Origin of the sequence: Mesorhizobium sp. WSM1293, assembly GCF_000513875.1 — a bacterium.
In the GTDB taxonomy this organism is placed as follows: Bacteria; Pseudomonadota; Alphaproteobacteria; order Rhizobiales; family Rhizobiaceae; genus Mesorhizobium; species Mesorhizobium ciceri.
Map to the genome: position 1 here is coordinate 334436 of NZ_KI911319.1, position 57671 is coordinate 392106.

At 62.9% G+C, this 57671-nt stretch carries 50 protein-coding genes (2 of these 50 running past the window's edge); 27 read left to right on the forward strand and 23 right to left on the reverse strand.

Going from position 1 to position 57671, the window contains the following annotated elements; genetic code table 11:
- The 9 genes from M729_RS0131815 to M729_RS0131855 form a co-directional block, all read left to right on the forward strand.
- Positions 1-814, forward strand: the 3' portion of a protein-coding gene (locus tag M729_RS0131815) for an iron-containing alcohol dehydrogenase (protein WP_013533134.1). 413 nt of this gene lie to the left of the window's left edge; only the last 814 of its 1227 coding nucleotides appear in the window; its start codon lies off the left edge, out of view; the stop codon is at positions 812-814.
- A gap of 16 nt (positions 815-830) precedes the next feature.
- The gene (locus tag M729_RS0131820; RefSeq protein ID WP_027163976.1) at positions 831-2312 is read left to right on the forward strand and encodes an NAD-dependent succinate-semialdehyde dehydrogenase; all 1482 of its coding nucleotides are present in this window, start codon (positions 831-833) and stop codon (positions 2310-2312) included.
- Between the two features lie 10 nt (positions 2313-2322).
- Positions 2323-3147: an alpha/beta hydrolase gene (locus M729_RS0131825; RefSeq protein WP_024502416.1), complete on the forward strand. Its 825-nt coding sequence runs from the start codon at positions 2323-2325 to the stop codon at positions 3145-3147.
- Between the two features lie 393 nt (positions 3148-3540).
- Positions 3541-4494, forward strand: a complete 954-nt coding sequence (locus M729_RS0131830) for an ABC transporter permease (RefSeq protein ID WP_032809776.1) — start codon at positions 3541-3543, stop codon at positions 4492-4494.
- Between the two features lie 33 nt (positions 4495-4527).
- Entirely contained in the window at positions 4528-5544 is a 1017-nt protein-coding gene (locus tag M729_RS0131835) for a sugar ABC transporter substrate-binding protein (RefSeq protein WP_027163979.1), read from the forward strand.
- A 12-nt stretch (positions 5545-5556) separates the two neighbouring features.
- Positions 5557-7674 carry an SMP-30/gluconolactonase/LRE family protein gene (locus M729_RS0131840; protein ID WP_027163980.1) on the forward strand — a complete coding sequence of 706 codons (2118 nt, stop codon included), beginning with the start codon at positions 5557-5559 and terminating at the stop codon, positions 7672-7674.
- On the forward strand, positions 7671-8765 hold the full coding sequence (locus M729_RS0131845) for a hypothetical protein (RefSeq protein WP_027163981.1): 1095 nt from the start codon (positions 7671-7673) through the stop codon (positions 8763-8765). The genes M729_RS0131840 and M729_RS0131845 overlap by 4 nt, the downstream gene beginning before the upstream one ends.
- 3 nt (positions 8766-8768) lie before the next feature.
- Positions 8769-10268 (forward strand): sugar ABC transporter ATP-binding protein, encoded by a 1500-nt coding sequence (locus M729_RS0131850; RefSeq protein WP_024502414.1) that lies wholly within the window; start codon positions 8769-8771, stop codon positions 10266-10268.
- 124 nt (positions 10269-10392) lie between these two features.
- A complete protein-coding gene (locus M729_RS0131855; RefSeq protein ID WP_027163982.1) occupies positions 10393-11289 on the forward strand; it encodes a LysR family transcriptional regulator in 897 nt (298 codons plus the stop codon).
- A gap of 100 nt (positions 11290-11389) precedes the next feature.
- Here M729_RS0131855 and M729_RS0131860 read toward each other — a convergent pair whose 3' ends face one another.
- Positions 11390-12886, reverse strand: coding sequence for an aldehyde dehydrogenase family protein (locus tag M729_RS0131860; protein ID WP_027163983.1), 1497 nt, complete (start codon positions 12884-12886; stop codon positions 11390-11392).
- Positions 12887-13027: 141 nt separating this feature from the next.
- Between M729_RS0131860 and M729_RS0131865 the strand changes: the two genes are divergently transcribed.
- From M729_RS0131865 to M729_RS0131875, 3 genes are all read left to right on the forward strand, one after another.
- Positions 13028-13771, forward strand: a complete 744-nt coding sequence (locus M729_RS0131865) for a glucose 1-dehydrogenase (RefSeq protein WP_027163984.1) — start codon at positions 13028-13030, stop codon at positions 13769-13771.
- Between the two features lie 25 nt (positions 13772-13796).
- Entirely contained in the window at positions 13797-14897 is a 1101-nt protein-coding gene (locus tag M729_RS0131870) for an isocitrate/isopropylmalate dehydrogenase family protein (protein WP_027163985.1), read from the forward strand.
- 98 nt (positions 14898-14995) lie between these two features.
- Entirely contained in the window at positions 14996-16135 is a 1140-nt protein-coding gene (locus M729_RS0131875; protein WP_027163986.1) for an alpha-hydroxy acid oxidase, read from the forward strand.
- Positions 16136-16388: 253 nt separating this feature from the next.
- Here the strand turns inward: M729_RS0131875 and M729_RS0131880 are convergent, their stop codons facing one another.
- Positions 16389-16988 carry a TetR/AcrR family transcriptional regulator gene (locus M729_RS0131880; protein ID WP_013533147.1) on the reverse strand — a complete coding sequence of 200 codons (600 nt, stop codon included), beginning with the start codon at positions 16986-16988 and terminating at the stop codon, positions 16389-16391.
- Between the two features lie 353 nt (positions 16989-17341).
- On the opposite strand from M729_RS0131880, the gene M729_RS0131885 reads away from it, so the two are divergent.
- Positions 17342-18082 carry an NAD(P)-binding domain-containing protein gene (locus M729_RS0131885; protein ID WP_027163987.1) on the forward strand — a complete coding sequence of 247 codons (741 nt, stop codon included), beginning with the start codon at positions 17342-17344 and terminating at the stop codon, positions 18080-18082.
- Positions 18083-18341: 259 nt separating this feature from the next.
- On the opposite strand, the gene M729_RS0131895 is transcribed toward M729_RS0131885, so the two are convergent.
- Positions 18342-19247 carry a LysR family transcriptional regulator gene (locus tag M729_RS0131895; protein ID WP_027163988.1) on the reverse strand — a complete coding sequence of 302 codons (906 nt, stop codon included), beginning with the start codon at positions 19245-19247 and terminating at the stop codon, positions 18342-18344.
- Positions 19248-19382: 135 nt separating this feature from the next.
- On the opposite strand from M729_RS0131895, the gene M729_RS0131900 reads away from it, so the two are divergent.
- From M729_RS0131900 to M729_RS0131945, 10 genes are all read left to right on the forward strand, one after another.
- Positions 19383-20105, forward strand: coding sequence for a LamB/YcsF family protein (locus tag M729_RS0131900; protein ID WP_013533151.1), 723 nt, complete (start codon positions 19383-19385; stop codon positions 20103-20105).
- A gap of 66 nt (positions 20106-20171) precedes the next feature.
- Positions 20172-20405: an acetyl-CoA carboxylase gene (locus M729_RS0131905; protein ID WP_013533152.1), complete on the forward strand. Its 234-nt coding sequence runs from the start codon at positions 20172-20174 to the stop codon at positions 20403-20405.
- A complete protein-coding gene (locus tag M729_RS0131910; RefSeq protein ID WP_032809729.1) occupies positions 20405-21769 on the forward strand; it encodes an acetyl-CoA carboxylase biotin carboxylase subunit in 1365 nt (454 codons plus the stop codon). Before M729_RS0131905 ends, M729_RS0131910 begins: the two co-directional genes overlap by 1 nt.
- Positions 21770-21778: 9 nt before the next feature.
- Positions 21779-22654 (forward strand): carboxyltransferase domain-containing protein, encoded by an 876-nt coding sequence (locus tag M729_RS0131915; RefSeq protein WP_027163990.1) that lies wholly within the window; start codon positions 21779-21781, stop codon positions 22652-22654.
- Positions 22644-23615: a biotin-dependent carboxyltransferase family protein gene (locus M729_RS0131920; RefSeq protein ID WP_027163991.1), complete on the forward strand. Its 972-nt coding sequence runs from the start codon at positions 22644-22646 to the stop codon at positions 23613-23615. The genes M729_RS0131915 and M729_RS0131920 overlap by 11 nt, the downstream gene beginning before the upstream one ends.
- A gap of 249 nt (positions 23616-23864) precedes the next feature.
- A complete protein-coding gene (locus M729_RS0131925) occupies positions 23865-24617 on the forward strand; it encodes an ABC transporter ATP-binding protein (protein ID WP_027163992.1) in 753 nt (250 codons plus the stop codon).
- Positions 24614-25348: an ABC transporter ATP-binding protein gene (locus M729_RS0131930; RefSeq protein WP_027163993.1), complete on the forward strand. Its 735-nt coding sequence runs from the start codon at positions 24614-24616 to the stop codon at positions 25346-25348. The genes M729_RS0131925 and M729_RS0131930 overlap by 4 nt, the downstream gene beginning before the upstream one ends.
- Position 25349: 1 nt before the next feature.
- Positions 25350-26255: a branched-chain amino acid ABC transporter permease gene (locus tag M729_RS0131935; protein ID WP_013533158.1), complete on the forward strand. Its 906-nt coding sequence runs from the start codon at positions 25350-25352 to the stop codon at positions 26253-26255.
- Positions 26256-26259: 4 nt separating this feature from the next.
- Positions 26260-27351, forward strand: coding sequence for a branched-chain amino acid ABC transporter permease (locus tag M729_RS0131940; RefSeq protein WP_013533159.1), 1092 nt, complete (start codon positions 26260-26262; stop codon positions 27349-27351).
- Between the two features lie 42 nt (positions 27352-27393).
- On the forward strand, positions 27394-28587 hold the full coding sequence (locus M729_RS0131945; RefSeq protein WP_013533160.1) for an ABC transporter substrate-binding protein: 1194 nt from the start codon (positions 27394-27396) through the stop codon (positions 28585-28587).
- Positions 28588-28701: 114 nt separating this feature from the next.
- Here the strand turns inward: M729_RS0131945 and M729_RS1000000139800 are convergent, their stop codons facing one another.
- The 20 genes from M729_RS1000000139800 to M729_RS01000000136315 form a co-directional block, all read right to left on the reverse strand.
- On the reverse strand, positions 28702-29370 hold the full coding sequence (locus M729_RS1000000139800) for a nuclear transport factor 2 family protein (RefSeq protein WP_027163994.1): 669 nt from the start codon (positions 29368-29370) through the stop codon (positions 28702-28704).
- On the reverse strand, positions 29367-30749 hold the full coding sequence (locus M729_RS0131955) for an aspartate aminotransferase family protein (protein WP_027163995.1): 1383 nt from the start codon (positions 30747-30749) through the stop codon (positions 29367-29369). The genes M729_RS1000000139800 and M729_RS0131955 overlap by 4 nt, the downstream gene beginning before the upstream one ends.
- Before the next feature lie 96 nt (positions 30750-30845).
- On the reverse strand, positions 30846-31577 hold the full coding sequence (locus tag M729_RS0131960) for a LamB/YcsF family protein (protein ID WP_027163996.1): 732 nt from the start codon (positions 31575-31577) through the stop codon (positions 30846-30848).
- Between the two features lie 12 nt (positions 31578-31589).
- On the reverse strand, positions 31590-33938 hold the full coding sequence (locus M729_RS0131965; protein WP_027163997.1) for a xanthine dehydrogenase family protein molybdopterin-binding subunit: 2349 nt from the start codon (positions 33936-33938) through the stop codon (positions 31590-31592).
- The gene (locus M729_RS0131970; RefSeq protein ID WP_027163998.1) at positions 33931-34428 is read right to left on the reverse strand and encodes a (2Fe-2S)-binding protein; all 498 of its coding nucleotides are present in this window, start codon (positions 34426-34428) and stop codon (positions 33931-33933) included. Before M729_RS0131970 ends, M729_RS0131965 begins: the two co-directional genes overlap by 8 nt.
- A complete protein-coding gene (locus M729_RS0131975; protein WP_013533166.1) occupies positions 34419-35276 on the reverse strand; it encodes an FAD binding domain-containing protein in 858 nt (285 codons plus the stop codon). Before M729_RS0131975 ends, M729_RS0131970 begins: the two co-directional genes overlap by 10 nt.
- 161 nt (positions 35277-35437) lie before the next feature.
- Entirely contained in the window at positions 35438-37405 is a 1968-nt protein-coding gene (locus M729_RS0131980) for a hydantoinase B/oxoprolinase family protein (protein WP_027163999.1), read from the reverse strand.
- 3 nt (positions 37406-37408) lie between these two features.
- Complete coding sequence (locus tag M729_RS0131985; RefSeq protein ID WP_027164000.1) at positions 37409-39436, reverse strand: hydantoinase/oxoprolinase family protein; 2028 nt, start codon at positions 39434-39436, stop codon at positions 37409-37411.
- Between the two features lie 102 nt (positions 39437-39538).
- Positions 39539-40519 carry a helix-turn-helix domain-containing protein gene (locus tag M729_RS0131990; protein WP_013533169.1) on the reverse strand — a complete coding sequence of 327 codons (981 nt, stop codon included), beginning with the start codon at positions 40517-40519 and terminating at the stop codon, positions 39539-39541.
- Positions 40520-40703: 184 nt separating this feature from the next.
- Positions 40704-41633 carry a LysR substrate-binding domain-containing protein gene (locus tag M729_RS01000000136305; RefSeq protein WP_024502393.1) on the reverse strand — a complete coding sequence of 310 codons (930 nt, stop codon included), beginning with the start codon at positions 41631-41633 and terminating at the stop codon, positions 40704-40706.
- A 58-nt stretch (positions 41634-41691) separates the two neighbouring features.
- Entirely contained in the window at positions 41692-42606 is a 915-nt protein-coding gene (locus M729_RS0132000; RefSeq protein ID WP_027164001.1) for an SMP-30/gluconolactonase/LRE family protein, read from the reverse strand.
- A 12-nt stretch (positions 42607-42618) separates the two neighbouring features.
- Complete coding sequence (locus M729_RS0132005; RefSeq protein ID WP_027164002.1) at positions 42619-44121, reverse strand: aldehyde dehydrogenase family protein; 1503 nt, start codon at positions 44119-44121, stop codon at positions 42619-42621.
- A 25-nt stretch (positions 44122-44146) separates the two neighbouring features.
- Positions 44147-45607 (reverse strand): aldehyde dehydrogenase, encoded by a 1461-nt coding sequence (locus M729_RS0132010; RefSeq protein ID WP_027164003.1) that lies wholly within the window; start codon positions 45605-45607, stop codon positions 44147-44149.
- A gap of 35 nt (positions 45608-45642) precedes the next feature.
- Positions 45643-46020, reverse strand: coding sequence for a carboxymuconolactone decarboxylase family protein (locus M729_RS0132015; protein WP_027164004.1), 378 nt, complete (start codon positions 46018-46020; stop codon positions 45643-45645).
- 29 nt (positions 46021-46049) lie between these two features.
- Complete coding sequence (locus tag M729_RS0132020; protein ID WP_024502389.1) at positions 46050-46457, reverse strand: hypothetical protein; 408 nt, start codon at positions 46455-46457, stop codon at positions 46050-46052.
- Between the two features lies 1 nt (position 46458).
- Positions 46459-48132, reverse strand: a complete 1674-nt coding sequence (locus tag M729_RS0132025; RefSeq protein WP_050596392.1) for a GMC family oxidoreductase — start codon at positions 48130-48132, stop codon at positions 46459-46461.
- A 36-nt stretch (positions 48133-48168) separates the two neighbouring features.
- Positions 48169-49137: an ABC transporter permease gene (locus M729_RS0132030; RefSeq protein ID WP_050596393.1), complete on the reverse strand. Its 969-nt coding sequence runs from the start codon at positions 49135-49137 to the stop codon at positions 48169-48171.
- Between the two features lie 2 nt (positions 49138-49139).
- Positions 49140-50090: an ABC transporter permease gene (locus tag M729_RS0132035; RefSeq protein ID WP_027164006.1), complete on the reverse strand. Its 951-nt coding sequence runs from the start codon at positions 50088-50090 to the stop codon at positions 49140-49142.
- Positions 50087-51628 (reverse strand): sugar ABC transporter ATP-binding protein, encoded by a 1542-nt coding sequence (locus tag M729_RS01000000136310; RefSeq protein WP_050596394.1) that lies wholly within the window; start codon positions 51626-51628, stop codon positions 50087-50089. Before M729_RS01000000136310 ends, M729_RS0132035 begins: the two co-directional genes overlap by 4 nt.
- A 74-nt stretch (positions 51629-51702) precedes the next feature.
- Complete coding sequence (locus tag M729_RS01000000136315) at positions 51703-52914, reverse strand: substrate-binding domain-containing protein (RefSeq protein ID WP_024502385.1); 1212 nt, start codon at positions 52912-52914, stop codon at positions 51703-51705.
- 314 nt (positions 52915-53228) lie between these two features.
- Here M729_RS01000000136315 and M729_RS0132050 point away from each other — a divergent pair, with 314 nt between their 5' ends.
- From M729_RS0132050 to M729_RS01000000136325, 4 genes are all read left to right on the forward strand, one after another.
- Complete coding sequence (locus M729_RS0132050) at positions 53229-53993, forward strand: hypothetical protein (RefSeq protein WP_024502384.1); 765 nt, start codon at positions 53229-53231, stop codon at positions 53991-53993.
- Between the two features lie 3 nt (positions 53994-53996).
- Positions 53997-54965: an electron transfer flavoprotein subunit alpha/FixB family protein gene (locus M729_RS0132055; protein ID WP_024502383.1), complete on the forward strand. Its 969-nt coding sequence runs from the start codon at positions 53997-53999 to the stop codon at positions 54963-54965.
- Position 54966: 1 nt separating this feature from the next.
- Positions 54967-56922 (forward strand): (Fe-S)-binding protein, encoded by a 1956-nt coding sequence (locus tag M729_RS01000000136320; protein WP_050596395.1) that lies wholly within the window; start codon positions 54967-54969, stop codon positions 56920-56922.
- 72 nt (positions 56923-56994) lie between these two features.
- Positions 56995-57671 carry the 5' portion of an NAD(P)-dependent oxidoreductase gene (locus M729_RS01000000136325; RefSeq protein WP_032809733.1) on the forward strand. Its footprint extends 247 nt past the window's final position, so 677 of the gene's 924 nt are visible here — the first part of the coding sequence; the start codon lies at positions 56995-56997; the stop codon falls past the right edge of the window.

Genomic DNA, 57671 nt, shown 5'->3' on the forward strand with positions numbered 1-57671 from the left:
CACGGCCGGCACCGGCTCCGAGGTGACGCCGGTCGCGGTGATTTCCGACCCGGACCGGACGCTCAAGGTCGGCATATCGAGCCCTCACCTTATCGCCGCGGTCGCTCTGTGCGATCCCGAGCTGACAATGACCTGTCCGCCTGGCCTGACCGCGATCGCCGGCGCCGACGCCTTGACCCATGCGATTGAGGCCTTCACCGCCATGCGGCGCGGTGAAGACCCCAATCTGCCGCAACAGCATGTCTTCATCGGCAAGACTGCGCTGACAGACCATTTCGCGTTGCTCGCGATAAAGCTGCTTGGCCGGAGTCTGGAGAAAGCCTGCAGCGACGGCACGGATGCCGACGCGCGTGCCGATGTCATGATGGGCGCTCTGGCGGCGGGCTGCGCGTTCGGCACCGCCGGCACGGCGGCGGCGCATGCCGTGCAATACCCGGCAGGCGCCCTCACCCACACCGCCCATGGTTTGGGCGTGGCCACAATGATGCCTTACGTGATGACCTATAACAGCCGCGTCGCCGCTCACGAGATGGCAGAGATCGGCGCGGCACTTGGCTTGGAGGCCAAGGCGCGAACCGCCGACGAGATGGCAGCCGCCACGATCGAGGAGATCAGGCGATTGTTCGCGGCGATCGGTATTACGCCGACACTGGCGGATCTGGGCCTCCCTGCCGATAAGCTTGACTGGACCGCCGAGCAAGCGCTCGGCATCGACCGCCTGATCAAGAACAATCCGCGTGCGTTCGATCTCGGCACGATGCGACGCCTCGTCCAGGCCGCCCATGACGGCGACCTCGCCGCCTGCGTTATGTGAGAAACGGAACAAAGCGATGAATTTGAACGCTCAGCAACTCGACCAGGATGGCTATGACGTGCGCGGTTTTTCGCACGGACTCTACATCGACGGCACTTGGCGGTCGTCCTCCGACGGTCGGCTCATCGATGTCGTCGATCCCTCCTCCGGGGCGGTGATCGCGGCGGTTCCCGATGCGACGGTCGAGGACGCCACCGCCGCCGTCGAGGCGGCGGCCAAAGCAGCTAGGAGATGGCGGGAAACTGCGCCGCGCAAACGCTCGGAAATCCTTCGGCGCTGTTTCGAACTGATGGTCGAACGCTCCGAAACGCTCGCCATGCTGATCTCGCTGGAGAACGGCAAGGCGCTGCGCGACGCGCGCGGCGAAGTGGCTTATGCCGCCGAGTTCTTCCGCTGGAATGCCGAAGAGGCGGTCCGGATCACCGGTGAATTCGGCACCGCGCCATCCGGCACCAACCGGATCGTGGTCGATTATGAGCCGATCGGAATTTGCGTGCTGATCACACCGTGGAATTTTCCGGCCGCGATGGCGACCCGCAAGATCGCGCCGGCGCTGGCGGCAGGCTGCACTGTCGTCCTGAAGCCGGCCAGCGAAACACCACTGACGGCCTATGCGCTGGCGGCACTCTACAGCGAAGCCGGCGTGCCTGCCGGCGTCGTCAACGTGCTGACCACGACCAGTCCCGGGCCGCTGACTTCGGCCATGCTTGCCGATCCGCGGGTCAGGAAGCTGTCCTTCACGGGGTCGACGGGTGTCGGCCGAACCTTGCTCGGCGAGGCTTCAAAGCATGTCATTTCGTGTTCTATGGAACTCGGCGGCAATGCCCCGTTTGTCGTCTTCGACGATGCCGATCTCGACGCCGCCCTCGATGGCGCGATGATCGCCAAGATGCGCAACGCCGGCGAAGCCTGCACCGCCGCCAATCGCCTCTATGTGCAATCGGGAATCTATGATGCTTTTGCCGACGGGCTCCGCAAGCGCATGGCGGCACTTAAGGTGGGGGCGGGCCCGAATGCCGACACCGAGTGCGGGCCGATGATCACCAGAAAGGCTGTCGACAAGATCGATCGCCTGGTCAAGGACGCGGTGGGCCGGGGAGCCAAGGTGCTTTGCGGCGGGGCGATTTCGGAGGAAGAAGGATTCTTCTATCCGCCAACAGTGCTGTCCGAGGTGCCGCCGGATGCGGAGATGGCGCACGAGGAGATTTTCGGCCCGGTGGCACCTATCACACGCTTCGACACCGAGGCCCAGGCCATCGCCCATGCTAACAACACGGAATATGGCCTGGCCGCTTATATATACACACGCGATGTTGGGCGCGGCATGCGGGTGGCGTCGGGGATCGAGGCCGGCATGATCGGCCTCAACCGGGGACTGATGTCGGATCCGGCCGCACCATTCGGAGGCGTCAAGCAGAGCGGCCTTGGCCGCGAAGGCGGCCAGCACCACGGCATCGCCGAGTTCATGGAGGCTAAATATATTGCCGTCACCTTCTGAACCGGCAGTCATGTCAAAGGACCCTTTCCGCACGCGCGACCATGTGGCCGATTTTGACGATATCGTGGCCGACATAGTGACTCGCAGCGCCGAAACCCGGGCGACCCTGCCGATATCGGCGGGTATCGCCTATGGCGAGGGCGAGGCCGAAAGGCTGGACCTGTTCTTTCCGCCCGGTGTGCGCAGGGATCTTCCCGTGCACATCTTCATCCATGGTGGCTACTGGCGCATGTTCTCCAGAAGCGACTATTCTTATGTAGCGAACACAGTCACCAAAGCTGGGGCGATCGCGGTCATCGTCGATTATGCGCTGATGCCCGAATTCAGGATGGCGGCAATCGTCGACCAGATCCGGCGTGCCAAACAATGGGTGCTGGACAATATAGCCGCCCATGGCGGCGACCCTGCCCGGCTAAGCGTAAGTGGTCATTCGGCGGGTGCGCACCTGGCCACATTCCTGTTCGAAAAGGCGCCAATGCCGTCGCGCATACGTGCGGCGCTGCTGCTAGGCGGCCTTTACGACCTCAAGCCCCTTCAGACCTCCTTCCTCCAGCCGTTAATCGGCATCACTGATGAGGAGGCAGCTGCCTTCACCCCAATGACGCGGTGGCATGACCCGGAGACGGCAGCGACCATTCTCGTCGGAGATCAGGAAACGTCACCTTTTCACCAGCAGGCCGCCGACTTCGGAAAGCGCTTGCGCGCGCAGGGGCACCCTGTCAGCGACCTCCGCCTGAATGACCGAAACCACATGAACAGCGTGCGTGATCTGGGCATCAGCGGCACACAAGCTGGCGATTGCCTGATGGCGATGATCGATGGAAACGGCCTGTAGGACGGAAACCCAGGGAGAGCAGGGCCCGCTTGTGCCTTACTTGACACTCCCGTCACTCAGGAAAGTACCGTCACGGGGATCGCGGCACGCTGCCGGCATCGGGCTGAGCTTTGCGACAGGTGAAATCCGGCAGAGCACACAACCGACGATTCCTCATCCTCTTTTTCCACACTGACGAACTGCACAGCGCATCAGAAAATCGAAATTGCCCCTGCCGCCCTGAGCCGCGATGGTCTTTACGCAAGCAGCCGGCTTAGGGCTGTGGAGGAACGTCGTCGCGGCAAAGCCCTGGGGCAAGGCCGCTTTGGCACGCCGCTGGTTCAAACCGGCAGCGAGGGAGGAACTGACTTGGCTGGTTCGGGCAAATCCGACACCGCGCGCTTGGGCATCAAAATGTCCCAGGAACTCGTCGTCGGCGCGATCTCGGCCGTCCTCTTCCTGGTGTTCTCGGCGACGCTCAACAATTTCCTGAGCCAAGGCAACATCCTTGCCATTCTCAAGAATGTCTCGATCCTGGGCACGCTGGCCGTCGGCATGGGGCTCATCGTCGTTGGGCGCGGCATCGACCTGACCATGGTGGCGGTGATGGTCGTCGGCGTCGCCTTCAGTATTTGGATCTCCACCTGGGGCGTCGACTTCACGCTGGCCGTCGTCTTCGGGGCCATCCTGGTCGCGGCCATCGGCCTGTTCACCGGCGTCATGGTGGCGGTGGCCGAAATTCCGCCGATCTTCGCCACCCTTGCCATCGCGTCCTCGGTCTACGGCTCTGGCCGCATCGTCTTTGCGTCCGACGTGCTCTATGCCCCCTCCGATATCGGCTGGCTGAAATTCGTCGGCAACGGAACCATCCTCGGCATCCCGATGTCGGTGATCATCTTCGCGGCGGTGGCCGCGCTCATGGGCTTTTTCCTGAGGAAGACCCGCTTCGGCCGGCTGGTCTATGCTACTGGCGACAACCCGAACGCGGCCCGCACGACCGGGCTGCCGACGCGCCCGATCATCGTGACGCAATATGTCATCAGCGCCCTCATTGCCTATATCGCCGGCATCATCATGCTGGGGCTGGTCACCGGCATCGACACGCGCCTCTACAATTCCAGCCTGATCTACGACGTGCTGCTGGTCGTCGTGCTGGGCGGCATCGGCCTCTCCGGTGGCCAGGGCGGCGTACGCAACGTCATCGTCGGCACCATCCTGGTCGGCATCCTGACCAACGGCATGACGATCCTGAACTTCAGCTACACCAGCCAGAACCTGATCAAGAGCGTGATCCTGCTGGGCGCGCTGGCGATCGACGCCATCATCAATCCGCGCGACGAGCAGACCTCGCAAAGCGGCGACATCTGAACAAGAACCGAGACATAAATCTGGGAGGATACCATGAAGTTGTTCAAGAACTGCCTGCTCGCGGGCATGACAGCGCTCGCGCTGCTGGGCGCGGCGAAAATCGCCACGGCGCAGGAAACTGATCAGGTCGGCCGCTCTACCTATCTCGAGGCGCTCAAGGGCAAGAAGGTCATCTTCGTGCCAATCTCGCAGGGCATGGACCTCAACCAGGCATGGGTGGTGGTGTGGCAACGTCACGCGGCACGCTACGGCTTCAGCCTCGAAGTGCGCGATCCCTCCGGCGACACCAATGCCGGCATTCGCGCCATGCAGGGCGCCATCGCCGAGAAGCCGGACCTGATCATCGTGCAGAACCCCGACGTCCAGACCTACGCACGCCTGTTGAAACAGGCGCAGGCGGCCGGCATCAAGGTGCTGCAAGTCAACATGCAGTCGGCCACCCAGACGGACAGTTATGTCGGCAACGACTGGATCGAAATGGGCCGTCTCGAAATGGGCGAACTGGCCAAGCACTGCACCGGGCCCAATGCCGTCTCGCACAAGGTGGTCTGGCTCGCCGGCGTCCAGACGGGTGCCGCCAACATCTACATGCGCACCGGCATCGACGAGGTGCTGAAGGCCAATCCCGAGCTGCAGCTCGTCTCCGACCAGCCGGCCGATTACATGAGCGAAAAGGCCCGCCAGATCACCGAGACGGTCCTCCAGCAGCATCCGGACCTGTGCGGCATCATGGGCATCTGGGATAATGCCGAGGTCGGCGCCGGTGCCGCCGTCGTGGCCGCCGGCAAGCAGGACCAGGTGACGATCGTCACCAATGGCGCGGGCAGCGCCACGGGCTGCGAGAGCATCAAGAACGGGCTGCTCGACGTGATCTTCAACTTTAATGCCCCGATCCAGGCCGAGATCGCAGCACAACAGATTTCCGAGCTGCTGCAGCAGCCCAGCCGGCAGGCGGGTAGCGAGAAGACCATCTTCTTCGGCCCGATCACCCGCGTCGACAAGGCCAATGCGACCGGCAGGAATTGCTGGAAGCTGGACGAGCTCAAGTAACGGACTTCCTTGATGAGCATGGCTGAAAGCCTTGTGCGCTGGCGCTACCGCCTGCTCCCCGACCACGTGGTCGGGGAGATCCTGACCAAGAAGTGGATCGACAGCGTCATCCCCTTCACGGCGCTGGTCATTTTGTGCGCGATCTTCGGCTCGATCGTGCCGGGCTTCTTCGATCTGGCGACGCTGACCAATCTCAGCGGCCAGACCGCCGAGCTTGGCCTTGTGGTGCTCGGCATGACCATCGTCATGGTGTCAGGCGGCATCGATCTGTCTGTCGGGTCGACCTTCGCGCTCGCCGTGCTGGTCACGCTCTATGGGATGAATGTCGAGCAGTGGAGCTTTGGTACCGGCCTGTTGGCGTGCCTGGGCCTCGGCGTCGTCTGCGGCGCCATCAACGGCTTCCTGGTTGGCTTCCTGCGCATGCGGGCGTTTCTCACCACGCTGGTGACGCTCATCATCTACCGCTCGACCTTCGACATCGTCTTCCCGCAGGTCTCGACGCGGATCGTCACCAGCGGTCCGGATTCGCCGGCCTATGATTTCCTTGGTTTCGGCACAATCTGGGGCGTGCCGACATCCTTTGTGGTGTTCGTCGTCATCGCGCTGATCATCCATCTCGTGCTGTCGCGCGCCCGCTATGGCTGGCGGCTGTTCGCGGTCGGCGGCGCGCGCCGCTCTGCCTACAATGCCGGCATCAATGTGCGCTTCATCTTGTTCAGCGCCTATGTCTTGTGCTCGGTACTGGTGGCGCTCTCCGGCTTCTTCTTCTCGGCCCGCATCGGCAGTGCCGCTTCCGACATCGGCACCGGTCTCGAACTGCAGGTGTTGACCGCGACCGTGCTCGGCGGCATCTCGCTAGGCGGCGGGCGCGGCTCGGTCGCCAAGGCGCTGATGGGCACCGTCTTCGTGCTTGTCCTGTCGAACAGTCTGCTTGCGCTGGCCGTGCCCGGCCCGGTCAATTTCCTGATCCTCGGCATCGTGCTGCTTTTGTCGGTGCTTCTCGACGTTCGCTGGGTGAAGAACCGCCACAAGATCCTGCGCAGCGTCTACATCTCGCCAACCTTCGCCAAGATGCCGCAGGCGATCTCGACCGCGCCCGGCGCGCCAATGGCGGTGAATGTCCGGTTGAAGGACGTCGGCGTCATCGGCCTCGGCGTTCTCGATGGCGCGGAGGATGTGATCTTCGACCGGCAGGACCGTCTCTACACCGGCAGCCGCCAGGGCGAGATCCTGCGCTTCCAGCCGCCCCATTACACCGATAGCGAAGTGTTCGCACATATTGGCGGCTCGCCGCTCGGCATGGCTTTCGACCGCGACGACAATCTCGTCATCTGCGTCGCCGGCATGGGCCTCTATCAGGTCTCGCCGGCCGGCGACGTAAAGCTGCTGACCGCCGAAACCAACCGCTCACTGACCTCGGTGGTCGACGACTCGACCATGAAGCTCGCCGACGACTGCGACATCCTGCCGGACGGCCGTATCGTCTTCTCGGAAGCGACAGTGCGCTTCGAAATGCATGACTGGTATGCCGACGCGCTGGAAAGCCGCGGCAACGGACGCATCATCGTCCATGATCCCAAATCCGGTTCGACACGCACACTGCTGTCGAACCTCGTCTTCCCCAACGGCATCTGCACGACCTTCGACGGCCAGTCGGTGCTGTTCGCCGAAAGCTGGGCCTGCCGCATCAGCCGCTACTATTTCGATGGCCCGAAGAAGGGCCAAGTCGAGCGCGTCATCGAGGGCTTGCCCGGCTATCCCGACAACATCAACCGCGCCTCCGACGGTACCTACTGGCTGGCCCTGATGGGCATGCGCACGCCGGCCTTGGATCTCTCGCTTGAAATGCCGAGCTTCCGCCGTCGCATGGCGCGGCGCGTATCGGAAGACGCGTGGCTGATGCCCAATCTCAACACCGGCTGCGTGCTGCGCTTCGACGAGAACGGCCAGATCCTCGAAAGCCTGTGGGACCAGGCCGGCGAGAAGCATCCGATGATCACCTCGATGCGCGAGCACAAGGGCATCCTCTATCTCTGCGGCATCTTCAACAACCGCATGGGCACCTTGCCCTTGAAAGGCGTCGATCCCGACTGGTTCAGCTCGGATTCATACTGGGGCAAAAAGCCATGAGCGGTTTGAGCCAGCTTTTTGACCGCTTTCTCGGCCGTGGCGAGTGGGCAGTGACCGTGCCGACGCTCGACGGGCCGTTGCTGCCCAACCAAGGACTGGAGGAAGCCGAGCCGTTCGCCGGCCTCGCCGAGGCCGACAATCTCGTACGCACCGAAAAGGGCATTCTGGCAAGCAGCGCCAACCGGCTGATGCGCTTTAGCGCCGACGGCCATGCCGAAACCTTGCAGGAATTTCCGGGCGAGATCACCGCACTCGCCCATGCCCGCGGCATGACCGCGATGGCCATCGACGGCAAGGGTGTCGTCGTCCACGGCGGCCTGCATGACGGGCGCGAGGCGACGGGTGAGGAGGCTCGGCGCCTCTCCTGCATCACCGCTCTCACCTTTCTCGACAGCAACACCTTGCTGGTGGCCAACGGTTCGGCCTCAGTGCCGGCGAGCGGTTGGCGTCGCGACCTGATGCAGAAGAGCGTGTCCGGTTCGGTCTGGCGGCTCGATCTAAAAAACGGCCGGCTGGAGCTTGTCAGGGACGGCTTGGCCTGGCCGGCCGGCATCGCCACCACCGGCTCCAACCGCATCTACGTTTCGGAGGCCTGGCGCCACCGCGTGCTGGCGATCGACCTTGCCACCACGGCGACGCTGCCCGTGCTGGAGCATCTGCCGGCCTACCCCGCCCGCATCGCCCCGGCCTTCAACGCCGGCTATTGGCTGACCTTCTATTCCGTGCGCAACCAACTGGTGGAGTTCATCCTGCGCGAGGAGACCTACCGCACGCGCATGCTGGCGGAAGTCCCGGAGGCCTACTGGATGGCGCCGTCGCTCGGCTCATGGCGCGACTATCGCGAGCCCATGCAAGGCAGCCAGTTGAAGCAGATGAACGTGCTGAAGCCATACGCGGTGACAAGGTCCTACGGGCTGGTGGTTCTTTGCGACCAGAACATGAAGCCGCTGTCGAGTTTCCATTCGCGCGCAGACGGCAAGGTGCACGGGACGCTGAGCGCCTGCGAGCTGGGTGATGATCTGCTGGTCGCCTCGCGCGGCGGATCGAGGATCGTGCGCGTGGCGAGCGCCGCCAGCGGCAAGCGAGGCTAAGCGATGTCTGACGCCAACATCATTGAACTCAGGGATGCCGCCAAGGCATTCGCGCGCATTCCGGCCTTCAAGAATGTCAATTTCGACCTGCGCAAAGGCGAAATCCACGCGCTGCTCGGGGAAAACGGCGCCGGCAAGTCGACGCTGACCAAGGTCATGGCCGGTGTCTTCAAGCTGACCGAGGGCAAGATGACCTTCGACGGCAAGGATGTGTCCTTCGCCACGCCCGCCGAAGCGCTGCGCGCCGGAATCGCCATGGTGTTCCAGGAAACCAACCTGGTGCCGGCCATGACCGTAGCGCAGAATCTCTATCTCGGCGAAGAGAAGATGTTCAACCGGTTGCGCGGCCTCTACATTCAGGCGCGGCAGTTCCTCGCCGGCATGGGCTTCCAGGTCGACCCGTCCGCGCAGGTCAGCACGCTGGGCGCGGCGCACAAGCAGATGGTGGAGATCGCGCGCGCCGTCCACCACAAGGCCCGCGTCATCATCTTCGACGAGCCGACCGCGACGCTGACGCCTGAAGAGAAGAGCCACTTCTTCAAACTTTTGCAGCGGCTGGTGAAGGAGGGCATCGCCGTCATCTTCATCACCCATGCGCTGGAAGAGGCGCTTGCCGTCGCCAACCGCATCACGGTCATGCGCGATGGCGAGATCGTCGCGTCCGGCGAGGCCAAGGGTTTCACCCGCGCCTCGATCGTGCAGGCCATGGTCGGCCGCACGCTCACCGAAACGCTGCATGGCGAGGTCAAGCGCACGGCGCGCCCCTATGGCGACAAGGTGCTTTCGGTCGAGAATCTGTCCTGCGCCGGTCTGGTGCGCAACTCTTCCTTCTCGGTGTTTTCAGGCCAGGTCACCGGCATGTTCGGCCTTGTCGGCGCCGGCCGCACCGAAATGGCCAAGGTCGTCGCCGGACTGTTGAAGCGCAACATCTTCCACGGCGGCGAGATCCGCCTGCTCGGCAAGTCGGTGCGCTATCGGGTGCCCAGGCCTGCGGTGCGCGACGGCATCGTCTATGTCACCGAGGATCGCAAGGTCGACGGTTTCTTCGAAACCATGACCGCGGGCGAGAACCTGCAAATGGGTGAACTGACCGAGGGCGCCAATCCCGTCTCCATGGTGTCGCTGGCGCGAGCCAGGCAACTTGCCCGCGAATGGGGCGAACGTCTGAGCCTGCGGCAGACCAGCGACCGAGCCCGGATGATCGAGCTCTCCGGCGGTAACCAGCAAAAGGTCGTGATCGCCAAATCGCTGATTCAGAAGCCGAGGCTGGTGATCTTCGACGAGCCGACACGCGGGGTCGACGTCGGCGCCATCGTCGAGATCCACCAGCTCATCAGCGATCTCGCCGAGCAAGGCATGGCCGTCGTTGTCATCTCGTCCTACCTGCCTGAAATTCTCGCCGTTTCGGATCGCATTCTGGTGGTCAAGCGCGGCCGCGTTGTCGAGGAGATGATGCTTTCGGAGGCCACCGAGGAACGCGTCATGTTCGCCGCGGTTCATTGAGCGGCTCGACAAGAGAGACACTTTTGCCGGCCAAGCCAGGACCAATGTCTGGCCTGCCCTATTGCCTTGCAATCGGTTCCGCGTCTGAATAGGTCAGGGGCCAGATCACCCTGCCCGAGCGGATATGCCCAGCGTCAACCTCAAACTTCTGCAGACGTTCCTGCTTGCCGCCGAAAACGGCAGCTTCCGACGTGCTGCCGAGGAGAGCAACCGTTCGCCATCGGCGGTCTCGATGCAGATTCGCGACCTTGAGGAGCAGATCGGTATCTCGCTGTTCATCCGCACCGCACAGCGTGCCAGCCTGACGCCGGAAGGCCAGATCCTGTTCGAGGAGATCGCCAACGTGATGTCTCAGGTGCAGACCAGCCTCGACCGCCTGACGGAGGTCGCCGCTCGGCGCAAGGGCAAAGTGCAGATCGCCTGCGCCCCGACGCTCGCGGCAAGCCGGCTGGGCGATATCCTGGCGACATTCAAGTTGCGCTATCCACGCAGCATCGTCGAGGTCATCGAGAGCCCGCCACAGGCCGCGCTTGGCCTTTTACAACAGCAGGAGGTCGAGTTCTACATCGGCCCCGAACTGCCAAACCTGACGGACTTCCAGTTCGAGTCCATCCTCGACGATCCGCTGATGGCCTGCATCCCCACGGAAATATACGGTGGCGAAAGGAAGCTGCTGCTCTCGGACCTACTGCGCTATCCGCTCATCCTGCTCAGCCGCAAGACCGCCGTGCGCGGCCTTGTCGATCGGCTGACGGCGGCGGAAGGCATCGAGTTCAAGCCGCAATACGAGGTCGAAAGCGCACAGACGGCGGTGGCGCTGGTGTGTTCGGGACTTGGCGTCTGCGTGGTGCCCGGCATCGCCATTTCGCGCAATGACGAGCGTATGCGGGTGGTGCCGATCGACCATCGCGACGCCCACCGCTCGGTCGGCATCATCACCGCGCGGGGCTATGTGCACCACTCCTTCTCCGAACAGCTGATGAACCTCATCCGAACCAATTTGCGCGAACTGGCAAACTGAGCGTCGCGCCTTCGGACAGGCACCTTGCACGAGCGCCGAGAATGGTGCGTTGGGAACGCCGCCATTGGCAGCCCGGCCTCTCCTGAATATCAGCGCACCCTCAGTCGGTCTGGATCCAGATCGACTTGGTCTCCAGATATTCATGCAGATGTTCGATGCCGCCCTCGCGGCCGTAGCCGGACATCTTCATCCCGCCGAACGGCACCGCCGGGTCGATGGCGTGGTACATGTTGACCCATACCGAGCCGGCCTTGATGCGGCGGGCGAGCTTGTGGGCGGTGCCAAGATGACTGGTGAAAATGCCGGCCGCCAGGCCATAGGGCGTCGCATTGGCCCGCGCCACGGCTTCGTCGAGCGTGTCGAACGGCATCGCCGAAATCACCGGACCAAAGATCTCTTCACGCGCGATGGTCATCTTGTCCGACACCGCGCCGAAGACAGTCGGCGCGATGAAATTGCCGCCGTCGTAGGGCCTGCCGGTCAGTCGCGAGCCGCCCGCCATCAGTTCCGCGCCTTCGTCGCGGCCGGCCTTGATATAGCCCACCACCTTGCCGGCCTGCCTGGCATTGATGAGCGGGCCGATTTCGGTTTCCGCCTCGATGCCATGGCCGATGCGAAGCCTGGCGGCAAACTCGGCGACCCGGCGCACGAATTCGTCATGGATTTCGCGGGCCACGAAAAGCCGCGAACCGGCGATGCAGATCTGCCCCGAATGCACGAACACAGCCATCGCGGCGACCGGAACCGCCTTGTCGATGTCGGCATCGCGGCAGACGATGATCGGCGATTTGCCGCCGAGCTCCAGGGAAACGCGCTTGAGGTTGGTCACGCCCGCCCGCGCGATGGCCTGGCCGGTCAGCGTCGAGCCGGTGAAGACGATCTTGTTGACGTCGGGATGTTCAGCGAGCCGCGCCCCGGCCTCTGTCCCGGTGCCGGTGACGACGTTGACGACGCCGTCGGGAACGCCGGCCTCCTGCATCAGCCTGGCGATCAGCAGCGGCGTCAACGAAGCATCCTCCGAGGGCTTCAGCACGATGGTGCAGCCGGTGGCGAGCGCCGGCGCGATCTTCCAGATCGACGCTGCGGTCGGAGCGTTCCAGGGGATGATCGCGCCGACAACGCCTACCGGCTCGCGCCTTGTGAACGAGACGATCTCGCCGGGGATCGAATTGTCTATGGATTCGCCATGCAGCGCGGTCGCCATGCCCGCATAGAAGCGCAGCATGCCGATGACGCGCCGCCGGTTGGCGAGCGTGCGCGTGATCGGCAGTCCCATGTCGAGAGTGTCGGAAACGCTGAGTTCTTCCCAATGGGTCTCGAAGAGATCGGCGATGCGCAGAAGCACGCACTGCCGCTCGTAGGGCGAGAATTTTGACCACGGCCCTTCGAAGGCCGTGCGCGCAGCGGCCACCGCCGCATCGATGTCGGCCGCCGAGCCACGCGGCACGGTGGCCAACACTTCGCCAGTCGCCGGGTTGAGCGCCTGCATCTCCTGGCCGGATTGTGCCGGAACCCACTTGCCGCCGACGAACATCGGCCGGAATTCGCCATGGTAGAGCGCCGTGGCCTTCGCCCGCGGGTCGAAATTCAGCGTCATCTCTTCCTCCTCACAATTCCGTGGCGACTATGACTCCCACGCCGGTTGACCTCAAACAAGGAAAGCTAAAAGGGCGTTCAGATAATCGGACTGTGCAATGCACGCGACTTCCCCGATGGTGCCGGCAACGGAGGAACAGATATGAGACTTGCTGGCAAGGTCGCTATCGTCACGGGCGGCGGTTCGGGATTTGGCGAAGGCATCGTCAGGAAATTCGTCACCGAAGGTGCGCTGGTCATTTTGATGGACCGTGATGAGGCCGCCGCGGCCCGCGTTGCTGCCGAAGCCGGCGAAAATGTGCGGCCAATCACAGGCGACGTCTCGACACTCGGAAGCTTCGAAGCGGCGGCAGACCTGGCCCGCTCGGCCTTTGGCGGTCTCGACATACTGGTCAACAATGCCGGCGTGGCCCAGCCGCCCTTGGCGCTCGAGACGATGGACGAAGAGATGTTCGACCGGATCGCCAACGTCAACATGCGATCCATCTACAATGGCGCCCGTGCGGTCGTCGCGCATTTCAAATCCATCAAATCAGGCGCCATCCTCAACGTCGCCTCCACCGGCGGCGTCTCGCCGCGCCCGAATTTGACGTGGTACAATGCTTCCAAAGGCTGGGCGATTGCCGCCACCCGGGCCATGGCCGTGGAACTCGCCCCCTTCGGCATCCGCGTCAACGCCATCAATCCGGTTGCCGGCGACACGCCACTTCTGTCCACTTTCATCGGCTCCGGCGAAGAGAACCGCGCCCGCGTCGTCGCCACCATTCCGATCGGCAGGCTGTCTACGCCGGCGGACATGGGCAACGCCGCGGCATTCCTGTGCTCCGACGAGGCCAGCATGATCACCGGCGTCGACCTCAACGTCGATGGCGGCAAGTGCATCTGAGCGTTAGACCATTTGGGAGTTGGCGATGAAGCCTGTCTACGAAATCGCCGTGGTGCATGGCGACGGCATCGGCCCGGAAGTCTGCGCCGCAGCGGTTCAAGTGGTGAAAGCAGCGCTCGGTCCCGGCAGCCCCTTGCACTTCAGCGAATACCCGGCCGGAGCCGAGCATTTCCTGAAGACCGGCCAGAGCTTTCCCGAGCCGACCTTCCAGGCCTGCCGCGAGGCGGACGCCATCCTGCATGGTGCGGGCGGCTTGCCGGGCGTCATCCATCCCGATGGGACCGAAGCAGGCCTGGATTTCACGCTGAGGCTGCGCTTCGAACTCGATCTCTATGCCAACATCCGCCCCGTCAGGCTTTTCGAGGGCGTGCCGAGCCCGTTGAGCGGAGTGAAGGCCGGCGATATCGACTACATCATCTTGCGCGAGAACAGCGAAGGGCTTTACGCCGCGCGGGGATCGGGCGCGCTGTTGCGCGGCGAAGTGGCGGTCGACACGCTGGTGCAGACCCGCTCCGGCATCGAGCGTATCGCACGCAAGGCCTTCGAACTGGCGCGCCAGTCGGGCGGCGCGCCCCGTGACGGCGTGCGCCGGGTGACCTGCTGCGACAAGGCCAACGTGCTGCGCAGCTATGCCTTCTTTCGCTCCGTCTTCGACGAAGTGGCGAAGGACTATCCCGATATCGCGACCGAGCACGCGCTGGTCGACGCCATGGCGATGCATCTCGTGGTGAAACCGGGCCATTTCAACGTCATTGTCAGCGAGAACATGTTCGGCGACATCCTGTCCGACCTCGCCGCCGCGACGGTGGGCGGGATGGGCATGGCGCCTTCAGCCGAGATCGGCGCGGCCAACGGCTTCTTCCAGGCCGCGCACGGCTCGGCGCCCGACATTGCCGGCCAGGGTATCGCCAATCCGTATGGGACGATCCTGTCGGCAGCCTCGATGCTCGACTGGCTCGGCCACAAGCACGGCGACGAGAGACTCAACCAGGCCGCAGCGCGCATCCGTCGCGTGACCGAGGACTGCCTGGCCAACGGGCTTCTGAGCGCCGATCTGAAAGGCAGGGCGTCGACCAGCGAGATAACCCGTTCGGTCTGCGACCGGCTCGCTGCCGGGCGCGACTGATATGACCAAGCCAAGGATAAATCTTGTTGGACCTGGCAAGGTCGGCCAGACGCTCATGCGCCGGATATTCATCGCCGGGCACAGGGTCCAGACCTGAGATGGGCGCTCTCGATCGCCAGATTTCGGTCGAGGACTTTCGCACGCTTGCCCGTCGTCGTCTGCCGAAATCCGTCTTCGAATTCATCGATGGCGGGGCGGGGCAAGAACTCACCCTCAAAGCCAATCGAAGCGATTTCGAAAAGATCAGAATTTTGCCGCGCGTGCTTACCGATGTTTCGCATCCGAACGTTTCCACGACGCTCTGGTCCGAGACCTTGCCAACACCGCTGGTGATCAGCCCGATGGGCTCCTGCGCGCTGATCAGGCCCGGAGCCGACATTGCCATCGCGAGGGCGGCAACCGCTCGCAGCATCCCCTACACGCTCTCCACCATGGCTACGGCCAGCATCGAAGGCATGGCGCGAGCCGTACAGGGGCCGCTGTGGTTCCAGCTTTATGTGCTCAAGGATTTCGACTTCAATCGCCAGTTGGTGAGGCGAGCGGAAGAATTTGGCTATTCGACGCTGGTGGTGACCGTTGATCTGCAAGCCGGTGGCAAGCGCGAAAAGGATCTTAGGAACGGCATATCTATCCCACTGCGGCCTTCGGCCCGGCATCTCTGGGAAGGCATGCTTCATCCTGGCTGGTCGCTGCGCCTGCTGCGCGGCGGTCTGCCCCAGTTCGAGAACGTCCGCGGCTATCTCGATGACAACAGCGCCGGCCTGACGATCGCCGCGCGTGTTGGCGGCAGCCTCCATGCAGGTTTCGACTGGGACGATTTCCGCCAGATCCGCGACTGGTGGAAAGGCCGGCTGCTGGTCAAGGGCGTCCTGCACCCGGGCGATGCGTCGCGACTGGTGGCGGCTGGTGCCGATGGCATCTGGGTGTCCAACCATGGAGGCCGCCAGCTCGACGGTGCTGTATCGAGCATCGACGCCCTGCCCGCTATCCGTCAGGCACTTGGCGCCCAAATCCCGATCCTCATCGATTCCGGTATCCGCACGGGCACGGACATCGTCAAGGCCAAGGCACGCGGCGCCACCGTCGCGGCGATCGGCCGGGCCGCCCTGTTCGGCGCCGTGGCTGGCGAGCCCGGCGTGGCCAAGGCACTGGATATCATCCTGGACGAAGTGGTGACTTGCCTCAGGCTCTGCGGGATCCCCCGTTTTCAGGAAGCGGGATCAGAAATGATAGCATAGCGCCAAGACGAGTGCTCACGCTTGGTCAAGAGGTACAGAAAACCCCCGCTCGTCCAATATTCTTCTTCCTCATCATGCCAAGGTTTTGCTATCGCGGTTGTGCAAGCGGCTGCGGGCGGCCGACCAATTGCCGCCCTCACACGCCGCTCCTTCCCAAGCCCAACGGCCGCCTGTCAGAGAGCACTTGTTTGATGCACACCCGCTAGCGGCGGGCGTGATTAAATTCGAGAGGCTGCGCAGTCGGATAGGCAGACTAAGGTCGGCCGCCCGGTGCTGTTTTCGGTTCCATCCACCCGTTCTTCAGAATGTCGCGAAGCACGTTGCGGGTGTCTTCGCCCGCTGCCGTTGCGCCGCTCGCCCAAGCGATCGCCAGTGCCCCGAAAAAGATGTCGCGCCCGGTCATCGTCCGTCGTGCAAGCCCTTCGTCCTGTGCAGCCTTCAGGATTCGCTCCGTCGTCGCGATGACAGCATGGCAGGTCGGCGTCAGCGGGGATTCTACTCGGCAAGCCGCCCGTAACGGTTCAGGCAAGCCCTCATAAGCCAGCATCCAGTCGCCGAGAGCTTCAACCCAGAGTTCGAGTGCGCGGCCTGCATCGCTCTCCCCGGCTTCGATTTCAACGCGACGATGCTCGAGGCCTTCATAATGAAGAACTAACAGCGCAGCCAGCAGGGCGTCTTTGTTTGGAAAATGGCGGTAGAGCGTCCCTGCTCCCACGCCCGCCAGCTTCGCAATAGAATCCATCGAAACGTCAACACTATCGTTGCCGAACGCTTGTCGCGCCACCTCGAGAATGTGCGCCCGATTATGCTGCGCGTCCCTGCGCAGGGCTGACGCGACCGACAATTGCGACATACTGACCTTGAACCCTTGAATACCGGAGACACTCTCCGTATCTAAAAGCCGAATCGGAGAGAGTCTCCATATAGCCCCCGGTCGACTATTCTAGCAGGTCGGCATCAGCGAGCGAAACGAGGACACGATGATCAGGCAGATGATACCGGCATGCATCCGGGCAACGGGTACCGCAACCTGCCTGGCGCCTGGCGCGCGCCGTCAGCAGATGCCGCGAGCTATACGAGTTTCGAGGCGGGCTGCTCCGTCGGCAGCACCGCCCTGCGCGACCCTCTGGATGTCCGCTCAATACGGAATAGATCCGCGCACCATGCGCTGAGCTCATAATCACAATTATCTGGAAGGAAATCGGCATGAAGATCGGCATTATCGGCGCGGGAAATATCGGCACCACCCTTGCACGAAAGCTGTCAGCCGCCGGACACGCGGTGAAGCTGGCGGGCTCGAAGGGGCCTGAGGACATCGGCGAGAAAGCGACGGAGGTTGGTGCGATCCCGGTTGCCGCGCACGAAGCAGCCAGGGATGTCGAGGCGATCGTTCTATCGATCCCATTTGCGAAGATCCCCGATGTCGCCGGCCTCTTTGCCGATGTACCAGCCAACGTGGTCGTGATCGACACCTCCAATTATTATCCCATGCGCGACGGGAATATCGCGGAGGTTGACGATGGCAAGCCGGAAAGCGTGTGGTCCAGCGAACAACTCGGCCGGCCAGTGGTCAAGGCATTCAATGCAGTCCTCGCCCAAACGCTCGCAGAAAGTGGCGCAGCGGCCGGAATGACCGGACGCATCGCGATCCCCGTCGCAGGCGATGATGTGCATGCCAAAGCGATCGCACGCGAACTGGTGAACGAGACCGGTTTCGACGCACTTGATGCCGGCGATCTCGCGAATTCCTGGCGCCAGCAACCGGGCACGCCCGCCTACTGCACGGAACTGACGTTGCCTGATCTTCAGCATGCGCTGTCCACGGCGGAAAAGGCGCGCGCACCCGGAGCTCGCGACGCACTGATCAAGGGCTTCATGGACGCGACGACCCCCCTCCGCCACGAACAGATCGTAGCCCGCAACCGTGAAGTCACCGCCCTCCGATGAGAGACTTTTCCGGTTCCGGCCCGAGGTGGTGACCAAGAAAACTCTCCAAGAGTTCCTTCTGTTTGTCGGGAACAACCTGCCAGACGACGATGACGAGGCCGGCGTGAACCGGCTCTTTAGATTTTTCTGAAGCCCTTGGCGTTATTTGCGACAAAGGTGAAATCCCCCTTGATGATGCGAGGCATCAGCCCCCGCGCGCGGCATGCTCCGCTGCTCAACCAGCGAGCCTGAGCCATAGCGCCTGCCGGGCGGCAGGCGGTTAGCCGCCGCCGCCCATGGTCACGGACATGAAGGCCCGGAAGGCCGCCGCTGCCGGTTCGATTGATCTGTCACGCGCCCAGGCCAAGCCGACATCCATAGTGGGAATGGGCTCGACAAGCCCGCGCACTTCGATGCGCTGCCCCTCCAAGGACCAGGGGCGGTAAACCATGTCGGACAGGACAGTGACCCCCATTCCAGCAGCCACGAGCGACCGCACGGCCTCGACCGAACTGGTGGTAAGGACAGCGCGGAGCGAAAGGCCCGCGGCATCCCAGTAACGGGCGGCCGTCGTGCGTGCCTCGTCCACCGTCAGCATGACATAATCTTCCGCCGCCACATCGGCGAGGCTGATTTCCCGCCGCGCGAGCAGATGATGATCAGCCGAAAGCCAGAGCCGGCGGTTCGACCGCATCAAGACCTCCTGCGCCAACTCCTTGGTGTGCTCCAGGTTGGACACCAGCATCACGGCCATGTCGATGTCCCCGCACATCAAGCCGCTTTCGAGAGCGTCTCGGGGCAATTCCAGCACCTCGACCTCGATCTCGGGATAGGTCTTTCGAAACCGCGCGTAGTGGCGCGACATGTAGTAGCCGACGACCGTGTAGGTCATGCCCAGCCGCAGCTTGCCCGCCAGGCCTTTCCTATCGCGCAACGGGCTTCGGACGGCGGCAGCGACGGCTCCGGTGATAACACGCGCATGTTCAAGAAACCGCGCGCCCTCCATCGTCAATCTTACGCCGGCGTGGTTACGCTCCAAAAGCCGTACGCCCAGGTCAGCCTCAAGCGTCTTTATCGCCGCAGTGACCGCCGATTGCGAGATGTTGAGTTCCACCGCGGCATGACTGACCTGTCCGCTCTCGGCGGTCGCGATAAAATAATCAAGCTGTTTCAAGGTAATGGTCATGGTGCGCTCCGGCCCAGAACCATTATCTGTTTTTTTGATATGACAATCAATAAACTACTATTTCACAAACGCCCTCGCATGCGCAAAAAATGCTGCAACGCCGCAAAGACGGCAGCTTCGAGGGGTAACAATGCGATGGCGGTGACGCTAAACTGCGACATGGGCGAAAGCTTTGGCCTCTACAAGGTTGGCGATGATATGGGCATGATGCCCATCATCGACGTTGCCAATGTCGCCTGTGGTTTTCATGCCTCCGATCCGGATCACATGCACGCCGCCGTCCGCAGCGCCAAGGCGAGTGGCGTAAAGATCGGTGCCCATCCAGGATTGCCCGACATTCAGGGTTTCGGCCGGCGCGAGATGCGGATGACCCGCGAAGAAGTCAGGAACACCATCATTTACCAGGTGGGAGCGCTTGCCGGCTTCCTCAAGGCCGAGGGTGTGGAACTCCACCACATCAAGCCGCATGGCAGCCTCTACTTCATGGCCATGCAGCAGGAAGCAATCGCCCATGGCGTGTGCGACGCGGCAGAGATTTTCGGCGTACCCCTCTTCGGCATGACGGGCACCCTGCATGAGAAGATCTATCAAGAGCGCGGTATCCCATTCGTCGCCGAGTTCTATGCCGATCTCGACTACGATGCCTCCGGCAAGCTGATCTTGACACGCGTTCATGACGCCAAGGACCCCGCAGAGATGGCCGAGCGGTGCGTGCGCGCCATCAGGGAGGGCGAGGGCACGGCAGAGGACGGCAGTTTCTTTCCCGTACGCTGCGAAACCATCTGCGTGCATTCCGATACGCCGAACGCCATCGAAATAGCCAGGGCCGTGCGCACCGCAATCGCCCCTTGGCACTGAACTCGACCGAACCCGCCCGCGCGGGCGGTTCCAAATTAGTCTGTCCGCAGTTTTCCGGAGCTTTTTATGGCCCAGATTCTTTCACCTCTTCCTGGCACTTTCTATCGCAGCGCTTCGCCAGACCAGCCGCCCTACAAGGCGGATGGCGACGCGGTGTCCGCCGGAGACGTAATCGGTCTCATCGAAGTGATGAAGTCGTTCCACGAAGTGAGGGCCGAGACGGCCGGTACGAACATCCGCTTCATTGCCGACAATGAGGACCCCATCATGGCCGGCGCACCTATTGCGGATCTCGACTGATGCTGAAAAAGCTTCTGGTTGCCAACCGGGGCGAGATAGCGGTCAGGATCATCCGGGCCGCGCAAGATCTGGGGATCGTCACCGTGGCGGTGTATTCGGCCGCAGACGCCGAGTCGCTCCACGTCCAGCTTGCGGACGAAGCGGTCAACATCGGCCCACCAGCGGCAAAGAAGTCCTATCTCAATGTCGAAGCAATTCTGAAGGCTGCCCGCGACACCGGTTGCGACAGTGTTCATCCAGGCTATGGGTTCCTTGCCGAGAATGCCGCGTTTTCCGACGCGGTCACAGGCGCTGGATTGGTCTTCGTCGGCCCGTCGGGAGATGCGATCCGGATGATGGGAGACAAGGTCTCGGCGCGATCGGCCGCTGCCGCTGCAGGTGTCCCCGTCGTGCCAGGCTCGGCTGGCCGGGTCGAGGGCCTCGAGGCTGGCCACGAGGTGCTGACCGCAACCGGTTTTCCGGTGATGATCAAGGCGGCGGCAGGCGGCGGCGGGCGGGGCATCCGCATCGCGAACTCGTTCGCAGAGTTCGAACAAGCCTTTCCTCAGGCCGAGGCAGAAGCCCTCGCCGCCTTTGGCGATGGTGGTCTCTACATGGAAAAGGTGATCGGCAAGGCCCGCCATATCGAGGTGCAGGTGCTGGCAGACGGAAGCGATGCCATCCACTGCTACGAGCGGGAGTGCTCGCTGCAGCGGCGACGCCAGAAGGTTTGGGAGGAGGCGCCGTCGCGCGCACTTTCAGACAGGCTGCGCGAAGAGCTCTGCGCTTCAGCGGTCGCCTTGGCCAAGGCGGTCAAATACTCTGGTGCCGGCACGGTAGAGTATCTTTACGACGATGAAGCAGACCGCTTTTACTTCATCGAGATGAACACCCGTATCCAGGTCGAGCACCCGGTCACCGAAGCGATCACCGGCATCGACCTCGTTGCGGAGATGCTTCGCATCGCCGGCGGCGAGAAGCTGCGGATCCGGCAAAGCGATGTCTCCGTCAAAGGGCATGCGATCGAAGTCCGGCTCAATGCCGAAGACCCGGCGAAGGAGTTCGCTCCATTCCCCGGGCAGGTGGCCGAGCTTCGCATTCCCGGCGGTCCGGGCGTACGCTTCGATTCGATGCTCTATCAAGGCTATCAGGTGCCGCCCTTTTATGACTCGCTGCTTGCCAAGCTGATCGTGCATGCAGAGACGCGCGAGGCGGCGATAGTGCGCCTGATCCGCGCGCTCAACGAGTTGAAGATCGGCGGGCTCAAGACCACCAAGCCGCTGTTTCTTGCGCTGGCCGCCGATCCGGCGATGCGGGCGGGAGACGTGCATACCCGCTGGCTGGAAGGCTGGCTCATCGAAAACGCCGCAGCATTGGCGGGTTAAGGAGGACCGATGTCGATACGATTCAACTTCGGCGGTGACGAACATATCTTCGGCGAGGTGTCCGAAGAAATGTCGCTCACCTCCTTCTTTACCGGCCTTTCGATGACCAATGCGGTGCGTACGGCAGGCATCCGAGGCGTCACCGAGATCTGCCCAGCCAACGCCAGCTTCCAGATTCGCTTCAACCCCGACATCGTCAAGCCGCAGGATTTGCTCAGCGAACTGAAGTCGATGGAAGAGGCCGCCTCGAAGTCGGACCCGGTGCTGAAGACCCGGATCATCGAACTGCCGGTTTATTTCCAGGATCCATGGACGCGTGAAACCTGCCTGCGCTTCCGCGAGCGCCATCAGGACCCCTCCTCCACCGATCTTGAATATTCGGCACGCATCAACGGCTACGCCACGGTGGAAGAGTTTATCGAGGCCTATTCCGGCCAGCCCTGGTTCGTATCGATGGTCGGCTTCGTCGCCGGACTGCCCTTCCTGTACCAGATGGTTGAGCGCAAGAAACAGATTCAGGCGCCGAAATACTTGCGTCCACGCACCGACACTCCCAAGCTCACCATTGGCCATGGCGGCTGCTTTGCAGCGATCTATTCGGTACGCGGCGCTGGCGGCTACCAGATGTATGGCATAACCCCGGCCCCGATCTACGACCCGACCAGGAAGGTGCGCTACCTCGCCGATGACATGTGTCTGTTCAAGCCAGGCGACATCGTCAAGTTCAAGCCCATTGGCCGCGATGACTACGACGCCACGCTTGAGGAAATCGAAGCCAATCGGTGGGAGCCGACGGTTCGCGAGTGCACCTTCAGCCTGAAGGATTTCAACAGCGACATTTACGGCACCAATGCAAAGCTGATGGAGCTTATCAATGGCCGTTAAGGTAATCTCTCCCGGCCTCTCCACTTCCGTGCAGGACCTTGGCCGACCCGGCCACTATCATGTCGGCATTCCAGAAGGCGGCGGCATGGACCGCTTTGCGACACGCGTCGCAAACCTGCTTGTCGGCAACGATCCGGGTGCCGCGGTGCTCGAAGCCACTTTCATGGGTCCCGAACTCGAATTCACCCAATCCGCGGTCGTCGCCGTCACAGGTGGAGAGCTCCCACCCAAACTCAATGGCGAGGAACGGTCGACGTGGGAAAGTTTTCCGGTGAAGGCCGGTGACCGGCTTTCCTTCGGCTTCCTCAAGGGCGGCGCGCGCGCTTATCTGGCCGTCTCCGGCGGCATCGACGTACCCGTGGTTCTCGGTTCGCGCTCGACTTACATTCTGGGCGCACTCGGCGGCCATCAGGGCCGCACGCTGAAGGCGGGCGATGAGCTTCCCCTCGGCGAAGGTTCCGGCAAAGCCGGTCTTTCACTGCCTGCAAATCTGCGCCGCGCGCGCAATAGCCCGGCGGAACTCAGAATGCTTCCCGGCATATACTGGCATCGGATCACTGAGGCTGCCGGCAATCGGTTCTTTGAGGAAACCTGGAAGGTCGCGCCCGAAGCCGACCGTATCGGCTATCGCTTCCGGGGCGGGACGCCGCTGGAATTCGTCGAGCGCGAGCAGCCTTTCGGTGCGGGCTCCGACCCCTCGAACATCGTCGATGCCTGCTATCCTTACGGATCCGTCCAGGTGCCGAGTGGCACGGAGCCGATCGTTCTTCACCGGGACGCGGTTTCGGGTGGCGGGTATATGATGCTGGGCGTGGTGATATCGGCCGACATGGACCTTATCGCCCAACTCCAGCCGCACACCCCGGCGCGCTTCGTTCCGGTGACGCTGGAAGACGCGCTTGCCGCGCGAACCGAACAGCGCGCCGCGCTGGCGCGTGCTGAAGGGCATCTGGCCGGCTGACGTCAGCCGGGAAAATGCCGGCGGAGGAGCCGGAGGCGAGGAGATCGGCCGGCCAAAACCGACCGCGCGTGGCGGAAGACAAAATCCGGTGCGCGAAACGACAAGACGACGCCGGGCAACAGCGTGAATTTGGCACCCGAGCAGTCCGCTAGAGACCGCCGGAACCGACAGGGGAAGACATTTGCAACGTGGCTGGCCGCAAGGCCGGATGCTTCGCGCCTTTCCGTCGGTAGAAAGAAGGAAAGGGTCATGAGTCATCTGAGCGCGGAGAACGTCTCGGTATCGTTTGCGGGGCTGAAGGCCCTGTCATCGGTAGACCTCCAAATTACGCCCGGCCGCATCAGTGGCCTCATCGGCCCGAATGGCGCTGGCAAGACCACGCTCGTCAACGTGCTGACCGGCTTCCAGGCACCGACGGAAGGCACTATCAAGCTCGACGGGGCGGCACTCACGGGTCTCAAGCCGCATCAGGTCCGGCGGCGCGGCATCGCCCGCACCTTTCAGGGTGGGCGGCTCTTCCGCGACCTGCCTGTGCTGGACAATTTGGAGGTAACGGGCGTTGGCCTGGGAATGAGCCGGCGCGCTGCCATCGCCGAAGCGGAGGCGATGCTCGACTGGATAGGCATCGGTGCGCTGGGTACCCGCATCGCCGGAACGTTGCCATACACGGACGAGCGCCGCGTCGCCATTGGCCGCGCCCTGATGGGACGGCCCGCATACATCCTGCTCGACGAGCCCGCGGCTGGCATGAGCGCACTGGAGGCGCGGGAGCTTTCCGCCCTGATAAGACACATCGCCAGCGATCTCGGCTGTGGTGTCCTGCTCATCGAGCACAATGTCGGGCTGGTGCTCGGCCTTTGCCAGCATATCGTCGTGCTCGATTCCGGAGCGATCATCGAGGAAGGACCGCCTGCCGCGATCCGCGACAGCGAGAAGGTGCGCCACGCCTATATGGGCACGGCCGCGAACACCGACCTGCCTGTGCTGGAGGCGATGGAATGAGCCTGCTCGCCCTTTCCGATATCACCATCCGCTACAGCCGTCTCACGGCGGTCCGCAATGTCTCCTTCTCCATGGACGAGGGAGAAATCCTGTTCATCACCGGCCCGAACGGAGCCGGGAAGTCTTCGCTGCTGCGCGCGATCGCCGGTGTTACGCCGGTGGCGGGCGGCCGGATCGACCTTGCTGGTCATCAGATCACCGGCCAGGCGCCGGAGAACATCGCCCGGCTCGGATTCTCCATGGTGCCGGAGGGGCGCGATGTCTTCGGCTCGCTGACGACCGAAGAGAACCTTCTGGTCGGAACCGGCATGCATGCCCGCGAACGCGGCTGGCGCAGCCGAGCGGCCGACGAACTCGAAGCCGTCTACGCAACCTTCCCGATGCTGAAAGAGAGGCGGCACGGGCAGGCGGGATTGCTGTCCGGCGGGCAGCAGCAAATGCTGGTCATCGGCCGCGCGCTGATGACCAATCCGCGGCTTGTAGCCATCGACGAGCCTTCGCTGGGCCTCGCCCCCAACATCAACGACCAGGTCTACGAGCGGCTGATCGCGCTGCGTGCGCAGCGCCAGCTCACACTCCTGATCGTTGAGCAGAGCTCGGCCCGGGCGATGATGGTGGGCGGGCGGATGATCCTGATGCGTGGCGGACAGATCGTGCTCGATGGCGACGCGCGGACGCTCGGCAATGGCGAGGCGATCCAGGCTGCCTATTTCGGCTACGAGGACAATTGAGATGCTTCAGATCCTGTTCGACGCACTCTCGCTTGGTTCGCTCTATGCGCTCGGGGCGCTCGGCATTGCCCTCATCTTCGGCGTCATGCGGCTCGTGAACTTCGCGCATGGCGACGTCATCGCCTTCTGCGTCTTCGCCCTGTTATGGCCGTCTACGGACGCAATGGCCATCGTCTTCGCCGGCCAATTGCCGTGGTACCTGCTGTTGCCATTCGTGCTCCTCTGCGGGGCCGGGCTGTCGGTGCTGTGCGAAATCGTCGTCTTCAGGCGGTTCCGTCAGGCAAATCCGGCAACCATGATGATCGCCTCCTTCGCGCTCGGTTTCGTCATTCGCTACTTCCTGCTCATGCTTTTCTCCAGTCGGCCGAAATCGATCTCGCTGCTGCCCGAACTGTCCCAGCCGGTGGAGATCCTTGGTGCCAGGCTTCCCCTCCTCCAGCTCATAACGATCGTGGCCACGATGGTCATCCTGATCGGCCTGACACTGTTCCTGCGTCAAACCCGCTTCGGCCTGGAGATGCGGGCGGCGGCCGAGAACTTCTCGATGGCCCGAATGCTGGGTGTGCGTGCGAACCGGGTTATCATGGGCGCGTTCGCCCTCTCCGGCGCGTTGGCCGCCGCCATTGCACTGATCTTTGGCGCCCAGACAGGCACGCTGGACATCCAGATGGGCGCCTCGATCATGTTGATGGCCTTCATCGCCACCGTCATTGGCGGCCTCGGCAGCCTCGGGGGAGCCGTGCTCGCCGGCTTCCTGCTGGGTGCCGCCTCGGTGATCATGCAAGTCATGCTGCCCATCGACGCCCGGCCATTCCGCGATGCCTTTGTCTATGGAGCGGTCATCCTCGTCCTCCTCTTCCGCCCACAGGGTCTTATTGCCGCGCGCGGCACCAAGGAAAGGATCTGATTTCATGGGTGTCGCCGCCTCCCTCACCAACTCTACCGCTGCCGGTGCCCCGGCTGCCGAGCGAAAGCCCGCCCGCTTCGCGCTTGCCCGCCGCACAATCCTGACACCGGTCCTGCTTTCTCTGCTGCTGCTGGCCATCGCGCTGATCACGGTGATGACCGGATCGCGGCCCTTCAACCAGACGGTGATCGACGTGTTCGTCCGTGTCATCCTCGTCGTGGGCCTATACATCTTTATCGGGAATTCGGGCGTTCTCAGCTTCGGGCATATCGGCTTCACCTGCCTTGGCGCCTACGCGGCCGCGTGGCTCACCATCAATCCGATGATGAAACGCGGTTCGCTGCCGGGACTGCCCGAATGGCTGCTGGCGACCCGATTGCCGTACTGGCAATCGGCTACGCTGGCAGCATTGTTCGCCGCCCTCGCCGCTCTCATCTTCGGGCGGGTGCTGATGCGATTATCGGGCATCGCGGCTTCGATCGCGACCTTCGCGATGCTCGCCATGATCAACACAATTTATTCCAACTGGGAGAGCGTGACCGGAGCGACCTCATCGGTCGTCGGCATTCCGATCGTACGCGTGATCTGGCCGTATCTCATCGGCGCCGTGGTCGCGATCTTCATCGCCTGGGCGCACGCGATCTCCCGGTCCGGCCTGGCCCTTCGTGCTGCCCGCGACGAGCCCACCGCCGCCGCGGCTTCCGGTATCGACATTCCCAGGGAAAGATTGGTGGCATTCGTCATATCAGGCGCGGTGATGGGGCTGGGCGGTGCGCTCATGGCTCATTCCATCGGCGTGGTCACACCCGACACATTCTATCTCGGTCTCACCTTCATCACCCTTTCCATGCTCGTCGTCGGCGGCATGGGCAGCCTGTCGGGGGGTGTGGTGGGTGTCGTCCTGCTGTCCGCCCTTATCCAGGCGCTGCGCTGGCTGGAGGCAGGCGTATCGCTCGGCGAGTCCACTTTCGCCCTCCCGAAAGGGGTTCAGGAAATAGCCCTCGGCGTCATCATGATCGTGATCCTCGCGCTTCGCCCATCCGGACTCATGGGCAACCGCGAGATCACCTTACCCCGCAGCAGTCGCAACAAGTGACCGGCGGCACAAGCCCGACCGGAAAACAAAAAGGAGACGTGCATGACATACAAAATGAGAATTGTCGCAACCGCTCTGGCCTCGATGTCCATAGCATACCCGGCCCTGGCCGATGACAAGACCATCGTCATCGGCTTCGCCACTGCGGAGTCGGGCTTCATGGAAGCCTATGACAAGCCTGCGCAGGAGGCGGCCTTGATCCGCATCGACGAGATCAATGCGGCTGGCGGTCTGCTTGGAAAGCAGATCAAGGTCGTCAAGGCCGACACCAAGTCCGACCGGGCCGAAGGCGCCAAGGCGGGCCTCTCCGTGCTCGACCAGGGCGCGGATCTCGTGGTCGTCTCGTGCGACTACGACTTCGGATCGCCGGCTGCGCTCGCGGCCGAGGACGCGGGCCGTATCTCCTTCTTCCTGTGCGCGGAATCGGTCAAGGCCGGTATCCAGGGTGTCGGCCCGCACAGCTTCTCCGCGTCGGTGCTGGCGCCCGTGCAGGGCGCGACCATGGCCGAGTGGGCATTCAAGGAAAAAGGCGCAAAGGACTTCTACCGTCTGCTCGATACCTGGACGGCCTACAACAAGGGCATCTGCGACGGCTTCGACTGGATGATGCCGAAGCTCGAAGCCCAAGGCGCGAAGCTTGTCGGTGAAGACACCTTCAAGAACGAGGACGCCTCCATCGCCGCGCAGATCACCCGCATCAAGTCTCTGCCGAAGGAGCCGGATGCGATCATGCTTTGCACAATGATGCCGGGCGCTGTCTCGGCCATCAAGCAGCTTCGTGCCGCGGGCATCAACTCCATGATCCTGAATGGCTCGGGCGTCGACGGTAGCTATTGGCTATCCGCTGTGCCCGATCTGACGAACTTCTACGTCCCCGTTCAGGGATCGATCTATGGCGACGATCCCAATCCGGAAGTGCTGAAGTTCAATGCCACCTACAAGGCGAAGACAGGCGCCGATCCCTCGAGCCAGTATGTCTTTCCGGGTTACGTCATGGTCGACGTCTGGGCCAAGGCGGTGGAGCGTGCAGGCACGACCGATGCCGACGCCGTCGTCGCGGAACTGGAGAAGATGAAGAACGAGCCGACGCTGTTCGGGCCTCGTACCTTCACGCCGGAACTGCATCACCAGAACCAGACGCGGTACCTGATCGTCGAGACCAAGGCCGGCAAGCCGGGTGTTGTAGGCAACTGGACGATTTCCGAGCCGGTACCGATGGAAGCCTTGCTCAAGTAAGAAGATGGGCCGGGCAAGCCCGGCCCTTTCATGTTTTGAGGATCTTGCCTTTAGACAAAAAACGAGGGCGGCCCGCTTGGACCGCCCTCGTTGCCCAATGAATTCAGATTTTCGCTACCCTCGCGCTTTGCGGTAGGAATCCTTGAGCGCTATGAGCTCCCCCGAGAAAGCGAAGATATCGCAGCCGTCGACTTCGATTTGCTGCCCCGCTGCCGTGGTGCCGACGAAGCGCCATGATGAAAGCCCGGTGTCGCCCGTCACGACGTGCCGTCCTTTGGTCCACGCGGCCTTCGGGAAAGCATCGAACAGCGCTGCATAGGCGGCGCGCACGGCGTCACGCCCCATATGCTTGCGCCCTTCGGCATCGGGTCCAGCCGAGCCGTGGAAAGCGCAATTCTCAGCCATGCAGTCCATCAGCGCGCCCACGTCGCGGGCGTTCCAGGCTGCGAGGAACCGGTCGAGCACGGCGAGCCGCCTGGCTGCGAGGTCGCCGGCCTCAACGACCTCGACCTCCAGAAAGGCCAGCGGCGCATCGCCGGCATTGATGACGTTATGGGCCACACCCGTCCGCCGCGAATAGGGCACCCCTTGGGTGAGAGCGGCTTGCGCCTGCGCGCCGTCCGGACCTTCGAGACCGAGCTTGCCGTCCGTAAGCGGCACGATGACGTAGTCATGTCCGTGGATGTGCCAGCCGGTCTCGGCCCCGGTGGCAAAGCGCCATTCGGTGACCCGAAAGCGTTCGTCGTCGATATGGACGACCGGTTCGGCTTTCATGCGGGTCATTCGAGTCCCTCCTTGGCAACCGCACCGGTCAGGCGCTCAAGCGTCCGGCCCATGCGCGTCATGATTTCTTTCACATCGTCTTCTGTCGAGATCATCGGCGGGCAGAGCGCGAGCTGATCGCCGATGGCGCGGAAGATGAGGCCTTCCTCGTGGCCGATCCCTGCTGCGATACCCCCTGCGCGCCCAACCTTGGCGAAGGGGCGTTTCGTCGCCTTGTCTGCCACCAGCTCAACGGCGCCGATAAGACCGGTGCCCCGCGCTTCGCCGACAAGCGGGTGATCGGCAAATGAGCGGATGCCGGCCTGGAACGACGTCTCGAGGCGGGCCGCGTTTCCGATCAGGTCCCGCTCCTCGAAGATGGCCAGGTTTTCGAGACCCACTGCCGTCGCGACCGGATGACCTGACGCCGTGAAGCCGTGGCCGAAATTGCCGATCGTGGCGGTGTTGTCGGCGATCGCCTGATAGATCGCATCGGAGAAAATGACGGCGGCAAGCGGCATATAAGACGACGTGATTTGCTTGGAGACCGTCATGATATCAGGCGTGAAGCCGTATTTCTGAGCGCCGAAGGGCGTACCAAGCCGCCCGAAACCACAGATCACCTCGTCCGCTATCAGAATGATATCATTTGCCCGGCAGATTTTCTCCACGCCTTCCCAGTACCCGACCGGCGGTGGCAGAACGCCGCCGGCTGCCATGAGCGGCTCTCCTATGAAGGCTGCGATGGTGTCAGCCCCTTCTTCGGCGATCACCGCTTCCAGCTCGGCGAGCAGGCGCGCCGTGAAGGCGGCTTCGTCTTCGCCTGCCATGCCGAAGCGATAGAAGTGCGGGCAGGTCAGGTGGCGAACGGGAATGGCCGGCAGATCGAAGTCGCGATGGTTGACCGGCAAGCCTGTCAGGCTGCCGGAGGCGACGGTGATGCCGTGATAGCCCTTGGTCCGTGCCAGGAATTTCTTCTTTTTTGGCCGGCCCAGCGCGTTGTTCATGAACCACATCATCTTGACGATGGTGTCGTTGGCTTCCGAGCCCGACGACGTGAAGAAGACACGCGTCAGGTTTTCCGGCGTCATCTCCACGAGTTTCTCCGCGAGCCGGATGGATGGCTCATGCGCCTTGGAGGAGAAGGTGTGGTAGTAGGGCAGCTTCAGCATTTGCTGATAGGCAGCGTCGGCCAACCGCTTTTCCGAAAAGCCGACGCCCACCGACCAGAGCCCGGCCAGCCCTTCGATGTATTCCTTGCCGCGTTCGTCATACACACGGATGCCGTCGCCGCGGCTGATGATCAGCGGCCCGGTTTCTTCGTGCTGACGCAGGTTGGTGTAGGGGTGGATGGTGGTGGCGATGTCGGCGGCGGCGAGAGAGTTGGAAAGCGCATCCATGGAAGTCCTCAGCGGCTTGGAGAAATGGTTCGGGCAGTGAGTTCGAGATAGTCCTCGAGTTCCTTGCGTGGAGCTTTCACGATTCGGGAGAATGAATCATGGCAGGCCGTTGGAATGAGTGTCGATGATCCGCCGCATCAGCGCGGCGACGTCGCGCGCATTCGGCGGATCGGAGTGGATGCAGACGGTGTCGAAGTCGACCGGGCGGATCGTGCCGTCTGTCGTGACGAGTTCGCGTCGGGTAAGCGCCCCCATCATGCGGTGCTCGGCAAGCGTCAGGTCGATGGCCGACTGGACGCGCGGGATGATCAGGCTGCCGCCGGGAGCGTAGGCAAGATCGGGAAAGAACTCGCCCACGAAGGCAACGCCGAGTTCGGCTGCCGCCGTCTCGTGACAGGTTCCCGCCATGCCGAAGAGAGGGACGCCGAACGGCTTGACCGCCGCGGCAATTGCCCGGGCAGTGTCGACGTCGTGCGCGGCCATGCCGTAAATGATGCCATGCGGCTTGACATGGCTGAGTTGCCCGCCCTCGGCGGCCAGCATCCCTGTCAGAGCACCGATTTGATAGAGGAAGGCAGCTGTCAGTTCCTCCGGCTGAAGTCTCATTTCGCGCCGGCCGAACCCCTCACGATCGGGAAGGGAGGGATGCGCGCCGACCCGCTTGCCATGCGAAAGGGCGAGCCGCACGGTCTTCAGCATCGTCCATGGATCGGAGGCGTGGAAGCCGCAGGCGATGTTGGCGCAATCGATATGAGGCATGATGCCGGCATCGTCACCGAAGCGCCAGTTGCCGTAGCTTTCGCCCATGTCGCAGTTCAGGGTGACCATGGTTTACTTGCCTCAGCCCAGAGTGTTCAACGCCCAGCCGGGGGCCATGTGCGGGAATTCCGGCGGTGGTTCGCGCTCATGCAGCAGTCGAAGCACGCGCGGCGGCGTCAGTGGCAGCTGCCGCACCGGCTTGCCGATGGCGCGTGCCACAGCGCAGCCGATCGCCGCGCCCACCGCCAGGATCGGGACCTCGCCCGCACCCTTGGTGCCTAGAGGCCCCATCGACGGCGCGCCCTCGTAAAGGTCGGCGGCGACCGGAACCACATCCTGCGCCAGCGGCAGGCGATAAGTCTCGAAATCGTCCTGCGCGATGCGTCCGTCGGCGGTGAGCGTCACCTCCTCGTGCAACGCATAGCCGAGCCCCTGTACCACGCCGCCCTGTATCTGGCCCAGGATGGCGCGCGGGTTGAGCGCGCGGCCGACATCTTGAACTACGCGATAGGCCAGCACCTCGACATGGCCGGTGTCCGGATCAACCGCCACCTCGGCCTCGTGAACGACGAAGACGGGAATGTCGAGCGCATCGATGAAATGCCCCATCGCGCAGCCGGACATTGCCGGAGTGTTCCTGGCGGCAAAGGCTCCGCTTCCGGTGATCGGGCCGGTGGTTGCCTGCGCATGGGCGACGACAGCGGGGATCGACATGCCGGAACCGGGACGTCCCGTGATCTCGACACGACCGTCCCGCAGCACCAGGTCTTCCGGTCGGGTCTGGAGCATCTCGCCGGCGGTCCGCAGCAGCTTCTCCCGCACTTCCGCGCAGGCGGCGATGCTCGCGGCACCAATGGACACGGTGGTGCGCCCACCGCCAACGCCGACATCGAGACCGGCGGCATCCGTATCGGCTTCGCGCACGATCACCTGGTCGGGAGCAAGCCCGAGCTGCCCAGCCACGATCTGCGGCAGGGATTGCACCATCGTGCCGGATCCGATCTCCACACCCGAGGTGACCAGCGTTGCGCTGCCGTCGGCGTTCAAATTCACCGTCGCCGCCGAAGGCCCAACGAAAACGAACCATGTGCCGACCGTGGTCGCAATTCCATAGAGCCTGCCGTCGGCCTCGGCCTCTGATGTACCGGTGCTGGCGCGCAGTGTCTCCATGCGATCGAGCATCGGACCCAGCACGTCGGCCTCGAAAACCTGCCCCGTGGCACCGAGATCGCCATCTCCCAGGACATTTTTCTTCCGGAACTCCATTGGGTCGAAGCCTAGCGCATCGCAGATTTCGTCGGTGTGTCGCTCCAACGCGAAGGTGTTGTAGACGCCGTTGCAAGCTCGGAAAGCGCCGTTGGGTGGTGTGTTGGTGTATACGGCGCGGCTGACGAGCCGCGTTGCGCCAACCCTGTAATTGCCGCCCAGCGTGTGCGCCGTCATCGTTGTCAGGAAAACCTGTTCGCCGCCATACGCGCCGCAGTCCATCAGCACGACCGCCTCGCGTCCGGCGATGTATCCTTCGGCAGTGACAGCGGACCGAATGCGGATTTCCGCATTCTCGCGGCAGAGGCAGGTTGCCATCTCTTCCTGCCGGGTGTTTTCCAGGACCACCGTGCGCCCGGTCATCCGCGCCAGAAGTGCCGTGATCGGCTCGATGGACGCATCGAATTTCAGGCCGAACCCGCCTCCGACAGGCGGCACGGTGACCCGCACACGCCCGGGCGCAAGCTGCATGACCCTTCCGGTGACGTTGCGAACTGTCCAAGGCACCTGCGTCGAGGTCTGGATGTGAGCCCGGCCGTCCTCCCAGGAGCCGATGGCAACGCGCGGTTCGAAAGGCACATGGCTCTGCCGGCCGACGGTAAAGCTGCTCTCGACTATGCGTATGTCGGGACGGGCGAAGGCCGCATCGACGTCGCCGCGGCTGGATTTTGCCTCCCATGCGATGTTGCCGGCACGTGCGCCGCCCTCGGTGATCACCTCATAGCCGCGCCAGCCCTCGTGGACGAGACGGGCTGCGGGCTGGAGCGCTTCGACCATGGTGGACACCGGTGCCAGCGGCTCGATCTCAAGCACGATGGCGGCAAGCGCCGCCCGCGCCTGCTTCTCCGTTTCGGCGGCAACGACGGCGATTGGCTCGCCATGATAGCGGATGGTGTCGATGGCCAGGAGCGGATGGTCGGCAATGCCGATGCCGTAGAGGCCTGGCGCGTCGGCGCCGGTCGCCACCGCGCGCACGCCAGGACAGCAAAGTGCCGCCGAAACGTCGAGCTTGCGGATACGCCCCGCGGAAACGGTCGACCGCAGCAGCACGGCATGCAACATGTCGGGGCGAACCCGGTCGTTGGTGTATTTCGTCCGCCCGCGCAGCTTGTCCTGCGCATCGCGGCGGGGAAGATTCATCACGGTGGCGGACAGCTCAGACATGGAGGCCTCCCACCGACTGGCCAGCCTTCCGCGCTTGGTCAAGGCAGTCGGCCACGGCGTCGACGATCCGCTCATATCCGGTGCAGCGGCAGATGTTGCCGACCATCGCGGCCTTGATTTCGGGACGGCTCGCATGCGGATTGTCACGCACGAACGCCGAAAGGCTCATAACCATTCCCGGAAAACACATGCCGCATTGCACGGCATCGGCGGCCTCTAGATTGGCCTGGAGCGGATGCAGCGCCTGGTTTCCGGAACTCAATCCATCGATGGTCGTGACCGCGCATCCCTGGACCAGGCCAATCGGCTTCAGGCAGGACGGCACCGCTTCGTCGTCGACATGCACCGTGCAGGCGCCGCAGAAGCCTTCGCGGCACACGGCTTTGGTCCCCGTCAGGAATCGTTCCCGCCGCAAGATGTCGACGAGCGGCGTCATCGGATCGCCGTGAAAGCTGCAGTCCTCGCCATTCAGCTGGAATGTCACAACCATGCCAGGCCCTCGGTCTTGAGAAGTGCGGCAACACCGCGCTTGACCAGCGGCGGAAGAACCTGGCGCCGGTACCAACCCTCCGCTTCCCTGCCATCGCGGCCCTGAAAATCATTGTGCTCCAGTGCAAGCCCGGCAGCGCGCTCCGGATCGAGCGCGGAGGCCTGGCTTGCCCTCATCGCCTGTTCGAGCGCCGTCCAGCGCCGCGCTACCGGCTCCACCGAGCCGACGGCGATGCGACATCGTTTGTCCTTGTCCACCGCAAGCGAGACGACGGCGACCGGGTAGTCGCCAGCCTTCCGAAGCGGCAGGCGGATATGCGCGCTTGCGACAAGGTCGCGGCGCAGATGAATTCTCGTCACAATCGCCTCTGCCAGCAGCGCATGCCTGTCTTTGAGGAAATCCGAAATACCGATGAGTTTTGGGCCTTCGAACGTCTCCAGCTCCACCGTCGCCTCACAGACGAGAAGCGCAGGGGCGAGATCGGCGGCGGCAAAGTCGAGGGCACAAATGTTGCCGCCCACGGTGGCGACCCTTCGGATACCGGGATTGGCCGCGTTCTCCGCCGCGGCAACCAGACCTTCGAAGCCCGCTGCCCCATGCAACGCGCGGCCAAGGACTGCGTGGGTAACAGCTGCACCTATCACGACATGGTCCGAGTCGATTTCGACCTTGGACAAGGCCGGTATTCGGTCGAGTGCGACCACCGCGTCGGGAAGGTCGACCCCGCGTTGGGGATCACGCATCATCCAGGTGCCGCCTGCAAGCACCACCGCGCCCTGCCGGCGTGCTGCCATTGCCTCTTCAAGTGTGCTGGCCGCGGTGAACGATCGTCCCACGCCTGGTGCCATCTGTCATACCCCTCGGAGCAGCCAACCTTCGCGGCGCTGCGACATTGTTGCTCCAGCTTTAGGTTCCTGTGAAATAGTAATTCTTTGAATATGGTATCGAAAAAACAGATAACTCTGGCATCCCGCGAGCGCCCGCAAGATTGCGGCGCGCTCGCTGGCGCTCAAACCCAGTGGGTGACGGTCCGTTTCTCAAAACTCTCCCGGAACTGGGCGGTGGTTTTGGGAAGTAGTTCGCCAGTCTCCCAGTCGAGGATCACGGCATAGTGCCGAACCGCATCGAGCGTATCGATCTCGCCGGAGCGATATTTGCGCGCGACCTCCTCGGGGTCCATGCGTGCCCAGCCCTTCCGTTTCGCCCGGATGTCGGCACGGCAGGCTTCGGTCGCCGTCTCGTCGATTTCGTACTGGCACAGGTCGCGGTCGATTTCGCGGATCACAACACCGTAGTCAGTCCTGGCACGCTCCAGGGAAACGTAGTCGTCGATCACGTCCTCCATCACCTTGCGGGGCTCGCGCTGCAGTGGATCGCCGAAACCACCGCCGCCGGCCGTCGGACGAGCGAACTGGTCGCCTGTGTGGACGGAGTAATCGGAGAATACGGAGCCGAGCCAGATCTCGGTCTCTTCTCCGGCGCGCTTCATGGTCAAGCCGTGGGGCATCGACGGCAGGCCTCCTTCGACACCCCAGACGACAGCACGCTCGCGGTCGCAAATATAGGACATGACGGCATTTTCAGCCTCAAGCAGCAATGAGGTCTTCTGCACGCCGACGCCGCCCCGCCACTTGCCGGGCCCGGCTGAATCCTGCTTGATCTGGAACTCGAGCGTCCGAGTGGGATTGACCCGCTCGTTGCCTTCGTTCGGCTGCGACATCAGCCCGGTTCCGAAGCAGGCGGTGGTGACATCGGCACCATCCTTGCCGTTGCGCCCGCCCCAGCCGCCAGGCAGCCATTCGTAGAACATGAAGATCGGCTTTTCGGGTTTGCGCGCATCCCGTCCCCCGGCCAGCAGATATTCGAGGTTGAAGGCGCAGGCGATAGCGCGTTCGGGCATGATCTTCGACCACATCTCGAAGATCGCGTTCATGATCTTTTCAAACGGCATCAGGAACCCGGTCACCGCCACCGGCCATTCCGCGCTGACGATGCTGTTCTTCGGCGCGGTCACCTCGATCATCCGGTAAAACCCGCTGTTGAGCGGGAGGTCCGGAAAGAAGGTTTTCATGCCGGCGACCACGGCCGAGAAGGTCGCGCCCGGTGCGGAATTGTACATCGAGGCAATGGTCGAGTGGCTTCCCGTAAAATCGTAGTGGATCGTGTCGCCCTTGATCGTCATCTTGATGCGGATCGGGATCATGCCCTCGCCGGCACCGAGATCCCGGTCGATGTAGTCGACCGTCTCCCAGGTGCCGTCGGGCAGCTCCGCCAGACGCTTTCGCACGGCACGTTCGACGTAGTCCTGAACCTCCTCCATACCGCGCATGACCTGGCCGCGTCCGTACTTCTTGACCAGCCGCAGCAGTTCGCGCTCGGCCGCCTGCGTCGCTTGCGCCTGGGAATGAATGTCGCCAATGATGGATGCGGGATCGCGCGTGTTGGCAGCGATCATGTTGGCGACGTCGGAGCAGAAGCGGCCGCGCTGGAAAAGGCGCAGCGGCGTGATCCGCAGCCCTTCGCGGAACATGTCGCGGGCGGTGACGTCGAAGGAACCCGGCACCGAGCCGCCGAGATCCGACCAGTGTCCGTTCGACTGGGAGAAGCCGATCAGTTTGTCTTCATCGAAGATCGGCCGGACGAGCCGAACGTCGCTGAAATGCGTACCGCCGGCATAAGGATCGTTGATTGCGTAGACATCGCCGGGTGCCATATCGCCTTCGAAGACCCGGATCACTTCCTTACACGTGTTGTGCAGTGTGCCGACATGGACCGCGATGTCGTAGTTGCCCTGGGCGACGGAGTTGCCATCGGCGTCGTGCAGGGCGTTCGAAAAGTCTCGGTTGTAGATGACGAAGGAATAGCAGGTGCGAAGCATCTGTTCGGCCATCTGGTCGACGGTGGTGATGAAGGAGTTCTTCAGCACCTCGAACGTTACCGGATCGAGGCCAGGGCTCGTTTCAATCAGCTTTGTCATGTCTCAGCCTTTCGTCACGATGAGAATGTTCAGGAAGCCGTCGACGGTCGCGCTCATTCCCGGCGGAACCACGGTGGTGGAATCGAACTGTTCGACGATGGCGGGTCCCGCAAAGGCAGCGCCGGCGCTGAGTTGATCGCGTTCATAGACAGCCGCGTCATGAGATACGCCGTCGAACCAGACGCCGCGGCGGCCGAGCGGCTCGGGCACATGAGGCAAGACTTCGTGTCGCGGTATCTCGGCTTTCGGGACGATGCCGATCGCCTTGACCGCGATGCGGAAGATCGATACCGGCGCGTCTTCGCGGCGGTAGTTGAACTCGCGTTCATGTTCGTTGTGGAATGCCTCGATCAGCGGGCAGATGCTCTCGATGCGCGCCGGGGCTGACACCGCGAGCGAGCGCCACTGGCCCTGGTACATCATCTCGACCGTGCGCTGCAGCGCCATGTCTTCCTGCGCCACGCCCTCATGGCCCAGACGCTCAACCGCCTGTTTTTCCATCAGAACAAAGGCTGCCTGCATCTCGGCGGGCGAGACAGTCGAAGCATCGGCCATGAAGCTTTCGGAGAAATCGTGCTGCACGTCGACGAGAAGGCAACCGAGCGCGGAGGTAACGCCGGGGTTGGGCGGTACGATCACGGTTGGAATCGAAAGCTCCTTGGCCACGGCCGCTCCGTGCAAAGCGCCAGCACCGCCGAATGCGACCAGCGCAAAGTCGCGCGGGTCGTAGCCTCGGCTGATGGAGAGAAGCCGGACGGCATTGCCCATATTGGCGTTGGCGACGGCGATGATCGCCTCGGCCGCCTGGTGGAGTTCCATGCCGAAGGGTTCCGCCACCGTCTCCTGAACCGCCTCGGCGGCCAGAGCGGGGTCGAGCGTGATCTTGCCGCCCGCAAGGCTGGTGCCGAGACGGCCGAGCACCACATTGGCATCGGTGTTGGTGGCAATGCGGTTGCCATTCTTGTAGCAGGCCGGACCTGGAAAGGCGCCAGCGGACTGCGGTCCGTTGCGCAAGCTGCCGCCCTCGTCCTGCCATGCCAACGACCCGCCGCCCGCACCGATGGTCAATACCTCGATGGAGGGGAAGCGGATCGGATATCCGAATTCGATGTACCAGTCCTTTGTGATGCGCGACTCCCCGTTCCAGGCCAGCGAGACGTCGGTGCTGGTGCCGCCCATGTCGAAGCCGATCGAGTTCGGGAAGCCACAGAGATTTCCGATGAAGCGGCTTGCTATGGCGCCGGCGGCGATGCCGGATCCCGCGAGCCGGGCTGAGAAATCCTTGACGCTCGCGGGCGTCATGACCCCGCCACCGCTGTGCAGCAACAGGAGATCTCGCTTGTATCCGGCGTCGGCAAGCTTTTCTCCGAGACGCGACACGTAGTCGACGACGACCGGGGCGCAGACGGCGTTCGCCATGGTGGTGGAAAAACGTTCGTGCTCGAAGATTTCCGGCATCACCTCCGAGGAGATCGAGACCGGCAGATCCGGCATTGCCTCCTTCAGGATCTCACGCATGCGGCGCTCGTTGGCGCCGTTGACATAGGAGTTCATGAAGCAGACGGCGATCGACTTGACCTGCCGTTTCTTGAGAATCTCCGCGACACGACGCGCGGCCTCTTCGTCCAACGCTTCCAGGATCGTGCCCTCGGCACTGACCCGTTCCCGGACGGTCAGCCGGTCGCGGCGCGGGATATAGGGCTTGGCGACATCTTTGTAGGTGTCCCAGAGATCTTCCTTGTTGGCGCGACGGACCTCTACAACGTCACGAAAACCCTCGCTGCAGACCATTGCGGTGCGCGGCAGACGGCGGGTGATCAGCGCATTGGTGGCGACCGTCGTACCATGAGAGAACATCGTTACCTCCGAAAGATCGATGCGCCCCTGCTCCACGCCATTCATGATGGCCTGCATGGGATCGTCAGGCGTGGAGGCGGTTTTTTCGATGCGGATCGCTCCGCTGTCTTCGTCCATGATGCAGATGTCGGTGAAAGTCCCTCCGACATCGACGGCAACTCTGATTCGGCTCATGACAGTTCCTTCGCAAGGTCTTGCGGGCAAAGCCCCGCCTTCGTCGCCCCTTGCCGGGGAGACGTTGCATGAATGGTGGAATTGGCCCGGATTTCGTCGGGACTAGTGGCGCTCTCGCGAGGCCGAAGAGCCGCCCGCCCGGTTCGCTGCTTCGCGACGGGTATCCGTCGGTGCGCAGCCGAACCGCGTCCGGTAGTGCTTGCAGAACTGGGACTGGTCGGCGAAGCCCCAGCGGTAAGCGATCTCGGCTACGCTGCTGATGTTGGTCACCGACATCAGCTCCTCGGCGCAAAGTTCAAGCCGGGCGTCGCGGATGAAGCCGTTGATCGACTGATTGCTGTCCTGAAAAAGGACCTGCAGGTAACGCAGGGAGATGCCGCAGGCATCAGCCACCGCCTGCGGGCCGAGGTCGGAATTCTTCAGGTTGTCGCGAATATACTGCTCGGCACGATGCAAATGGCCGGCCCGGATCGACGAGATGCTGCTGTCCAGCACGCGATCGTCGCTCACGATCGACAGGCACAGCATTTCCAGGATGTGCCTGCCCATCATCTCACGAGCGACTTCAGTAATCTCATCGAGATGGCCGATCGTGGTTCGCACCGTGTCGAGGAAGAGCGCGGCGATGCCTTGGGTCGCGTCGAAACTGAGCGCACTGAGCCGTTCGGCGGATCCGATCCGTGCCCGAACGCTCGATGATGGTACCTTGAGGACCCACAGCGCGTTTGGCTTGCCGTGCCAGAATTCGTAAGGCGCATCTCCCCGCTCGACGAGAAAGCCCCCCGGCCTGCAATTGACGGTTCTCGACCCTTGCGAGAAATTCACCTCCGACATCTCCGGGATCGTGATGAGCAGGCTGGCGTCACGCTCGTTGAGGAAGTGGCGGCGGTGGCGACGATAGCTTACGGCATCGCAGCGCATTTTAGACACGCTGACGAGCCCAAGCGAGAAGGTTTCCAGCGTGCCTGAAAATTCGCGACGGTTCCGATACTCGGTGTCGAGCGGAAAATAGGCTTCGGTAACAGCGGCTTGCCAGGCATCACCGCCTGCGGGACCGCCGATCGTATCGACGACGTATTTCATTCCCCGACCTTTCTGGTTGACCCGGTTGTCCCGGTGTTGTTCCGAAGATTACAGGAATTCACCGGCGCGTATTGGTCAAAAACGAATAAACTTATGTGGTCGGCTAGCCCAGACCGGAGCTCGCGACCAGCCTTGGGCGTGCAAACCGCCAGCCGACTTGGAGCCATGCAGTCTTTTCGCATACTCATTCAGGATAAGTTGTCGGCTTCCAGATGTGGGTGGAAATGATGTCCCGCAGTTCCGTGCGCACCGCACGGAAGAGTGGGCGAAAGTTCGAGGACATCGGTCGCTGCGACGAGGTCGCGAGGATCAGCTGTCGGGTAATCGGCGGGTCGAATGGCCAGACCTGGATGCGGCCAGCCTCAACAAGGAGATGGACGGAGGCATAGGGCAGAACCGTATATCCTGTGCCCTCCTCGACCAGAAGCAAGGTTGAAGGCATTGCCTCCAGTTCCATCTCGACACGCGGATAGATGCCATGCTCCGCCAAGGTGTTGTCGATAAGTCGCCGCAGCCCGTGTGGGCGGCTGGGCAGGATCATCGGCAGCTCGGCGAAAATGTTGAGGCCGACCGGCCCGCGCGGCAGCACGCGCTCGGACAACACCGGTCCGATCAGAAACAGCTCGTCATCGGCCAGCGGTTCGGTCAGCACGGAAGGATGGTTCGGCGAATTGTAGAGCACTGCGGCATCGATGCGACCAGCAATCAGCCATTCCAGGATATGGCCGCTGAAGCCTTCGATCACTTGCAGCGCGACATTGGGAAACTCGTTCTTGATCTTCTTGACCAGCGGCACCGTCAGCACGGTGCCGACCGAAGGCGGCACGGCCAGCACCAACCTCCCCTTCGGCGAGGATTTGAGGTTTGAGACCGCATTCTGCGCCAGCCGCATCCGCTCGACGATCTCGTCGGCGTGGGCCTTCAAGAGCACGCCCGCCTCGGTCAGCACAACACCGCGGCCGTTGCGATAGAACAATTCGACGCCGAGCTCCTCCTCAAGTCCGCGAACATGACGCGTGACCATCGGCTGGGTAACGTTGAGGTCGAGCGCGGCTTTCGAGAAGCTGCCGGCCGCACCGACGGCGATGAATACCTGTAGCTGCTTCGTGTCCAACTCTCACCCCAACCGTCCGCTGCTGCAGAGCCTCCAGGCTGACCCGGTGGCGTCCGTGTCACATGCCGAACGGGTACTTCTGGCCTCGGACATTCAAGAACACGGCATAGACAGACGTTGTCGCCGTGATGAACAGCCGATTGTTGCGCGGCCCACCAAAGGCCAGGTTCGCAACCATTTCCGGCACCTGAATTTTCCCGATGAGCTCACCTTCGGGCGTATGGCACTGTACGCCATCCCATGCGCTGATCCAGAGATTGCCCGTAACATCAAGGCGAAAACCATCCGGAATGCCAGGCGATATATCGGCGAAGATGCGGGAATTTACCAATCTGTCACCGTCAACGTCAAATTGCCTGACATGATGCGGGGCGCTGCGGTCGGTGAGGAAGCCGGAGTCCGAAATATAAAGACGCTTCTCGTCAAGCGAGAAGGCGAGCCCGTTCGGCATGGAGAAATCATCGGCAACGACGGTGATTGCTCCCGAGCCGGGATCGATCCTGTAGACGCGGCAGCCCGGTTGCTCCTGCAGACCCTTGCGCCCGACATAGTCTGAAATGATCCCGTAGTTGGGGTCGGTGAACCAGACGCTGCCGTCGGATTTGACGACCACATCGTTCGGCGAATTCAACGGCTTGCCATCGAAGGAATCAGCCAGCACGGTGATCGCACCATCCCATTCGGTGCGCACAACGCGGCGCTCCCCCTGCATGCAGGTGACCAGCCTGCCGTTGCGGTCGCGTGTATTGCCGTTCGGGTTGGAGACATGGCCGCGGAAAAGCGAAACCGCCCCTGTCTCCTCGTCCCAGCGCAGCATCCTGTCGTTGGGGATATCGCTCCAGATCAGGGAGCGAAGATCGGCGAAATAGACCGGCCCCTCCGCCCAGCGATTTCCCGTATGGATGGTTTCGAGGAATGCGACCGGATCGATCAGGTCCCCAAACCGCGCGTCGATCATTTCGTAGCAGGACATCGACCGCCTCGCCTATGGCAGCCGGATCGCGACGGTCTTGGTCTCGGTGTAGAGCTGGAGCGCCTGCTCGCCAAGTTCGCGCCCCCAGCCCGACTGCTTGAAACCGCCGAACGGCATGGTGACGTCATTGACGTTGTGGCAGTTCACCCAGACCGTGCCGGATTTGATCATCGCGGCCAGCCGATGCGCGGCGCCCAGATTGTTGGTCCAGATCGATGCGGCAAGGCCATATTCCGTGTCGTTGGCGTCCTTGGCGAGTTTGTCCAGATCCTCGTCGTCGAAGGGCATCGCGCAGGCCACCGGCCCGAATATCTCTTCGCGGATCACCGACATGTCCGGCCGCGTCCGGGAAATGACCGTCGGCTTGACGAAATAGCCGGTGTCACCGGCCCGTGTGCCGCCGGTGACGATCTCGGCGCCGTCACTCCTGCCTTCCGAAATCAGTCGGGTGATGCGTTCCATCTGCTGCTGAGAGACGACGGGGCCGAGCTCGGTCGCAGGATCGAGCCCTGCGCCGAGCTTCAGCTTTTCGGCACGCGCCGCGATCCCGGACATGACCTTGTCGTAGATCTTCTTGTGAACGAAGAAACGCGTTCCAGCGCCGCAGCTCTGGCCGGCATTGAAAAATGCCGCGCTCGAGGCGCCCGCCACCGCCATATCGATATCGGCATCGCCCAGCACGATGGTTGGCGCTTTGCCGCCCAGTTCCAGGCTGACCTTCTTGAGATTGCCGGTCGCGGCGCGGGCGATCAACCGGCCGACTTCGGTCGAACCGGTGAAAGCCACCTTGTCGATATCGGGATGGGCCGCCATCGCCGCGCCAACCGTTTCGCCAAAGCCGGTCAGGACGTTGACCACGCCTTCCGGAAAGCCGGCGTCCTGAACCAGCTTGCCGAAATAGAGCGCGCCGAGCGGCGTCTGCTCGGCCGGCTTGAGCACGATGGTGCAGCCGGCCGCCAGCGCCGGCGCCACCTTCCAGGCGAGCATGCTGAGCGGGAAGTTCCATGGGATGATCTGGCCAACGACGCCGACCGGCTCGCGGCGGGTGTAGGCATGCCAGTCACCCGGTGCGTTGACGGTCATCGTCTCGCCATTGATCTTGGTGGCCCACCCCGCATAGTAGCGGAACGTCTCGGCCGTGAACGGCACCTCGCCGTTACGGGAATCGCCGATCGGCTTGCCGCTTTCATAGGAATTGAGCGTTGCCAGCATACCGACATTGGCATCGATCAGATCGGCGAGTTTCCAGATCAGCCTGGCGCGCTCGGCCGGGACCATTTTCGACCATGGACCGTCGATCGCCGTCCGAGCGGCCTTGACCGCCAGATCGACATCGGCGCCGTCACCGGACGGCACCTGCGCAATGACCCGGCCATTCGAGGGGTCGATGACGTCGAGCGCCTGTCCGGAGGCCGCCGGCAGCCATGCGCTGCCGATCAGCATCGCATGCTTGCCACCAACGAACGCCGCCACTTTGGGATCGAGTGGTGGCACGGCATCGAAACGTATGTTCATGATTTCCTCCGAACGGTCTCTTCAATCAGCGCTGGACGAACGGCGCGGGAATGGAATTCCCGGCATCGATCCAGATGCTTTTTTCCTGAAGATATTCGTAGATGGCGGTCTGGCCGTTCTCGCGGCCAATGCCCGACTGCTTGTAGCCGCCGAACGGGGAGAGAGGACTGGTGGCGCGATACATGTTGACCCAGACCATGCCAGCCTCGAGCCGTTCCGGTAGGCGCATGGCGCGCCCCAGATCCTGCGTCCACATCCCGGCCGCAAGCCCGTAGATGGTGTCGTTGGCGATGGCCACCGCCTCGTCCTCGTCATCGAAGGGAATGATCGACAGCACCGGTCCGAAGACCTCTTCCTGGGCGATGCGCATGGACGACTTCACGTTGCCGAAGATCGTCGGCTCCACGAACCAGCCGTCGGCGATCGATGTGTCCTCGGGTATCTTGCCGCCGAGCAATTGCGCAGCGCCCTCACCGTTGGCGATACCGATGTAGTCGAGCACTTTGGCGCGCTGCGGCAGGGTGGTGATCGGACCGACCTGGGTCTCGGGGTCGAGCGGATCTCCGATCTTCGCGGTCCTGGCGAAGGCGACCAGCTTCTCCGTCACCTGGTCGTAGACCGAGCGCTGCACGAGTGCGCGCGAGCCGGCGATGCAGGTCTGGCCGGTTGCGGCGAAGATGCCGGAAACGAGACCGGGTATGGCGGCTTCCATCTTGGCGTCAGCAAAGACGATGTTGGCGGATTTGCCGCCGAGCTCGAGCGTGACCTTCTTGAGCCCGCCGGCGGCAGCCTGATAGACGCGGCGGCCGGTTGCATCACCACCGGTGAATGCCACTTTCGCTACATCTGGATGCGTGACGAGGCGGTCACCGATTTCATGGCCGAAGCCGGTGACGATGTTGACGACGCCCTTGGGAAAGCCCGCTTTCTCGAAAAGCCGGCCGAAGAACAACGCCGAGACCGACGAGAATTCCGACGGTTTCCAGACGATCGTGTTGCCGGCCGCGAGCGCTGGAGCAAGCTTCCACGTCGCCAGCATCAGGGGCGAGTTCCACGGTGTGATTGCGGCCACAACCCCGAGCGGCTCGCGGCGCGTGTAGTTGAACACGCCGGGCTTATCGATCGGGATGACACGGCCCTCGATCTTGTCGGCAAGGCCGCCAAAGAAGCGGAACCATTGCGGAATGTATTTGCACTGCATCCGCATTTCATTGATCAGCTTGCCGTTGTCGCGGGTTTCGAGAACGGCCAGGTTTTCGGCCTCCTCCGCCACGAGATCGGCAAAGCGCGTCATGATCTGCCCACGTGCGCTTGGGGTCATCGTGCGCCACTCGCCGCGAAAGGCGGCCGCGGCTGCCTGAACGGCCGCATCGACATCGGCTACGCCAGCGCGCGGAACGAGCGCCCAGGCCTTGCCTGTGAAGGGATCGAAGGATTCGAAAAAATCCCCCGACTGCGCGGCGGCCGGGCGGCCGCCGATCAGCATCGAGAGCTTTTCCGTGGCGAGCGGCGGACGGGTCGTCATGCTCCGACTTCCTGCATGGCTTCGCGAGCGAGCCGGAAGGCATCGACGCCGGCCGGCACGCCGGCATAGATCGCGACCTGCAGAAGGACTTCGCGGATCTCGTCCTTGGTCACGCCGTTGGTCAGCGCGCCCTTCACATGTATCTTCAGCTCGTGCGGACGATTGAGCGCGGAAAGCATGGCGAGGTTCAGCATGCTGCGCGTCTTCTTGTCGAGCGTGTCGCGGCCCCAAACGGCGCCCCAGCAATATTCCGTCACGAGTTCCTGCATCGGGCGATTGAAATCGTCGGCGCTGGCGAAGGATTTCTCGACGAACTCGGCGCCCAGAACCGATTTGCGGATTTCAAAACCCTTATCGAATACGTCCTTGCCCATTGGATGGTCCTTTCCAGTTGCTTGGGAGATCAAAGGCCGGGAGTCGGCCGGTACTTGCGGCCGCGCGCGATCACGTGGCCGAGCGAGCCGTTGGTCAGGTAGATCTGCGTCGCCTTGGAATCGTAGGGGACGTTCTCCTGGCCGGGGTAGCCGATCAGCTCGCGCACGCGCGGGCTCATATAGTAGGTGGCTATGGCAATCGTTGTGGTCGCCGAGAAGGCTTCGCCGTCCTCCTTGTTGAGGCTTTCTAGGCGAGCTTCAGCGCCGGTGCCCGGATCGACTGCGATGCCGCGCGCAAAGCCCGGCTTCAGATCAACACGAAAATCCAGCGACTTCTCGACATCGGCGTAGCCGCAGACGTCGCTGAACTTCGGCATCTTGCCATGCGCGGGGATCAGGAAGTCTGCGAGCGCAAGGAACGTTCTCTCGTTCGACATGTCAGGCCACCTTCTGGTTGCGGCGCTCGCCGATCATGCGGCGTGTATTGCGCAGCGCGACGGCCATGATGGTCGCTGTCGGATTGGTGGCGCCCGAGGTCGGGAAGGTCGAGGCGTCCATGACGTAGAGGTTCGGCACATCGTGGCAGGCGCCCCATTGATCGACGACCGACCGCTTTGGATCGTCGCCCATAACGGTGGTGCCGATGAGATGCCAACCCGATTCACGCACCGGCGTCGAAACCAGCGTCTCGATGGCACCGGCGGCGCGCACCGATTCCAGGCAGCGGTCAATGTTGAACTTGAGCAGCCGGTTGGAATTCTCGTTGACCTTGTAGACGATCTGCGGCGCTGGCAGGCCATCGGAATCCACCAGATCCTTCGACAGCACCACCTGGTTGCTCTCCTCCGGAAGATCTTCGCCGACGATGCCCCAGATCAGCGAGTGGCCGAAGCGGCGGGCCACATTTTCATGCAGGTTGGCCCCCCAGAAATCCTGGAACCGGCCGCTTTCGGCGACATAGACTTTGGACCCGGTCGCGCCGGACACGCCGACCGGTCCGCCTGACGGCATGCAATTCCATTTCGATCCGCGTACAAAGCCGCGGCTTTCATCGGTCTCGTAGAACTCCAGCGAATAGACCTGCTGGCCGAAGGGACCGCGCCAGGAATCGAGCGGGTCCTCATAGGATGCGAGTACGCTTGCGAAGGGATGCATCATCAGCCGCTTGCCGACCAGGCCGGAGGAATTGGCGAGACCGTCTGGAGTTCTGGACCCTCCCGACATCAGCAGCAGTCGGGGCGTGCCGACGCCATTGGCGCACAGGATGACCACCTTGGCGCGCTGGCGCCGGTCGCGCCCGTTCGCGTCGACATAGACGACACCGGTCGCCAGCCCCTGCTCGTTCGTCTCGATTTCTTTCACGCGGGCACGGGTGACGAGCCGCGCGCCGGCCTTCAGTGCCAGCGGCCAATGCGACCGGTCGGTCGTGGATTTCGCGCCCTCCGGACAGCCGGTCAGACAGGTTCCACGGCGTACGCACGGATTGAGTTCGCCGAACTTCTCCGACGGGATGGCATTGCTACCCGGCCACCAGTGCCAGCCCATCTTCTCCATACCCAGCGCACCGCGCTGACCGACGGAGCCCATCGGTAGCGCCGGAAAGGGATAGGCCCCACGCGGCGGATAGGCCGGATCGCCAGCGAGACCGGAGACGCCCACCTCGCGTTCGATCTCGAGCTGGTAGGGCAGCAGGTCTTCATAGGTAAACGGCCAGTCCTCGGCCACGCCATCCATCGACCGCACGCGGAAGTCGGACGGCAGGAAATGCATCCACTGCGCGCCGTAGAGGGTCGCGCTGCCACCGACGCCGGCAAACATCAGCGGGTTGATATCCGTCGTCGACGTGTCGACGGGATAGTCGTTGGGATTGTCGCGGACGTTGGGATTGGGATGCCAGAGCTTGGTGCTGACAAGCTCGTGTTCCGGACGCGCGCCGGTATAGTCGGCATAGTCCGGCCATTCGCCCTGCTCGAGCACGACGACGGAAATGCCGGCGCGCGCCAGATGAAGTGCGGCGACCGAGCCGGATGGGCCGGCCCCGACGATCACGACATCCACTTCCTCGTCGCGCCTTGCCCGTGCACCGCGATCCGCCAGAACTTCAACGGTCATTCTCTTCCTCCCTTTGGGTCCAACGGCAGCATCTGGTCAGGCGAGCCGCGTCCGGTAAAACGCCGCCGCGCCGATGATGATGACACCCTTGATGATGAGCTGCATCTCGATCGGAAATCCGAGCAGCAGCACGAGATTGTTGATCACCACCAGAACGGCCACGCCAAGCAGCGCCGCAAAGATGTTGCCGCGCCCACCGGTAAGCGCGACCCCGCCCATCACGGCGGCAACGATGGAGTCCAGTTCGTAGCCTTGGCCGACCCAGTTCGAAACGGTGCCGACATAACCGAGCAGGAACAGTCCGCCTATTCCCGCGCAGACCGAGCAGATGACGTAGCAGAGGATGACCACGCGATCGGGCGCGACGCCGTTGAGGAACGCCGCCTTCGGATTGCTTCCGACCATGAATATCTCACGGCCGAGGCGTGACCGGTGCAGCACGATGCCGAACGCGATCGCCAGAAATGCTAGGGTGATCAGATTGACGGGAACGCCAAAAATCCGTCCGGAGGCCAGAAAGCCCATGCCCGGCGGCAAGGTGCTGATCGGCGCCCCGCCAGTATAGGCGAAACGGATGCCCTGCAGGATGATCATCATCGCCAGCGTTGCCAGAAACGGGCTGACATTGCGCTTGGCGACGAGCCAGCCATTCACCAGACCCACCGCGGCCGACAGGGCGATCGCGGCGATGAAGATCATCGGAATCGCCTCATTGGTCGTGGCTTTGAAAGCAGTCGCCAGCACGGCCACTGTCGCCATCAGCGAGGCCACGGACAGGTCCAATCCGCGCACCAGGATGACAAAGGTCTGGCCGACCACGACCATGCCAAGCGGTGCCGCGATCGTCAGCACATTGACCAGGTTGGCCGGCCGCAGAAAGGTCGGTGAAGCGAGAGCCGCAACGATCATCAGCACGGCCAGGAAGATCATCAGTCCGTAGCGCTCGAAGACTGACGCCATGGACATGCCTTGCGATCGCGGCATCGGGGTATCGAGAGGCGCCATCACTATCTCCGCCTTGTGGTGTGGATGCCGACCGCGATGATGATGATGAGACCCTGGATGACCCACTGGTAGTAGGACGAGACATTGACGAAGTTCAGCAGGCTGTTGAGCATGGTGACGAGCAGCACGCCGAGGAAAGTACCGAGCACGCCGCCTCTGCCGCCGGCCAGAATAGTGCCTCCGACCACGACTGGCGTGACCGACTGCAGCGTCAGCGCGGCGCCGATGCGCGGGTCGCCAACGCCGGTGCGGGCGGTCAGGAAAATCGCCGCTACGCCGGCGCACAGGCCCGACAGCGCGTAGGCAAGCACCACGATACGATCGACCGGCAACCCATTCAGCCGCGCCGCTTCCCGATCGCCGCCGACGAAGTAGATGCTGCGGCCCGTACGCGTGCGCTGCAGCCAAAGCCCGGCGAGCGCGAAAATCGCCACGAGCACGATGGCGCTGAATGGAATACCGCCGACCTTTGCATAGGCAATATCCGCGAAGGCGCGCGGTACGGAGCCGCCGGGCTCCTTGCGGTACATCAGCGTTGCGCCGAAGATGATCGAGGACATGCCGAGCGTGACGATCAGGGGATGGACGCGCAACACGACCGTCAGCAATCCGTTGAGCGCGCCGGCAGCGGTCGCGGCGAGCAATGCCAGCGGCAGTGCAAGCCAGACCAGATCCGGACGCCATTCGAGGAAGTTTGCCAGAAAGACGGTGAGCGCACCGACCAGCGAGCCGATCGCCAGATCGATGCCGCCCATCAGCACGACGAACGTCTGACCCAGGCTGACCATGCCCAGCACGATGAGCTGCTGGAACAGATTGCCGATGTTGCGCCAGGTCAGGAACCGATCGGACAACAAGCCGCCGGCGACGGCAAGCAGTACCAGCAGCACTGCCACGATCAGATAGGAAAGCAACAGCCGGTTGCGGCGAAGATCCACCGTGATCGCGCTCATCCGACCGGCTCCGCTCGCTGATCCGTTTCCGCCTCGCGGTGCCCGACAGATCGCACGGCGAGATCCATGATCGCCTCCTCGCCGAGTGCATCGCCTTTGATTTCGCCGACGACGTGGCCTTGCGCCATGACGAAGACCCTGTCGGAGAGACCGACGATTTCGGGCAGCTCTGAACTGATCATCAGCACACCGACGCCAGAATCCGCCAGGCGGCGCACGATACGGTAAATCTCCACCTTGGCCCCGATATCAACCCCGCGCGTCGGTTCGTCGAGGATAAGCAGCCTGCTGGCGATCCGCGACCAGCGGCTGAACAGCACCTTCTGCTGGTTTCCCCCAGAGAGATTGCCGATCTTCACGTCAGGCGACGGCGTCGCGACCGAAAAATCCTGGATCTGCTGCATCGCCACAGCACGTTCCTGCTTCCTGTCGATCAGGCCATGTTTCGTTATGCCGTCGAGGTCGGGCGCCACTATGTTGGCGGAAATCGGCAGACCGAGAAACAGGCCGTCGTCCTTGCGGCTCTCGGTTAGAAAACCGAGCCCATGCCCTATCGAACCCTTCGGAAGCATTGTCTCGAATGGCTTGCCATCAAATTCGATCACCCCGCTCTCGACGGCGCGCGTGCCGAAGATAGCCTCGGCAACCTCCGTGCGCCCCGAACCGACCATGCCGGCCACGGCGACGATTTCGCCAACCTTGACGTTGAGGCTGACGTCGCGGACGCGCGGACCGGCCTTGAGATTGCGAACTGTGAGCACATCCGGGCCGCCCGCCGGTGCCGTACGCCGCGGCGGATAGATCTGGCTGAGCCGGCGACCAACCATTCGAGTGATCATCTCTTCACGCGTGAGCGCGCTTACCGGGCTGGTGCCGACGAGCTGGCCGTCCTTGAGTATGGTCACCGTGTCGGCGATTTCGAATATCTCCTCAAGCCTGTGGGAGACGTAGACGATGCCGACGCCTTCGTTGCGCAGCCTGCGCATGTTCTCGAACAAAAGATCGACCTCGCGGCCAGCGATGACCGCTGTCGGCTCGTCCAGGATGAGAAGCCGCACCCTGCCGACCAGGGCTTTCGCGATCTCGACCATTTGCTGATCGGCAAGCGGCAATTCGTCAATCCTGGCGTGGGTTGGAATATCCACGCCGAGTTGTGCGAGGATTTCAGCGGCGCGGACGTGGCGGGCGCGGTTCGAAATGAGACCAAACCTGCCGCGGGGCTGCGTATCGACCAGAATGTTCTCGGCGACCGAAAGTTCGGGAAAAAGCGCAAGCTCTTGATGGATCACGTGGATGCCGGCAGCGCGTGCTTCCTTCGGCGACTGCCAGGAAACCGGCTTGCCGAGATAGGTCATGGTCCCGGAATTCGGTTTGGTCACGCCGCCCATAACGCGGATCAGCGTCGACTTGCCTGCGCCATTCTCGCCGAGAAGGGCGTGAATTTCGCCTGGCTGCACGGCGAAATCGACCTTGTCCAGGGGTTTGACTCCAGGATAATCCTTCTCGACCTGGCTGAGCTCAATAACAGACGCTGACATATCCGGTGCTCGAACTGTTCAATGCACGTCCGGTGCGCGTCCAGGATGGGCGCGCACCGGCTCGCTTGGGAAGCTTACTTCGGATAGTCGGGATTGAATGTACTCGGATTATAGCCGGCGGGCAGCCCGTTGCTTGGCGACAGATCACCCGGATCGCTCATGCTGACATGGTCGAGCAGATGCCTGTCGCCCTTGACCGAGATCGTATCCGCACCCGGCGACGTGACGACCTGGAAGCTCACCTCGACCTTGTCCGGGACCGAGATGCCCTTGAGCACGTCGAGCGCGGTCTCGATGCCGGTGATGCCCATCGACGTCGGATAGTCGATGCCGACCATCTTGATGTTGTGCTGGTTGGCCAGCTGATACATCCGGGCAACGTCGCCGCCGGTCATCGGTGGAAATTCGCCGTCCTTGTAGCCGGCGTCAAGAAACGCTTCGATCGCGCCGTAGCCCTGAAGCGCACTGTCGGCCAGGACGCCGTTGATGGCCTTGCCGTGCTTCTGGATCAGCGCTGCCATCACCGACTTGCCGGTTGCCGGGTTCCAATCGCAATACTGCTTCTCCAGCACCTTGATGTCGGGAAATTTCGAGAACACTTCCTCGTTCGCCTTGATGCGGATTTCCGCGACGCTCGACCCGGCGATGCCGGGCAGCATCACGATGTTGCCCTTGCCGCCCAGTGTCTCGCACAACCACTGCGCCTCGAGACGGCCCAATGCCCAGTCGGATGCCGTGACGTAGCTGATGTAGTTGGCCGGCGTCTTCACCTTGCGATCGACCATGACAACGGGGATGCCTTGTTCGGTTGCGCGTCCGACGACGGAATCGAGCGCGTCCTCGGTCGAGGCCGCAATGAGCAAAATGTCGACGCCCTGGCTGATCAGATCCTGGATATCCGCGATCTGCTTGGAGGGGTCGTCGTTGGCGTCGGTGACGAGAAGATGGGCGATCTCGTCGCGATGCTGGCCGGCGGACCAGAGGACGCCATGCTGGAAGGCGACGCGCCAAGCATTGGAAATCGAAGCATTGGAGAACCCGATCGTATACGGACCCGCCTTCTTCCATTTTGAGGTGTCGACCATGGTGTTGGCATTAGGGTTCCACATCCAGGTGCGCGGCGCGCCATAGTAGCCGGGCCTCGTTTCCGGCTCTGAAGCGACGGCTGCGCTGGTCTGGGCGAGCTGGATGGCCGGTGCGGCGGCCATGGCTGCCGCCACGGCCGGCATGCCGCGGATGAAGCTCTTACGCGAGATCTTGTGGTCTAGTATGCTCTTTATTGACATTGGTTCCTCCTCCTGAACGCTCGACAGAACGCCTAAAATTCTCCTCAGATATCGCGCACACGAGACAGTATAAACAAACAATAGATGTTTTTATCCCGGGCAAATCGCACGACTATTTTCCTGACAACCTCCAATTCAGAAAAATTCGACTGAAAGCGATTTGACGCAAATTAGCAGTCGATTACCCACGATCGTCAATCTGCCGTCTTGTAATAGCTGCTATTACCTTTTTCGCCATTGGGGGCGGCAAGGAATACGACTTATCTAGCAGCCGGTGCCGGGCGCTTGAGGTGCGTTCCGTCGGAGGAGAGGCCGTGAATATTCTTGTTGTCTTGCGCATGATCCCGGATTCCGCGGGCGAGCTGCAGCTCGCCGAGGACGGCCGCAGCATCGATCGGGAATGGCTGGATTTTCAGCTCAACGATTTCGACGATCATGCCCTCGAGGAAGCAATCCTGCTCAAGGAAGCCGGCGGCGCGAAGGTAACGGCGGTGGCCGTTGGCGAAGGCGCCAACCGTGTCCTGCAGATGGCTGCCGCACGCGGCGCCGACGAAGTCGTCGCGCTTCAGGCCGAGGAGGACGCCATGATCTCCTCACGTGAGATCGCGGCTTCCATCGCGGCGATGGCGCGGGCAAAGTGGGCCGACCTGGTTCTGTGCGGCGTTCAATCGAGCGAGGATGTCTTCGGCCAGCTCGCGCCCTATGTCGGCGCGCTGCTCGACTGGCCGCATGTGTCGGGAACCAACCGTATCGTTGCGAACGGCGCCGTGCTTCGGGTCACGCAAGAGCGCGGCGCCGGTGTCGCCGTCACCTATGAGTTGGCCACGCCGGCGGTGCTGGGCGTTCAGACAGCGTCGAAGGCGCCACGCTATGTCTCCGGCAGCAAGCTTCGCGAAGCATCCAAGACGCCCATCGGCCGCGCCGCGCCCGAATCCTCAGGCTTCGAGCGTTCCGCCGAGATCATCACATTACACCTGCCAGTCCAGGGCGGCTCCGGCGAGAATCTCGGCGGCGATGCCGAGACAGTCGCGGATCGGCTGGTCAGCATCCTGGCAGCCAAGGGCCTGGCGAGGAACTAAGCCATGAAATTGATTGCCTGTACCGAAGGCCACTCCAGCAAGATCGAAGCCTTCTCCCTCGAAATGATCGCCGCGGCGCGCTCGCTCGCCCAGGCCGGCGACGAGGTCGTCGCCTTTTTCGCCGGCGGTGAAGCGGAAGCCGCATCCTCCCTCTTCGGCGCCGCCGATCGCCTGATAGTGGCCCGCGCCACAAAATCGGATGTTATTCCCGCAGAGACATATGCGGTGCTTTTGCGCGATGTCGTCACCGCCGAGAGCCCCGGCCTGGTCCTGGTACCCTATTCGGCAAACGGGCTGGACGTGGCAGCCGACATCGCAGCGCGAACCGGCTGGCCGCTCATCTCCTATGTCAATGAAATCAAGCGGCACGGTGAAAGCCTGACGGTTGTCGCGCAGATGTATGGCGGCAAGATACTCGCCGACTGCGAAGTGCAACTGCCCGCCATTCTGATGATCAACCCAGGGGCCTTCGCGGAGGCAGCGCCAGGCCCGATCGCCGCCGCGAGCGTGCAGACGATCGATGCCGAACCCACGCTCGCCAGCGGCAAGGTGAGAATGGTGGCCATCGACGTGCCGGATTATGCCGACGTCGATCTGACGACAGCCGAGAGGATCGTGTGCGTGGGCCGCGGCATCGGCGACGAGGCAAGCATCGACCTTGCGCGCAATCTGGCGACGATGCTGGGGGCGGAGATCGCCGGCAGCCGTCCTGTCGTCGACAATGGCTGGCTGCCGAAGCTGCGCCAAGTGGGCAAATCCGGCCAGAAGGTGAAGCCGAAGCTTTATCTGGCGCTCGGAGTGTCCGGTGCGCCCGAACATCTCGAGGGCATGTCGCAGGCCGACCTCATCATTGCCGTCAACACTGATCCGAAGGCGCCTATCTTCAATGTCGCGCATTACGGTGCGACCTGTGACCTGTTCGATCTCGTCGCCAATCTGAGCGACAGGCTGCGGGCCGGCTCTGGCCGTTGAGATGGCATCGACCCTGCCACTCTGGATCCTGGTCATCACAGCACTCGCGTTGACGGCCTGGCGCTCGCGCCGTTACGCGTTTGCTCTTGCCAATGCACCGGCAGCGGCTCGCTTCGACCGCCCGATGCTGCGTCTCCAGGGCGTGATGGTCGCCATCGGCATGCACCGGAAAATGCTCCGCAAGCCGCTTTCCGGCGTGCTTCACGCTATCATCTTTATTTCGTTCTTCGTGCTGTTCACCGCCACGATCGATGCCTTCGGCTCGCGGCTGTTTCCCGGGTTCTCACTTGCGCCCATCGGTGGCGAAACCTGGATTGCCGCTCTGCAGGATGTCTTTTCGGTGCTGATGCTGGTCGGCGTCGGACTTGCACTCTATCAGCGTTACGTGCTGCGGCCTGCCCGCTTCGACGGCTCGAGCGGCAGTGATGCGGCAATCATCTATGTGTTGATCGTCCTGATCGTGGCGTCCCTGTTGCTTGAGGCGGCGGCACGCATTGCCGGTGGCGCAGACGGCTCGTGGCGGCCGGTCGCATCGGCGCTGGCTGGCTTGCTCGATCGTGCCGGCATACCGGCACATCAGGGCGAAGAGCTGTTCTACTGGGCTCATGTCGGCGCCATTCTGGCGTTCCTTGTCTATATCCCCGGTTCGAAACACCGGCACATGTTTCTTGCCGCGCCCAACATCTACTTCCGCAGCCTCGAACCGCGCGGCCTGGCGCCCGCGGTCCCGGAAGCGCGCGAGGCTCCGGGCATCGACAGCCTGGGACAGTTCGACTGGAAACAGCAGCTCGACCTTCTGTCCTGCACCGAATGCGGCCGTTGCCAGGCGGTCTGTCCGGCCTATGCGGCCGGTCTGCCGCTCAGCCCGAAGTTGCTGATCACCGACATGCGCGACGCGCTTGCCGTGGGATCTTCGGCGGCCCCGCTGGTCGGCGGCGTGATTTCCGAGGAGACGCTGTGGGCTTGCACCACCTGCCGCGCCTGCATGGAGGCATGCCCGGTCGAGATCGAGCATCTACCCAAGATCATCGACATGCGCCGTCATCTGGTCGACGAAGGCCGTGTCGGCCCCGGTCTGCAGGAGGCGTTGTCGAACCTGACCCGTCTCGGCAATTCCATGGGCAAGCCTTCCAAGATGCGGGCCCGCTGGACCAGGGAGCTCGGCTTTCCGGTCAAGGACGCGCGCGAGGAACCCGTCGACGTGCTGTGGTTCGTCGGGGACTACGCCTCCTACGATCCGCGCGTTCAGGAAATCACCCGCAAGGTTGCCGAACTGCTGACCGCAGCCGGTGTCGACTTCGGCATTCTCTTCGATGCCGAGCGCAACAGCGGCAATGATGTGCGGCGTGCCGGCGAAGAAGGTCTGTTCGAGACGCTCGCTCAGTCCAACATCGATGAGATCAAGGCGTGCAGCTTCAACCGGATCATGACCACCGATCCGCATAGCCTGAATGCGCTGAAGAACGACTATCAGCATTTCGGCGCGACGTTCGAGGTGCTGCACTATACGGCGCTGCTGGCGGAACTCATCGCGGCGGGAAAACTCGACCTGCATGTCGCCGACGGCGCCAGGGTCACCTATCACGATCCCTGCTATCTTGGACGCTACAATGGCGGCTTCGACGCGCCGCGCGAGCTGATCCGCGCTGCCGGCTACACGCTTCATGACATGCCGCGCTGCCGCGAGAACTCCTTTTGTTGCGGCGCCGGCGGCGGCCGCATCTGGCAAGGCGACGACGGCGTGACCGAGCGGCCGAGCGAGAATCGTATCCGTGAAGCGCTGGGCCTGGGCGACGTCGCGTACTTCGTCGTCGCCTGCCCAAAGGACAAGATGATGTACACCGCCGCGATCGATGCGCTCGGCGTCGCCGACAGATTGAAGGCCGTGGACATAGCGGAACTTCTCGTGCCGCGTACAAGCCAGGCGCTCGAAATGCCCCCCGTGGAAACGAGCTGACGGAATGCGATCCAGGAGATCGAGACCAAACGCCATGCATGGGCATCGGCCCTGAAAGAGGAGAGAGCGATCATGTCGACCCTGAAAATCGGCTTTGTTGGCATCGGAAAAATGGGCACGCCGATGGCGACCCGTCTCATCAAGGCTGGTTACGAAGTGACTGTCTACGACGTCGACAGCAAAGCCGTGGCGGAATTGACCAGTGCGGGCGCGAAAGCCGCCGCCGGTGCGAGCGATGTTGCCGATGTTGCGGAGATCGTCTTTGCCAGCCTGCCCAGCCCGCTGATCCTGGAAAAGGTCGTGCTCGGCGAAGGCGGCATCGCCGAGGGCAAGGCGGTTCGCATCTTCGTCGACATCTCGACGACGGGTCCGCGAATGGCCGCCAAGGTTGCCGAAGGCCTTTCAGCAAGGAACGTCGCCATGATCGACGCGCCCGTCAGTGGAGGATTGAAGGGCGCGCGCAACGGCACGCTCGCCGTCATGGTCTCGGGGCCGAAGCCTGCGTTCGAAACGGCAAGGCCGGTGATCGAGAATTTCGGCCGGATATTCTTCATGGGCGAGGTTCAGGGCTCCGCCCAGACCATGAAGCTTGCCAACAACCTGCTTGCGGCGGCAGCACTTGCGATCTCTTCCGAAGCGGTCGTAATGGGCGTCAAGGCAGGCCTCGATCCCAAGGTGATGATCGACGTCATCAATGCCTCGAGCGGCCGCAACAGCGCCACCGAGGACAAGTTCCCAAAATCCGTCCT

What these genes read in the sequence shown, in the direction of transcription:
- M729_RS0131975 (WP_013533166.1), bottom strand. Translation starts at nt 35,276, where the DNA reads ATGGCACCAGGCGTGGGACGATCGTTCACCGCGGCCAGCACACTTGAA.
- M729_RS0131910 (WP_032809729.1), top strand. Translation starts at nt 20,405, where the DNA reads ATGCTGAAAAAGCTTCTGGTTGCCAACCGGGGCGAGATAGCGGTCAGG.
- M729_RS0131930 (WP_027163993.1), top strand. Translation starts at nt 24,614, where the DNA reads ATGAGCCTGCTCGCCCTTTCCGATATCACCATCCGCTACAGCCGTCTC.
- M729_RS0132025 (WP_050596392.1), bottom strand. Translation starts at nt 48,132, where the DNA reads ATGACCGTTGAAGTTCTGGCGGATCGCGGTGCACGGGCAAGGCGCGAC.
- M729_RS0131980 (WP_027163999.1), bottom strand. Translation starts at nt 37,405, where the DNA reads ATGACAAAGCTGATTGAAACGAGCCCTGGCCTCGATCCGGTAACGTTC.
- M729_RS0131880 (WP_013533147.1), bottom strand. Translation starts at nt 16,988, where the DNA reads ATGTCGCAATTGTCGGTCGCGTCAGCCCTGCGCAGGGACGCGCAGCAT.
- M729_RS0132005 (WP_027164002.1), bottom strand. Translation starts at nt 44,121, where the DNA reads ATGAACATACGTTTCGATGCCGTGCCACCACTCGATCCCAAAGTGGCG.
- M729_RS0132030 (WP_050596393.1), bottom strand. Translation starts at nt 49,137, where the DNA reads ATGGCGCCTCTCGATACCCCGATGCCGCGATCGCAAGGCATGTCCATG.
- M729_RS0131855 (WP_027163982.1), top strand. Translation starts at nt 10,393, where the DNA reads ATGCCCAGCGTCAACCTCAAACTTCTGCAGACGTTCCTGCTTGCCGCC.
- M729_RS0131865 (WP_027163984.1), top strand. Translation starts at nt 13,028, where the DNA reads ATGAGACTTGCTGGCAAGGTCGCTATCGTCACGGGCGGCGGTTCGGGA.
- M729_RS0131955 (WP_027163995.1), bottom strand. Translation starts at nt 30,749, where the DNA reads ATGGATGCGCTTTCCAACTCTCTCGCCGCCGCCGACATCGCCACCACC.
- M729_RS0131840 (WP_027163980.1), top strand. Translation starts at nt 5,557, where the DNA reads ATGAGCATGGCTGAAAGCCTTGTGCGCTGGCGCTACCGCCTGCTCCCC.
- M729_RS0131965 (WP_027163997.1), bottom strand. Translation starts at nt 33,938, where the DNA reads ATGTCTGAGCTGTCCGCCACCGTGATGAATCTTCCCCGCCGCGATGCG.
- M729_RS0131990 (WP_013533169.1), bottom strand. Translation starts at nt 40,519, where the DNA reads ATGAAATACGTCGTCGATACGATCGGCGGTCCCGCAGGCGGTGATGCC.
- M729_RS01000000136315 (WP_024502385.1), bottom strand. Translation starts at nt 52,914, where the DNA reads ATGTCAATAAAGAGCATACTAGACCACAAGATCTCGCGTAAGAGCTTC.
- M729_RS1000000139800 (WP_027163994.1), bottom strand. Translation starts at nt 29,370, where the DNA reads ATGACCCGCATGAAAGCCGAACCGGTCGTCCATATCGACGACGAACGC.
- M729_RS0131830 (WP_032809776.1), top strand. Translation starts at nt 3,541, where the DNA reads ATGTCCCAGGAACTCGTCGTCGGCGCGATCTCGGCCGTCCTCTTCCTG.
- M729_RS0132000 (WP_027164001.1), bottom strand. Translation starts at nt 42,606, where the DNA reads ATGTCCTGCTACGAAATGATCGACGCGCGGTTTGGGGACCTGATCGAT.
- M729_RS0131920 (WP_027163991.1), top strand. Translation starts at nt 22,644, where the DNA reads ATGGCCGTTAAGGTAATCTCTCCCGGCCTCTCCACTTCCGTGCAGGAC.
- M729_RS0132020 (WP_024502389.1), bottom strand. Translation starts at nt 46,457, where the DNA reads ATGTCGAACGAGAGAACGTTCCTTGCGCTCGCAGACTTCCTGATCCCC.
- M729_RS0131885 (WP_027163987.1), top strand. Translation starts at nt 17,342, where the DNA reads ATGAAGATCGGCATTATCGGCGCGGGAAATATCGGCACCACCCTTGCA.
- M729_RS0132035 (WP_027164006.1), bottom strand. Translation starts at nt 50,090, where the DNA reads ATGAGCGCGATCACGGTGGATCTTCGCCGCAACCGGCTGTTGCTTTCC.
- M729_RS0131940 (WP_013533159.1), top strand. Translation starts at nt 26,260, where the DNA reads ATGGGTGTCGCCGCCTCCCTCACCAACTCTACCGCTGCCGGTGCCCCG.
- M729_RS0131945 (WP_013533160.1), top strand. Translation starts at nt 27,394, where the DNA reads ATGACATACAAAATGAGAATTGTCGCAACCGCTCTGGCCTCGATGTCC.
- M729_RS01000000136320 (WP_050596395.1), top strand. Translation starts at nt 54,967, where the DNA reads ATGGCATCGACCCTGCCACTCTGGATCCTGGTCATCACAGCACTCGCG.
- M729_RS0131900 (WP_013533151.1), top strand. Translation starts at nt 19,383, where the DNA reads ATGGCGGTGACGCTAAACTGCGACATGGGCGAAAGCTTTGGCCTCTAC.
- M729_RS0132055 (WP_024502383.1), top strand. Translation starts at nt 53,997, where the DNA reads ATGAAATTGATTGCCTGTACCGAAGGCCACTCCAGCAAGATCGAAGCC.
- M729_RS0131960 (WP_027163996.1), bottom strand. Translation starts at nt 31,577, where the DNA reads ATGGTCACCCTGAACTGCGACATGGGCGAAAGCTACGGCAACTGGCGC.
- M729_RS0131850 (WP_024502414.1), top strand. Translation starts at nt 8,769, where the DNA reads ATGTCTGACGCCAACATCATTGAACTCAGGGATGCCGCCAAGGCATTC.
- M729_RS0131895 (WP_027163988.1), bottom strand. Translation starts at nt 19,247, where the DNA reads ATGACCATTACCTTGAAACAGCTTGATTATTTTATCGCGACCGCCGAG.
- M729_RS0131985 (WP_027164000.1), bottom strand. Translation starts at nt 39,436, where the DNA reads ATGAGCCGAATCAGAGTTGCCGTCGATGTCGGAGGGACTTTCACCGAC.
- M729_RS0131925 (WP_027163992.1), top strand. Translation starts at nt 23,865, where the DNA reads ATGAGTCATCTGAGCGCGGAGAACGTCTCGGTATCGTTTGCGGGGCTG.
- M729_RS0131935 (WP_013533158.1), top strand. Translation starts at nt 25,350, where the DNA reads ATGCTTCAGATCCTGTTCGACGCACTCTCGCTTGGTTCGCTCTATGCG.
- M729_RS0132010 (WP_027164003.1), bottom strand. Translation starts at nt 45,607, where the DNA reads ATGCTGATCGGCGGCCGCCCGGCCGCCGCGCAGTCGGGGGATTTTTTC.
- M729_RS0131875 (WP_027163986.1), top strand. Translation starts at nt 14,996, where the DNA reads ATGGGCGCTCTCGATCGCCAGATTTCGGTCGAGGACTTTCGCACGCTT.
- M729_RS0131845 (WP_027163981.1), top strand. Translation starts at nt 7,671, where the DNA reads ATGAGCGGTTTGAGCCAGCTTTTTGACCGCTTTCTCGGCCGTGGCGAG.
- M729_RS0131905 (WP_013533152.1), top strand. Translation starts at nt 20,172, where the DNA reads ATGGCCCAGATTCTTTCACCTCTTCCTGGCACTTTCTATCGCAGCGCT.
- M729_RS01000000136310 (WP_050596394.1), bottom strand. Translation starts at nt 51,628, where the DNA reads ATGTCAGCGTCTGTTATTGAGCTCAGCCAGGTCGAGAAGGATTATCCT.
- M729_RS0132015 (WP_027164004.1), bottom strand. Translation starts at nt 46,020, where the DNA reads ATGGGCAAGGACGTATTCGATAAGGGTTTTGAAATCCGCAAATCGGTT.
- M729_RS0131835 (WP_027163979.1), top strand. Translation starts at nt 4,528, where the DNA reads ATGAAGTTGTTCAAGAACTGCCTGCTCGCGGGCATGACAGCGCTCGCG.
- M729_RS0131860 (WP_027163983.1), bottom strand. Translation starts at nt 12,886, where the DNA reads ATGACGCTGAATTTCGACCCGCGGGCGAAGGCCACGGCGCTCTACCAT.
- M729_RS0131870 (WP_027163985.1), top strand. Translation starts at nt 13,797, where the DNA reads ATGAAGCCTGTCTACGAAATCGCCGTGGTGCATGGCGACGGCATCGGC.
- M729_RS0131915 (WP_027163990.1), top strand. Translation starts at nt 21,779, where the DNA reads ATGTCGATACGATTCAACTTCGGCGGTGACGAACATATCTTCGGCGAG.
- M729_RS0131820 (WP_027163976.1), top strand. Translation starts at nt 831, where the DNA reads ATGAATTTGAACGCTCAGCAACTCGACCAGGATGGCTATGACGTGCGC.
- M729_RS0131825 (WP_024502416.1), top strand. Translation starts at nt 2,323, where the DNA reads ATGTCAAAGGACCCTTTCCGCACGCGCGACCATGTGGCCGATTTTGAC.
- M729_RS0131970 (WP_027163998.1), bottom strand. Translation starts at nt 34,428, where the DNA reads ATGGTTGTGACATTCCAGCTGAATGGCGAGGACTGCAGCTTTCACGGC.